Source organism: Draconibacterium orientale, assembly GCF_900111425.1.
Lineage (GTDB): Bacteria > Bacteroidota > Bacteroidia > Bacteroidales > Prolixibacteraceae > Draconibacterium > Draconibacterium orientale.
Genome location: NZ_FOHT01000012.1, coordinates 1 through 57,671, shown reverse-complemented (window position 1 = coordinate 57,671; position 57,671 = coordinate 1). Strand labels below are relative to the sequence as shown.

At 43.1% G+C, this 57,671-nt stretch carries 45 protein-coding genes and 1 tRNA gene; 20 read left to right on the top strand and 26 right to left on the bottom strand.

The window, feature by feature from the left end; genetic code table 11:
- Positions 1 to 99 precede the first annotated feature (99 nt).
- The gene (locus BMW53_RS08450) at positions 100 to 855 is read left to right on the top strand and encodes a peroxiredoxin (protein WP_074780499.1); all 756 of its coding nucleotides are present in this window, start codon (positions 100 to 102) and stop codon (positions 853 to 855) included.
- 344 nt (positions 856 to 1,199) lie between these two features.
- On the opposite strand, the gene BMW53_RS08445 is transcribed toward BMW53_RS08450, so the two are convergent.
- A complete protein-coding gene (locus tag BMW53_RS08445) occupies positions 1,200 to 1,856 on the bottom strand; it encodes a hypothetical protein (protein WP_038558285.1) in 657 nt (218 codons plus the stop codon).
- Between the two features lie 113 nt (positions 1,857 to 1,969).
- On the opposite strand from BMW53_RS08445, the gene BMW53_RS08440 reads away from it, so the two are divergent.
- Positions 1,970 to 3,091: a carboxypeptidase-like regulatory domain-containing protein gene (locus BMW53_RS08440; RefSeq protein ID WP_038558287.1), complete on the top strand. Its 1,122-nt coding sequence runs from the start codon at positions 1,970 to 1,972 to the stop codon at positions 3,089 to 3,091.
- A 275-nt stretch (positions 3,092 to 3,366) separates the two neighbouring features.
- Here the strand turns inward: BMW53_RS08440 and BMW53_RS08435 are convergent, their stop codons facing one another.
- A complete protein-coding gene (locus BMW53_RS08435) occupies positions 3,367 to 4,680 on the bottom strand; it encodes an efflux RND transporter periplasmic adaptor subunit (RefSeq protein WP_051567817.1) in 1,314 nt (437 codons plus the stop codon).
- A gap of 164 nt (positions 4,681 to 4,844) precedes the next feature.
- The gene (locus BMW53_RS08430) at positions 4,845 to 6,095 is read right to left on the bottom strand and encodes an aspartate kinase (protein WP_038558292.1); all 1,251 of its coding nucleotides are present in this window, start codon (positions 6,093 to 6,095) and stop codon (positions 4,845 to 4,847) included.
- Positions 6,096 to 6,253: 158 nt separating this feature from the next.
- On the opposite strand from BMW53_RS08430, the gene BMW53_RS08425 reads away from it, so the two are divergent.
- The 5 genes from BMW53_RS08425 (at position 6,254) to BMW53_RS08405 (ending at position 10,759) form a co-directional block, all read left to right on the top strand.
- Positions 6,254 to 6,604 carry an alpha/beta hydrolase family protein gene (locus BMW53_RS08425; protein ID WP_245749026.1) on the top strand — a complete coding sequence of 117 codons (351 nt, stop codon included), beginning with the start codon at positions 6,254 to 6,256 and terminating at the stop codon, positions 6,602 to 6,604.
- A gap of 111 nt (positions 6,605 to 6,715) precedes the next feature.
- On the top strand, positions 6,716 to 7,738 hold the full coding sequence (locus tag BMW53_RS08420; RefSeq protein ID WP_074780496.1) for a fatty acid desaturase: 1,023 nt from the start codon (positions 6,716 to 6,718) through the stop codon (positions 7,736 to 7,738).
- Between the two features lie 57 nt (positions 7,739 to 7,795).
- Positions 7,796 to 8,170, top strand: a complete 375-nt coding sequence (locus BMW53_RS08415) for a hypothetical protein (protein WP_038558296.1) — start codon at positions 7,796 to 7,798, stop codon at positions 8,168 to 8,170.
- A gap of 57 nt (positions 8,171 to 8,227) precedes the next feature.
- A complete protein-coding gene (locus BMW53_RS08410; protein ID WP_038558298.1) occupies positions 8,228 to 9,244 on the top strand; it encodes a TQO small subunit DoxD in 1,017 nt (338 codons plus the stop codon).
- Positions 9,245 to 9,559: 315 nt separating this feature from the next.
- Positions 9,560 to 10,759, top strand: coding sequence for an MFS transporter (locus tag BMW53_RS08405; protein ID WP_038558300.1), 1,200 nt, complete (start codon positions 9,560 to 9,562; stop codon positions 10,757 to 10,759).
- 982 nt (positions 10,760 to 11,741) lie between these two features.
- On the opposite strand, the gene BMW53_RS08395 is transcribed toward BMW53_RS08405, so the two are convergent.
- The 8 genes from BMW53_RS08395 to BMW53_RS08360 form a co-directional block, all read right to left on the bottom strand.
- The gene (locus tag BMW53_RS08395; protein WP_038564584.1) at positions 11,742 to 12,446 is read right to left on the bottom strand and encodes a queuosine precursor transporter; all 705 of its coding nucleotides are present in this window, start codon (positions 12,444 to 12,446) and stop codon (positions 11,742 to 11,744) included.
- A gap of 464 nt (positions 12,447 to 12,910) precedes the next feature.
- Positions 12,911 to 13,984 carry a family 10 glycosylhydrolase gene (locus tag BMW53_RS08390; RefSeq protein ID WP_038558304.1) on the bottom strand — a complete coding sequence of 358 codons (1,074 nt, stop codon included), beginning with the start codon at positions 13,982 to 13,984 and terminating at the stop codon, positions 12,911 to 12,913.
- 11 nt (positions 13,985 to 13,995) lie between these two features.
- Positions 13,996 to 15,105, bottom strand: coding sequence for a carbohydrate-binding family 9-like protein (locus tag BMW53_RS08385; RefSeq protein ID WP_038558306.1), 1,110 nt, complete (start codon positions 15,103 to 15,105; stop codon positions 13,996 to 13,998).
- Between the two features lie 91 nt (positions 15,106 to 15,196).
- Positions 15,197 to 15,670, bottom strand: coding sequence for a methylglyoxal synthase (locus BMW53_RS08380; RefSeq protein WP_038558308.1), 474 nt, complete (start codon positions 15,668 to 15,670; stop codon positions 15,197 to 15,199).
- A gap of 293 nt (positions 15,671 to 15,963) precedes the next feature.
- A complete protein-coding gene (gene glmM / locus BMW53_RS08375) occupies positions 15,964 to 17,346 on the bottom strand; it encodes a phosphoglucosamine mutase (RefSeq protein WP_038558310.1) in 1,383 nt (460 codons plus the stop codon).
- Positions 17,347 to 17,853: 507 nt separating this feature from the next.
- Complete coding sequence (locus tag BMW53_RS08370; protein ID WP_038558312.1) at positions 17,854 to 18,531, bottom strand: DUF8845 family protein; 678 nt, start codon at positions 18,529 to 18,531, stop codon at positions 17,854 to 17,856.
- A 5-nt stretch (positions 18,532 to 18,536) separates the two neighbouring features.
- Positions 18,537 to 19,025, bottom strand: a complete 489-nt coding sequence (locus tag BMW53_RS08365; RefSeq protein WP_051567818.1) for an RNA polymerase sigma factor — start codon at positions 19,023 to 19,025, stop codon at positions 18,537 to 18,539.
- 148 nt (positions 19,026 to 19,173) lie between these two features.
- Positions 19,174 to 20,106 carry a pseudouridine synthase gene (locus BMW53_RS08360; protein WP_074780493.1) on the bottom strand — a complete coding sequence of 311 codons (933 nt, stop codon included), beginning with the start codon at positions 20,104 to 20,106 and terminating at the stop codon, positions 19,174 to 19,176.
- Between the two features lie 99 nt (positions 20,107 to 20,205).
- Here BMW53_RS08360 and BMW53_RS08355 point away from each other — a divergent pair, with 99 nt between their 5' ends.
- Positions 20,206 to 20,976 carry a TIGR00266 family protein gene (locus BMW53_RS08355; RefSeq protein ID WP_038558316.1) on the top strand — a complete coding sequence of 257 codons (771 nt, stop codon included), beginning with the start codon at positions 20,206 to 20,208 and terminating at the stop codon, positions 20,974 to 20,976.
- A gap of 73 nt (positions 20,977 to 21,049) precedes the next feature.
- On the opposite strand, the gene BMW53_RS08350 is transcribed toward BMW53_RS08355, so the two are convergent.
- The 4 genes from BMW53_RS08350 to BMW53_RS08335 all read right to left on the bottom strand — a co-directional run bounded on the left by BMW53_RS08350 (position 21,050) and on the right by BMW53_RS08335 (position 25,773).
- A complete protein-coding gene (locus BMW53_RS08350; protein WP_217642911.1) occupies positions 21,050 to 22,372 on the bottom strand; it encodes a deoxyguanosinetriphosphate triphosphohydrolase in 1,323 nt (440 codons plus the stop codon).
- A gap of 582 nt (positions 22,373 to 22,954) precedes the next feature.
- Positions 22,955 to 24,421: a TrkH family potassium uptake protein gene (locus BMW53_RS08345; RefSeq protein ID WP_038558318.1), complete on the bottom strand. Its 1,467-nt coding sequence runs from the start codon at positions 24,419 to 24,421 to the stop codon at positions 22,955 to 22,957.
- A 193-nt stretch (positions 24,422 to 24,614) separates the two neighbouring features.
- Entirely contained in the window at positions 24,615 to 24,953 is a 339-nt protein-coding gene (locus BMW53_RS08340) for a hypothetical protein (RefSeq protein WP_038558321.1), read from the bottom strand.
- A gap of 121 nt (positions 24,954 to 25,074) precedes the next feature.
- Positions 25,075 to 25,773, bottom strand: a complete 699-nt coding sequence (locus BMW53_RS08335; protein ID WP_038558324.1) for a M48 family metallopeptidase — start codon at positions 25,771 to 25,773, stop codon at positions 25,075 to 25,077.
- Positions 25,774 to 25,811: 38 nt separating this feature from the next.
- Here BMW53_RS08335 and BMW53_RS08330 point away from each other — a divergent pair, with 38 nt between their 5' ends.
- Positions 25,812 to 26,516: a hypothetical protein gene (locus BMW53_RS08330; RefSeq protein WP_038558326.1), complete on the top strand. Its 705-nt coding sequence runs from the start codon at positions 25,812 to 25,814 to the stop codon at positions 26,514 to 26,516.
- A gap of 100 nt (positions 26,517 to 26,616) precedes the next feature.
- Complete coding sequence (locus BMW53_RS08325) at positions 26,617 to 27,795, top strand: efflux RND transporter periplasmic adaptor subunit (protein ID WP_139178063.1); 1,179 nt, start codon at positions 26,617 to 26,619, stop codon at positions 27,793 to 27,795.
- 91 nt (positions 27,796 to 27,886) lie between these two features.
- On the opposite strand, the gene BMW53_RS08320 is transcribed toward BMW53_RS08325, so the two are convergent.
- From BMW53_RS08320 to BMW53_RS08285, 9 genes are all read right to left on the bottom strand, one after another.
- A complete protein-coding gene (locus tag BMW53_RS08320; RefSeq protein ID WP_038558330.1) occupies positions 27,887 to 29,500 on the bottom strand; it encodes a sulfatase family protein in 1,614 nt (537 codons plus the stop codon).
- Positions 29,501 to 29,518: 18 nt separating this feature from the next.
- Positions 29,519 to 31,804 carry a beta-glucosidase BglX gene (gene bglX, locus BMW53_RS08315; protein WP_074780490.1) on the bottom strand — a complete coding sequence of 762 codons (2,286 nt, stop codon included), beginning with the start codon at positions 31,802 to 31,804 and terminating at the stop codon, positions 29,519 to 29,521.
- Positions 31,805 to 31,825: 21 nt separating this feature from the next.
- Positions 31,826 to 33,637: a family 43 glycosylhydrolase gene (locus BMW53_RS08310; protein ID WP_038558332.1), complete on the bottom strand. Its 1,812-nt coding sequence runs from the start codon at positions 33,635 to 33,637 to the stop codon at positions 31,826 to 31,828.
- Positions 33,638 to 33,655: 18 nt separating this feature from the next.
- Positions 33,656 to 35,014: a glucoamylase family protein gene (locus BMW53_RS08305; protein WP_038558334.1), complete on the bottom strand. Its 1,359-nt coding sequence runs from the start codon at positions 35,012 to 35,014 to the stop codon at positions 33,656 to 33,658.
- A gap of 3 nt (positions 35,015 to 35,017) precedes the next feature.
- The gene (locus tag BMW53_RS08300; protein WP_038558335.1) at positions 35,018 to 37,003 is read right to left on the bottom strand and encodes a glucoamylase family protein; all 1,986 of its coding nucleotides are present in this window, start codon (positions 37,001 to 37,003) and stop codon (positions 35,018 to 35,020) included.
- A gap of 99 nt (positions 37,004 to 37,102) precedes the next feature.
- Positions 37,103 to 38,845 (bottom strand): LamG domain-containing protein, encoded by a 1,743-nt coding sequence (locus tag BMW53_RS08295; RefSeq protein ID WP_038558338.1) that lies wholly within the window; start codon positions 38,843 to 38,845, stop codon positions 37,103 to 37,105.
- An 11-nt stretch (positions 38,846 to 38,856) separates the two neighbouring features.
- Positions 38,857 to 40,389: a RagB/SusD family nutrient uptake outer membrane protein gene (locus BMW53_RS08290; protein WP_038558339.1), complete on the bottom strand. Its 1,533-nt coding sequence runs from the start codon at positions 40,387 to 40,389 to the stop codon at positions 38,857 to 38,859.
- A gap of 12 nt (positions 40,390 to 40,401) precedes the next feature.
- Positions 40,402 to 41,361: a hypothetical protein gene (locus tag BMW53_RS21270; RefSeq protein ID WP_245749025.1), complete on the bottom strand. Its 960-nt coding sequence runs from the start codon at positions 41,359 to 41,361 to the stop codon at positions 40,402 to 40,404.
- Positions 41,358 to 43,433 carry a SusC/RagA family TonB-linked outer membrane protein gene (locus BMW53_RS08285; RefSeq protein ID WP_245749024.1) on the bottom strand — a complete coding sequence of 692 codons (2,076 nt, stop codon included), beginning with the start codon at positions 43,431 to 43,433 and terminating at the stop codon, positions 41,358 to 41,360. The genes BMW53_RS21270 and BMW53_RS08285 overlap by 4 nt, the downstream gene beginning before the upstream one ends.
- A 307-nt stretch (positions 43,434 to 43,740) precedes the next feature.
- Here BMW53_RS08285 and BMW53_RS08280 point away from each other — a divergent pair, with 307 nt between their 5' ends.
- Complete coding sequence (locus BMW53_RS08280) at positions 43,741 to 46,575, top strand: helix-turn-helix and ligand-binding sensor domain-containing protein (protein ID WP_038558341.1); 2,835 nt, start codon at positions 43,741 to 43,743, stop codon at positions 46,573 to 46,575.
- A 46-nt stretch (positions 46,576 to 46,621) separates the two neighbouring features.
- Here the strand turns inward: BMW53_RS08280 and BMW53_RS08275 are convergent.
- Positions 46,622 to 46,695: transfer RNA gene (locus BMW53_RS08275), tRNA-Ala, on the bottom strand.
- Between the two features lie 298 nt (positions 46,696 to 46,993).
- On the opposite strand from BMW53_RS08275, the gene BMW53_RS08270 reads away from it, so the two are divergent.
- From BMW53_RS08270 to hflX, 3 genes are all read left to right on the top strand, one after another.
- Positions 46,994 to 47,680, top strand: a complete 687-nt coding sequence (locus BMW53_RS08270) for an energy transducer TonB (RefSeq protein ID WP_038558343.1) — start codon at positions 46,994 to 46,996, stop codon at positions 47,678 to 47,680.
- 109 nt (positions 47,681 to 47,789) lie between these two features.
- Positions 47,790 to 48,479 (top strand): energy transducer TonB, encoded by a 690-nt coding sequence (locus BMW53_RS08265; RefSeq protein WP_038558345.1) that lies wholly within the window; start codon positions 47,790 to 47,792, stop codon positions 48,477 to 48,479.
- 71 nt (positions 48,480 to 48,550) lie between these two features.
- Positions 48,551 to 49,765 carry a GTPase HflX gene (hflX, locus tag BMW53_RS08260; protein ID WP_038558347.1) on the top strand — a complete coding sequence of 405 codons (1,215 nt, stop codon included), beginning with the start codon at positions 48,551 to 48,553 and terminating at the stop codon, positions 49,763 to 49,765.
- A 265-nt stretch (positions 49,766 to 50,030) separates the two neighbouring features.
- Here the strand turns inward: hflX and folK are convergent, their stop codons facing one another.
- A complete protein-coding gene (gene folK / locus BMW53_RS08255; RefSeq protein ID WP_038558349.1) occupies positions 50,031 to 50,534 on the bottom strand; it encodes a 2-amino-4-hydroxy-6-hydroxymethyldihydropteridine diphosphokinase in 504 nt (167 codons plus the stop codon).
- 77 nt (positions 50,535 to 50,611) lie between these two features.
- Between folK and sppA the strand changes: the two genes are divergently transcribed.
- From sppA to BMW53_RS08225, 6 genes are all read left to right on the top strand, one after another.
- Positions 50,612 to 52,399 (top strand): signal peptide peptidase SppA, encoded by a 1,788-nt coding sequence (gene sppA / locus BMW53_RS08250; RefSeq protein WP_038558351.1) that lies wholly within the window; start codon positions 50,612 to 50,614, stop codon positions 52,397 to 52,399.
- 88 nt (positions 52,400 to 52,487) lie between these two features.
- Positions 52,488 to 53,594: a tetraacyldisaccharide 4'-kinase gene (gene lpxK, locus BMW53_RS08245; protein ID WP_038558354.1), complete on the top strand. Its 1,107-nt coding sequence runs from the start codon at positions 52,488 to 52,490 to the stop codon at positions 53,592 to 53,594.
- Positions 53,533 to 54,345, top strand: a complete 813-nt coding sequence (locus BMW53_RS08240) for a purine-nucleoside phosphorylase (protein WP_038558356.1) — start codon at positions 53,533 to 53,535, stop codon at positions 54,343 to 54,345. The genes lpxK and BMW53_RS08240 overlap by 62 nt, the downstream gene beginning before the upstream one ends.
- A gap of 46 nt (positions 54,346 to 54,391) precedes the next feature.
- Complete coding sequence (locus BMW53_RS08235) at positions 54,392 to 55,336, top strand: SMP-30/gluconolactonase/LRE family protein (RefSeq protein ID WP_081804825.1); 945 nt, start codon at positions 54,392 to 54,394, stop codon at positions 55,334 to 55,336.
- A 6-nt stretch (positions 55,337 to 55,342) separates the two neighbouring features.
- Positions 55,343 to 56,050, top strand: a complete 708-nt coding sequence (locus tag BMW53_RS08230; protein ID WP_038558359.1) for a PrsW family glutamic-type intramembrane protease — start codon at positions 55,343 to 55,345, stop codon at positions 56,048 to 56,050.
- Positions 56,047 to 56,991, top strand: a complete 945-nt coding sequence (locus BMW53_RS08225) for a pyridoxal-phosphate dependent enzyme (RefSeq protein ID WP_038558362.1) — start codon at positions 56,047 to 56,049, stop codon at positions 56,989 to 56,991. The genes BMW53_RS08230 and BMW53_RS08225 overlap by 4 nt, the downstream gene beginning before the upstream one ends.
- The last annotated feature ends 680 nt before the right edge of the window (positions 56,992 to 57,671 follow it).

Below are 57,671 nucleotides of genomic sequence, written 5' to 3'. Positions count from 1 at the left end.
CGCAATGTTTAGAATCACAATTTAAACATGTTATCCGGCATATACTTGTGGATTTTAATGGCCGTAACTTCGTGTTGCAATCATTTAATATTCAAAGTTATGAAACAATTAATGTTTACCTTAATGGCTATGATTCTGGCCTTGGGAGTAGTAAGCGCAAGCGATTACAAAATCCCCTTAATAGGATCAAAAGCTCCAAAATTCAGTGCAAACACAACCAACGGAAAAATTACTTTCCCAAATGATTTCGGAAATAGTTGGAAAATTCTGCTAAGCCATCCAGCCGATTTTACTCCGGTATGCTCTTCTGAGTTACTTGAATTGGCACATCTGCAAAATGAATTCAAAAAATTGGGTGTTGAGTTGGCCGTAGTTTCCACAGATGATATCGTTTTGCACAAAATGTGGAAAGCTCACCTTGAGGAGTTGAACTACAAACAACGCGGAACCGTACATATCGGGTTTCCGTTAATTGAAGATCCCGATGCCAAGGTGTCGCGTTTGTACGGGATGTTACACGACGAGGAAAGCACCGACCGTGATGTAAGGGGAGTATTTATTATTGACGATAAAAATATTATCCGTTCGGTAAATTTCTACCCCGTAGAAGTAGGCCGGAATATGAATGAGTTTGTTCGGATGGTAGAAGCATTGCAGCTTACCGAGTCGAAATTTGTTTATACACCTGCTAACTGGCAGAAGGGCGACGATGTTATTGTGCCTTACTTACCGTATTCAACGGAAGAGCTTGAAGCAGATCCTAAATTGGCAGACAGGTATTATAGTGTTGGTAACCGAATGTGGTTTGAGCAGGTTGACGCATCAACTGCCAAGGTTGATAACGACGAGGAATGACAAAACGCAATTTTTTCATAGAAGCATGTTGAATTCAGACACTTAAAAAGGTATTTGCGAGATGCAGGTACCTTTTTTTTCTCCCTATATAAATGTTGAAGTAATACCAATTGTACTTTATTTTGCCACATGGCAATAAGGAATTTTTATAAAAAAGAAAGCCCGGTTTAAACCAGGCCTTCCCAATGAAAGGGTAAACTTTCATTAATTTTTGCAATCAAATAATAAACGCAGTCAATAAACGCGGTTTACTATTCTAATCTCCTTTAACAAGCAAGTGGTATTTTTGTTAAATATTAGTTCAAATTTTTATCGATATTATATCGCCATTAAGCTAAAGTGGTTTAGCTGCCCATTTCGCTTTTCAGCAATTTAACCTGGTTGGTAAGTTTGGTAATCTGCTCGTCTTTTTCTTTTAGCTGATTTTGCAACTGCTGCGTTTCCGAACGAACATTATTAAGTTGGCCCTGCAGCGTACTTAGCTTATCATCGCCGGCTTTAATTTTACCTTCCAGAACTTTAGCTTCCTGGTTTAGCCTGTTAATTTCAAAGTTCTTCTGATCGAGAGCCGAGTTCTTTCCCGAAACTTCGCTTTCCAGCATGTTAACTTCATTTTGCAACGATTTTATCGAGGCTTCTTTACTTTCCAGCGCGTTGGTTAAACGTTGTTTTTCAAAATCCAAATTAAAGCTGGTTTCCTGAAGCGATTCCTGTTTGCTGTTAAGTTCTTCGTTCAGCACAGCCATTTCTTTTTTCAGGTTGGCAATGTCTTGCTCTTTCATGGCATTGCTTTCCATCAACTCGTTTTTCATGGCTTCAAAATCGGCAATTAAAGCTTTTATGCGTTCGGCTTTGGCGTTGTTCTCGGCATCGAGTTTTCGCGAAAGTTCTTCGGCTTTTAATCTGCCGGCTTCCATTTCAAGGTATTTCTTTTTCGAAACGCACGACGTCAGTCCAATTAAAACTACACTGATAACAAGAAGGATATATTTTCTACTCATAACAATCTTTTTATGTTCAAAACAAAGATACACAATAATAATTGGGTATTACAACGTTTAAATAAGTGGGTGTGGTATTTATTTCTTACTTTTATTTTTTAAAATTGATGGTCATGAAGAAAACAATTATATTCATTTTTACAGTTTTTGTTGCCCTTACAACGCTGGGGCAGAATGGTTCGAAAGTGGCGCACACCATTAAAGGGAAAGTGGTTGATGCCAATACAAATCGTCCGGTTTCATATACAAATATTGGTTTGGAAGGTACTTTTTTTGGTACCGCCAGCGATAGCGAGGGAAATTTTGAGTTGAAGATCCCTGAAGAGATGGTAGATAAATCCATTTACTTTTCGGCAGTGGGTTTTACCAGCAAACAATTTCCGGTAAAAGATCTTTTTACGAAAGAATTTGCAGTGGTAAAACTGGAGTCGCAATCGTATGATGTTGAGAAGGTTGATGTTGCCGCACAAAATAAAGTGTTGATTCGCATTTTACGCCTGGCTTCAGACAATATAAAGTACAATTATGGTTCGGGGCCGTTTAATATGCACTTTGCTTATTCAAAAGAAAAGGCGGTTAACGGGCAGGTGAAAGCGCCACAAATTGCAACGGTATTGCTTTACGACGAAACAGGTTACACAAATCCTTCGAAAGCAGATGCTTTTAAGGCTCGGAACTATTCGGTTACAAAAGAGCAGAACGCCGATGATTACAGCTTTTCAAGCGCACAGTTACACCTCGATGATTTGTTGGGACTCGACTGGGTGCGCTCGGCATCGGGTATTTTAAGCCCTGCATTGTTAGGCAGCTATCAACTGGCACTGGAAAGCCAACCTGTAATCGGCGGGAAAGAATATTGGGTGATTTCCTTTAGCCCGAAAGTACCTTCGCTGGCAACCACCGGCGACTATTATGCCGGTACTTTTAAAGGAAAAGTTACCGTAAATAAAGAAGATTATTCGATTCTGAAAATTGAAGGCGAAGCAGTGGCGCCAAAAAATAACCGACAGGGCAGGGCACTGGCAATCGGGCAAAACAATACCGATTTTTACAACGATGTACTTTACACATTTAACGTTGATTATCAAAATCTTTTACTGAAACGGGTAGCGCTGGATAAAACTTACACCTACAAGGGGAATAAAATTTCGGAGCAAGCGGTTTTGGAAATGAACCGGGCACACACCAATAATCTTACAGTTATTGATTCGCGCGATTATTTTCCGGGAGAATAATGACAGACGATCGGAAAACAAAAACAGGGTTGCGAATCAAATCGCAACCCTGTTTTTGTTTATAAAGGCCTTAGTGTCTGACAAATCTTAAAGATTGCGTAGCGATGCTCGTGATAACGTACAATTAAAGGGGTTTGCACGAGGAAGGGTCGGTTGGTGGCTATGCCAGCAACCGACCCTTCTCCCAAAAGCTAACAATATCGTCACTGCGAACGTAGTGAAGCAGTCTGTTTATCTGTAATTATTTTTAACCGGATAACTGTGATGAAAATTTCTTAATCCTCAGCAGTAAACAAATCCTCTTCATTAACCTTTTTAACCAGCATACTGTCTTTTAACGTTCTGTTGATAATGGTGTAAGGTGCAGTAACTACTTCATCACCTTCTTTTATTCCTTTCAGAATTTCAATGCTGTTGTTATCCTGAATTCCGGTTTCCACTTCGGTTTTCATTACGCGGCCATCGGCATATAAAAACACAACTTCCTGTTTTTCGTCGCGCTGAGCAGTGTTTTCATCGTCGGAATTATTTTCAGAATCAGTAGCCACTTCCTTGGTACCGCCGTTTTCTTTTTTAATCCGTGTTGTAACTGCCGAAATTGGTACCGAAATAACATTTTCGCGGGTTTCGGTAAGGATATCAACCGTAGCCGACATTCCCGGGCGGAAAGGATAAAGGTTGCCATTCTCCGGATCGATCAAATCTTCGTACGAATCTTTTAGCAAAAGCACTTTTACATCAAAGTTGGTTACCTGATCGGAGCTGGTTCCGGTAACACTTGCCGAGTTGGCAATTTCGGTAACAATACCTTTGAATTTGCGGTTCAGGTAGGCATCAACTTCCACCAGCGCGGTGTCGCCTTTCATCACTTTTACAATATCGTTTTCGTTCACTTCAACCTGCACTTCCATTTTATTCAGGTCGGCAACGGTCATCATTTCCGTTCCCACCATCATACTGGTTCCTACCACGCGTTCGCCTTTTTCCACATTCAATGCCGAAATGGTTCCGGTAATTGGCGCATATATTTTTGTTTTTACCAGTTGCTCTTCCGCTTCATCGAGCGATGCCTGTGCACTCAATACCGAATACTGTGCAGCGCGTACTTCGGCTTGTGCAACTTTGTACGCTGCCTCGGCCGATTCGAATTCCGAAACCGGGATTGTTCCTTTATCATACAATTGTTTGGAGCGTTTATACGAAAGTTCACTTTCAATTTGTTGAGCTTCGGCTTGTGCCAATCGTGCTTTCGATGAGTTTAAAGCGGCTTCCGATCGGTTTACTGCCGAAACATACATTTCGGGTTTTATCACACACAGTAATTTTCCCTGCTCAACCGCATCGCCGTCTTCAACATGCAGTTCAACAATCTCACCGGCCACATCCGGACTTATTTTTACCTCAGTTTCCGGCTGAATTTTTCCGTTGGCGGTAATAAACTCGGTAATGGTTTTGCTTTCTACGGTTTCGGTTGACACTTTTACGCTAACATCGCTGCCCAGCCATCCTTGCTTTTTGCCCACGATAAGCACAATAATGATTACAACCGCAACTCCAATTATATAAGGCAATGTCTTTTTTTGCTTCATTTCAGTCAGCTGTTTTTGTTTATAGGTAAGAAATCGGTTTCTAAAATTACAAGAAAAATCGATTCCTGTGTATAATTTGTCAATCGGCAGCCAATCGTTTTTTTGAAGATGGACGAAATTAAAAGAAAAAGGCTACCGGAAGTGTTATTTCCGATAGCCTTTTCTTATTCTTTAATCAGCATTCGTGCCGTTAAACGGCTATGCTGTTCCAGGTAAATATCTTTCTCTTTTACCATCCAGTCGAGTACCTCTTCGGTGTAGTGCCTGATGGTTACCAGCGTAAGATCGGTGTTGTATCTGATATTGTAATCTGTTGAAAGTTCGCTGAAAATTTCTACCAGGTTTTCGTCCGAGGCATCGGCAACAATGTTCAGGTCGATGGCCGATTGCTGCATTAACGTAACCTTTATCAGTTTTTCCATTAGAAAATTTACCACCCGCTCAATATCGTTGATTGAGATTATTGAGAAATCGAGTGCCGAAAGAGTGATTAACACCTGGTTTTCTTTCAGGATAAAAATTGGGGGCAGCTCAATTTTATGATCGATCTTGTGAATAACTGTACCCGGATTTTTAGGCTCAACAAACGATTTTACCAGCAAGGGAATTCCTTGGTTGTGCAGCGGTTGCATGGTTTTTGGGTGAATAACTTTTGCTCCCGAGTGCGTCATCTCCACCGCCTCTTTGTACGACAATTCGTTGATCATTACCGTGTCGCTCATTTTTTTCGGGTCGGCACTTAATACTCCCGGTACGTCTTTCCAAATCGATACGCTTTCAACCTTCAGAGAACTACCAATAATGGCAGCTGTAAAGTCCGATCCCTCGCGGCCCAGTGTAGTGGTAAGGTTCGCGGTTGTTGAGCCGATAAATCCCTGGGTGATGTATAAGCTGGTATCGGAAAAGTTAAATTCCTCGCGAATCAACTCGCCGGTCCATTCCCAGTCAACGCGTGCATCGCGGAACGTGTCATCTGTTTTCAGGCAGGTACGAATGTCCATCCAGGTATTTTTATAGCCGGTGGCGGTAATGTAATCGCTTACAATTCGGGTAGAAATGAGCTCTCCAAAGCAGATAATCTGGTCGTATTCAAAATTAAAATCGTACGACGGACGTGAATTCAGTTTGTGTTCCAGCTCGCTAAACAATTCGTAAACGCCCTGTGGCATTCCTTTTTCGCCAAACAAATCGCCAATAATTTCAATGTGGTAGTTTTTAAAAGTATTGAAGATCGACCATTTTTCGTTGTTGCTGTTAAAGTAGGCTTTTATCAATGTTTCCAGCAAATCGGTACTTTTTCCCATGGCCGAAATAACCACGGCAAGGTTTCCGCTTTCGCTTTTAATAATTTCAAATACATTTTTTACTGCGGCCGCATCTTTTACCGATGCTCCTCCAAATTTAAATACCTTCATAAAAATTGACTTTAAGCTTTTGAGCAATGCGCTACGAGCTGTTTAACCTTGCAAATCTATATTTTTTGAATGAACAATATACATGTTCACATGGGAAATCAATTTACTAAAAATGTTAATTTAGGTGCCTTCAAAAAAAACACTTTGAAAAGGTAAGTTTGGAGGAGAAAAAGACATTATATTGCTGGATGGGTGGCCTCGATCTGTCGGACCAGGTAGATGGTGCCATTCTGAATACACCGGTGCAGGACAGCATCGCATACGCAAAAAGTTCACCCATAAATTTTGCCGATGGACTGGAAGGCAACTTGCTGATGTGCCACGGAATGGTGGACGATAATGTGCAGTTTCAGGATATTGTTCGCCTAACACAGCGCCTTATCGAGTTGGGCAAAGAAAACCGGGAACTAGCGGTTTACCCGGTGGAGGCACATGGTTTTGTGGAGCCAAGCAGCTGGGCCGACGAATACAAACGTATTTTTAAACTGTTTGAAGAGAATCTGAAGTAACACCATAGAAGCGGGAGCCTGACGTGAAAATCGGGCTCCCGCTTTTGGAATAGTGAAAATTAGCCGAACATATACTATCTGTTATTCGTTTAAATACTCGGAACATAAAAAATGGAAAGTAGATCGATGAATACCCGGCAGAAAGAAACATCCCCAACTAGTCCCTGGCAAAACTTTATAAAAAATTCGGCTTCCTATCAAAAACCGGATACCTTAAAAAGCGTGTGGCAAATTGTTAACACCTTTATCCCGTATGTTGGCGTATGGATATTGTTGGTTTATAGTTTGTCGGTTTCGTTGTGGCTCACTGCATTTCTGCTCATTATTGCCGCCGGGTTACTAGTTCGTTTGTTTATAATCTTTCACGATTGCGGCCACGGCTCTTTCTTCAAATCATACAAAGCCAATCGGTATATCGGAATGTTGTTTGGTATTTTGGCTTTCACTCCCTTCGATAAATGGCACAGTTTACACGGGAAACACCATGCAACTGTTGGTAATCTCGATAAACGTGGAGATGGTGATGTATGGACCATGACAAAGGAAGAGTATCTGGCAAGTTCGAAAAAAAGGAGGCTTTATTACCGTATATACCGTAATCCGGTTGTGATGTTTGGTATTGGTTCGCTCTATGTATTTCTTCTTCAAAACAGGCTGACGAAAGATTGGATGACTCAAAAACAGAAGAACAATGTGTATGTAACCAATATTGCCTTGGTTATCCTGTTTGCGGTAATGAGTGTTGCAATTGGTTTTTTTACCTATCTTATTCTTCAGCTGATTATATTGTACCTGGCTGGCATGGCCGGACTGTGGTTGTTTTATCTGCAACATCAGTACGAAGATGTGTCGTGGGTTAGAAGCGATGATTGGAACTACACAAAACTGGCACTCGAAGGAAGTTCATTTGTCAAATTTCCCAAATTGCTTCAATGGTTTTCCGGCAATATCGGGTATCATCATATCCACCACATTAATGCGCGCATACCCAACTACAATTTGCCAAAATGTTATGCCGAAAATAAAATTTTCAGAGAGGTGAAGCCGGTAACGTTTCGCTCTAGCCTCAAAACTTTGCGTTTACGTTTATGGGACGAAAAACTGCAGAAACTAATCGGATTTCAGGATATATAACCAAACAAGCCAGGTTGGGCACCAAACAATTTATACTTACCTTTGTTTCTGGCATTAATGGATCGCATTCAACAATACATTCGATGGGTAAAACAGGCATTGCTAATAGTAATTGCATTGTTTTCGCTGGCATCGTGCTCGGTAAAAGAGCCGTTGTTTAAGGCCATTGGAGCCGAATACCAGCGTCCGTTAAATAAAACAAAAACAACCCCGATCCTCGATCATCACTGCCTTACATCGCATGATGATTTTCGCATCAGCAGTAATTTCCAGAACTCAGATCATGAGCTTCAGGGAACAGCAGTTGACCAGGCGGAGTTACTTCGGCAGCCAACAAGCGTTACGGTAAAGTTAATGGCGCAACCGGAAATTGTTGCTGAAAACATCCGGCTGTACATTCTTTATAAACAGTTAAAATTCGACATGGTGTAATCGCCTTTCCCGGACACCACGTATTGTCAATTTTAATAACCGTTAATACATTTTTACATGAATAATTTTGCGAATAAGTCGGCAAACAAGGCCGCACTTTTCACTTTATCGCTCCGGCTGGTAGTTGGCTGGACTTACTTTTCTGCCTTTTGGCGCCGTGTTGTATTGGTCGATAAACTCGATCCGGAAGGCATTGGTTATATCGGCGAAAAATTCAATCATTTCCTGCCCAACGCATTGGGAATAAAACCAATTATCGAGCACCTGGTTACGCACCCCGAGCAGTTGTGGATGGCCATGGTCGTTTTTACCATTGTTGAAGCTATTGTAGGGTTGTTTATTATGCTGGGGCTTTTTACCCGTTTAATGAGTGTTGGTGTATTTGGCCTTGCCGCCGGAATTTTGCTGGGCTCGGGGTGGATTGGAACAACCTGCCTCGATGAATGGCAAATTGGTGTGCTCGGGATAGCTGCCGGATTTACCTTGTTCTTTAGCGGGAGTGGTGCATATTCCCTCGATCAGTTACTGCTGAATAAAAAACTCAAATTCACCCAAAGCCGGTGGTTTGTATGGCTGGGCTCAGGCGAACTTCCTGTAAAAAATATAAAACCGGCCGTGCTTGTCGGTTCGCTGGGAATATTGTTTTTAACGTTGTTTACCAACCAGGTTTTTCATGGCGGAGTTTATGGCAAACTGCATAACAAATCGGTAAAACCAAAAATCGAAATCAGCGGTGCCGCTATTCAGGATAACATACTGCAGTTTGAAATTTACCGAACCGAAGGCGTTGATGTGTATGGATCGTTCCTGATTGGGATTCAGCTGCTCGATTCGGAAGGAAATATTTTGCTCGAAAAAACGGGCGAGGAATTAGCTCAGTTTCCGGCAGATCAAATAGCCAACCACTATGTAACGCACGTAAAACCGGGGAAACACAGCTTAATTGTTCCTTTGGGTGCAAAAGCCGATTTGGCAATTGATTTACGCGCAATTGATTTGCGAAATGCAAATGATTACATGCTGAAACTGATTGATATTAGTGGTTTGGAATGGGAAAGCAAAGTTAAAATATAACCTGTTTTGGTGTAGTGATAGTATGACTCTAAGTCATGCTATCACTGTTCCTGAAACTCACAATCCGGTTTCTGGCGTAACATAAAAGCTGTCCCGATCTTATCGGGATGTCGATAGACAAAAGGGGAGTGTTGTAATCTTAGATATTGTAAGTTACAATACCGCTCATTTATTTTGTTTTAACCTTTTTAATCTTCCCGAATATTCCTTGTTTCTGCTGCCATAAGCCCCTTTAGGGGGTTGGGGTAATAATAGCACTATTCACTGTTTAGCACTATATTTTTATTACTTTTAACACCAACCAATCAAATTAGTATGGCTGAAAAATCTGTTTTCAAAAATAAAAATCTCTATTTCATTTTTGGGGTAACGCTTATTGCCATGATGGGCGTGGCCAGCATTACACCCGCTTTCCCCGATATTATCCGCTATTTCGGTATCAGTCCGCAGCAGGTGGGCTGGCTGATTGTGGCATTTACGCTGCCCGGTATTTTTCTTACGCCTTTTACCGGAATTCTGGCCGATCGTTATGGCCGGAAAGTGGTGTTAATTCCCTCCTTGTTTCTGTTCGGAATAGCGGGTTTTGCCTGTATGTTTGCGCCCGGATTTCACTGGTTGCTGGCCCTTCGGTTTGTCCAGGGAGTTGGAGCCAGTTCCTTATCGAGTATGAATATTACGCTGGTGGGCGACCTTTTCGAAGGCAAACAGCGCACCGCAGCAATGGGCTACAATGCCAGTGTGCTGAGTATTGCAACAGCATCGTACCCTGCCCTTGGTGGCGTAATTGCCATTTTTGGCTGGCAGTATATTTTTGCACTCCCAATCTTGGCTATTCCGTTGGGCATTTGGGTAATGAAAGGGCTGAATAATCCCGAGCCAAAGAATAAGGCCCATCTGCGATCGTATTTTGGGCGCGTGTGGAAAACAATTAACCAACGCACTGTTTGGGGACTTTTCGCTGTAAATTTTATCCTCTTTCTCATACTTTACGGTTCGTATCTAACCTATTTCCCGCTGATGATGGAAAACCGCCTCGGTGCCGATTCTTCACGAATTGGTTTAATGATGTCGCTCATGTCGCTAACTACAGCCGTTATGAGCTCGCAACTGGCGCGGCTTAACCGCTTGCTGGGGCAAAAACGGCAACTGATTATCGGAAGTGCATTTTATATGCTCGCGTCGCTGCTTATGCTGGGTGCCAACAGCTATTTAATGCTGGGCGTGGCAGTAATCGTATTTGGTTTTGGCCACGGAATCACCATTCCGTCCATTCAAAATATGCTGGTAGGTTATGCGGCAATAAACGAGCGGGCAGCCTTCATGTCGTTAAACTCCATGGTGCTGCGCGGCGGACAAACCTTTGGCCCCCTGCTGGTAGGCGTGTTTTATGCATTGGGCGGCCTCGAAGCCAGTTTCCTGTCGGGTGCCGTTATGGCGCTGCTCATGATGGTTATAATCTTTGCTACGGTACATGTGAAAAGGAAAACACCTGAATCCTCAAAATCTTCTGTATAAGGATCTGATCCGTATCAGTTAACGAAAATTGGCTCCTTTTCCCAGTGACCAATGACCAGTGACCAAAATTATTTTACCGGCAGCCGGGCTTTCCGCTAAAGTTGCCACAGCTTTTGCCTGTTCCACCACAGGCATTTGGGTAGCTCCCCTTGGTCGCTCCCAACTGCCCGGTGTCACAACGCAAAAGCTGCGGCAAGTTACCGCTGCAATCCCTGCCGGAGGGCCGGTGGCGCTGCTCAGCGGGCATTTGTTTTGTTACTGCACCGCGGCTTCGCTGCCACGCCCCCGAAGATTCGGGGCATCGCGTGGTTTAAGCGCAGCAACGCTAATTATGTTCCGTGGCATTTTTACCGGTGTTTCATTTTAATTGCATGGGAGCCATGTTGGAATTTAACACCCGGCGATAGTACGAAAACCAAGCAACAAATATTTGAGGCTTGCCGCAGCTGTGCTACACCGGTCTCCGGAAAATTTTACCCCTCTTGCAGGGGTGCATAGGGGGTCTCAGCAAAATTTCTTGCCTGTTGCAGTGCTGCGAGATTGGTGCCAGAGAAATTATTTGTAGTTACACAGCTGCGGCAGGGGTCTGAAAAAAATCGGAGGTATGTTGCAGGGTTGCGACAGGGGTCTCAGAAAAATTTTTTGCCATTTGCAGCGCTGCAACACGCGAGTAAACAAGTTTGCTGACCAATTACACGGCTGCAGGAAGCCTATAATCAGTAAGTTACAAGGGTGTTAAAGTGTAGCATTATCGGAAATCCGCCTGAACCAAACCATAAGGGCTAAAGCCCGGTGCTGAGTGGCTATGCTTAACCCCGGCATTAATGCCGGGGTTAGTGAGACCAGTGCCAAAGCCGGGCTTTAGCCCTTAGTTGTTAGCAGATAAAAAGAAGGATCCGATCTGCATAAATTAACGAATATACAGATCGGATCCTTTTCCTAATGACCAATGGCTAATGTTCAGTGACCAATGACCAACTTCCTACTCCATCCAAAAGCGGTTGCGCTTGTAAATCTTCTTTCCCCAGTAAACGAAGGGCGTGTCTGCGGCGGCCACAATCCATTTCAGGAAATAGGTGGTAAGCAGAATTTCAATCAAAACCGGTAATTCGTAAACACCCCAAAAGGCAATGGCCACAAAAACCACACTGTCGATTAGTTGTGAGACCATGGTGCTGAGGTTGTTACGCAGCCAGATCTGGTGGTCTTTCGGGAAATGGTTTTTCCAGAAATGATAAGCCCACACATCGTGGCGCTGCGAAAGCAGGTAGGCCGCTAAACTTGCAACAGCAATACGCGGCATCAGGCTAAAAATAGTGCTGGTAGCTTCGTGGGTTATTCCTGCAAACTCGTCGCCTTCCAGTGGTAGAAATTCCAATGCAAGGTTCATCAGAAAAGTCATGGAAATGAGGCTGAAAAATCCAATCCACACGGCTTTTTTGGCTTCCTCTTTTCCGTAGTTCTCCGACAAAATATCGGTTACCAAAAACGAGGTGGCATACACAATGTTTCCAAGCGTGGCCACCAGGCCAAACAACTCAACGGTTTGTATTACCTGAATGTTGGCTACAATTACCGATATGGGAATCCACATTACAAGACCCCATTTTCCAAACAATCGATAGGCTAAAATAATTAGCAGAAAATTTGCCAGCAACATGGCCAGCCATAAGATTTCGTTTTGCATTTTTTTATTTTTAGGCGCAGGGTGATGCCACCTGCTCAATTTGTAATAATAATTTTGGCCTGCAAATGTAATGGAAAAAGCGGAAAGTCAAAAAAGCAAGCGATGGTCTTGACAGCTAACGGTCTCGTCACCCTGTCCGTCAGCTAACGGATTCAGTAATAGCTATCATTGGCGGAGTCACCCTGGCAGAACATTAAACCACCTCCCACAGCTTCGCTGTGTACTCCTCCTGAAAGGAGGAGAAAGTATTCGTATTCCAATTCAACTTTTGAAATAAAAAAACGTGGTCAGTAGCACGAAAAATTCCCCTCAAAAAATCACACATTCCGCTTTGTTTCCCCCATTTAGGGGGAAATGTCAGCGTAAGGCGTTGGCGATGGGCGACAAAGGGGGTCCAGGAGGGGAGGACCGCGTTTACAGCGGTGGGGTGGTCCAATGTATTAATCAGCGTTTAAAAAAGCTCCTTATTCCGAAGCACTCTTCAATATCCTCAAAGTCTTTTCATCCACCTTTCCAAACAACGAAACGCCTGATGCTCCGTTGGCAATAGCAACACGAATTCCCTCTTGAAGCTCTTCAGCCGATTTGAAATCGGGCAGAAACAGGCCTGCATAAACCGGGAATTTTCCGCAAAGGAAATGGATGCCTTCCTCAACTGCATCGCCAATCCAGCTTACCGTTTCGCGGTAAAACCCGTGGTAGATCATTGGGCAAACGGCGTCGAGGTTCCAGTTGGTCCAGTCCTGGCGCACAATGCGGCGCGCAATTTCCGGTGTTGGGAAAACTGCCGCTGTAATGGGTTTATTGTACGAATGCGTTATTTCTGCCAGGTGATTAACAATGCTATTTACCTGCTCGTAACGGTATTTGCGCCACGCCGGACTTTGATCGGGGTGTTCCATCTCCAGCGGATCTTTGCCGGTTTTCTTTTTGAAATTCTCGCGGCAGGTATCGCAATAGCAGAAATCGTACTCGGGCAACTCTTTGCTTTGGTCGATGCCGTAGTTGTCCCACAGGTTTACCGGCAGAATTACGTCGCAGTAACGCACATAATCCAGGTGCAGACCATCCACATAATCCTTTTCCAGAATTTCTTTCGAGCGCTGAGCCAGGTATTCCTTTACTTCCGGTTTCGACGGGCACAACCAACGATAGTAGCCCACATACGGCGGATTGGTGGCACACGATTTCCCGTCGCGACTAACGGCATACCACTCCGGGTGACTGGCGAGCAGTTCTTTTTCGCCACGGTTCAAGGTCCACATCCAGCGATGCGTTTCCAGTCCGGCCTTTTTTGCGATACGAAAGTGGCGTTCGCTGTCGTGCTCGAAAAACATTCCGCGTACTCCGGCTTCGTAATAACTGCTGTATCTCTTTTGCAAGTCTTCGTCTGTTTCCTCGTGGTTCGGATTTTCCCAAACCCAGTGTTTCAATCCTTGGGCGGCAGCTGCCGGCTTTGCTTCGCTGGCACAGGCGCTTGCTACGGTAAGGCCCATTCCGGCCAGCATTGTGGTTTTAATAAAATCTCGTTTGTTCATCGTTCTATTGTTTATTTGTCAGTTTGTAAGTGTAATAAGCCATCCTGATCGATCGAGATCATCAGGTTGTTGTTGGTTGTTAAAGTTGCGGTATAGGTTTTTCCCGAGGCCTTCATTTTCAGCAAAAAACCGGTGCTGTTTTCTTGTCCGGTTGCTTGAATACCAAGAGTGGCAAGGTCGTTACAGTATGTTTTGTGTTCATGCTGATAGTCGCGTTGAGCATAAAACACATGCCACAGGTGGCGGGCCAGCAATTCCGCTTCGGGTAGTTCAAATGAAGCGTGTGTAGATTCCGGAGGTTCAGATGAAAACTGAATAAGTCCCCAGCGTTCGGGGAAGTGCATGTTTATCACCCCCTGCGGACTCCAAACCCAGTTGTCTTCCGGGATTAATTCGCCGTCGTTGTTTGTTTTTCGCGTGTATTTCCCGTCGATTATTTCGGTTTGCCATTCAACGCGTGAAAAGTTAATCTTCCAAATATCGCCTGCCTCAGGTTGAATAAAATTACCGTCAGTGCTAAGCGATGAGAAAGGAATGGCCATTTCAATGCACCATTTTTTGTCGGTGTCGGTCGGGTTATTAAGCGTTCCATCCACATAAACGGCACTTTCAAATCCTTTGGCGTTCCATTCAATATTGGGTTTACCACCGTTGCGATATGGTTTATCCAGAAACAGATCGAATAAGATATTTTGGGCATTCACTTCAAATTCGTAGTAATTGTGCGTGTCGCCATCGGGGTCGATAAACACTTCAAAATCATTTTCGTGGTAAACAATCATATCCTGCTTATCGTAATAAGCCCAAATGTGTTCCTCTTCCAGTTCGGCAAAAATGTACAGGTTATTGGCATCCCACAGCATTTTTATCCGTGTAGGGTAGGTGGGGTGAGGCATATGCTCGCCTTGAATATCCCGAAACTCCGATGTCCAGGCAGCATCCTGCCACGCCGGCTCGTTGGCTTGCCCGTCAATGTTTATGGTAGTGCTGGTTGGGCCGGCAACGTAGGTGTTGGGTAGTGTAAATAAGCGGGCATATTTGGCGGGAAACCCCTGCGCCGCTGAGCCCAAGTGGTTGATTGTAATAAGTGTGATGAGGAAGGTATTCCTGATAATTCGCATAAATCAATCACTATTAATGTCGGATAATAACAACAAAAATATTGAAAAGATTATCAAGAATGCCTGGGCTTTCTAAAAAATTAAGAAAGGTTTATGCCATATTCACGTCGCGGGTTATATATTCGCCATAATCTTTAATGATGGGTTTGTATTGCTCGTGAAATAATTCGGATGTCACCATAAAATCGGCGGTAGAACGGTTCGATGCGGTAGGGATATTGTATAAAACCGTAATGCGCAGCAAGGCTTTTACGTCAACATCATGCGGTTGCGGCTGCATCGGATCCCAAAAGAAGATGAGCATATCAATATTTCCTTCGCAAATCATTGCTCCCAGTTGCTGGTCGCCACCCAGCGGCCCCGATTTCAGGCGGGTAACGGTTGGCGGCACAGTGCCATGTTTGTGGCAACTTTCAGCAAGTGCCTCTTCAACCATTTTTCCGGTTGTTCCGGTGCAGATCAGGTCGTGCTGGGCCAGTTCTTTCCAGTTGAACGACACCCATTCCATAATATCTTTTTTGCGGTTATCGTGTGCTACGATCGCTATATTTTTTTTCTTCTTCATTGTTTCATGTTTTGTTTCAATAGCTTTTCTATTGAATAATTTTACTATTCAAAAGTAGATTGTTTTTTAAATAGAAAAACTAAAAACACATTTTATAACACAAACTTAGCTCGAATTTAATTTCTGATGCTATTTCCACAGGGTGGCTTAGCGTTTGAGTAATACCGATGTGTAATCAGGATGAGCCTTATCTCATACAATTTCCGTTTTCAATCGGCATTAACTAACGTAATTCCCGTGTTTCGCTTAAGCTCACACTGAAAAGCAATTGGTTTAACCTTCTGAAATGCCAATTACAAAAGGCTTTTCATTTCGTCAATCATTTGCCGAGCCAGCTTATCCGCTTCTTCGCTTGATTTGGCTTCGGCATAAATCCGGATGATCGGCTCAGTATTCGATTTACGCAAATGTACCCACGACTCCGCAAAATCGATTTTTACCCCGTCGGTTGCTGTTACCTCTTCGTGGGCATATTTTTCCTGCATTTTAACAAGAATATTATCTACGTCGATTTCCGGAGTCAGCTCAATTTTATTTTTCGAGATAAAATAATCGGGGTAGGTTTTACGCAGCTCCGAACATTTTTTACCCGATTTTGCCAAATGAGAAAGGAAAAGTGCTGCTCCAACCAAAGCATCGCGACCGCTGTGACTGGCCGGATAAATAATTCCTCCGTTTCCTTCGCCACCAATTACAGCATTCGTTTCGCGCATTTTGGCCACAACATTCACCTCGCCAACTATTCCGGCAGCGTAACTCTGACCGTGTTTTTCGGTAACATCGCGCAGTGCACGGCTCGACGAAAGATTGGAAACCGTATTTCCCGGGGTCTGGCTCAAAACATAATCGGCAACAGCAACCAGCGTATATTCTTCGTTGAACATGCTGCCATCTTCGTTAATAATTACCAGGCGGTCAACATCCGGATCGACCACAAAACCCACATCAACTTTATTCTTGCTGATAATTTCTGCGGTTTCTACCAGGTTTTCAGGAATTGGCTCCGGAGTGTGAGCAAAATGACCGGTTGGTTCGCAGTTTATTTCTACTATGTTTTCGATGTCGAGTGCTTTAAAAAGCGCGGGCATGGCAACGCCACCAACCGAATTTACGGCATCGACAGCCACCGAGAACCTGGCTTTTTTTATGGCTTCCACGTCTACCAAATCGAGGTTAAGTACGTGTTGCACATGAATATCGGTGTAGTCTTTTTCTGCCACAGTTCCCAGGTCATCCACTTCCGCAAAGCTGAAATCTTCTGCATCGGCCAATGCCAGTACTTTTGCGCCTTCTGCTGCATCAAGAAATTCGCCTGCGGAATTCAGGAGCTTTAAGGCATTCCATTGTTTTGGATTATGACTGGCTGTGAGGATAATTCCACCATCAGCTTTTTCTTCGGTAACGGCAATTTCTGTGGTTGGAGTGGTTGCCAGCCCGATATTCACCACGTTACATCCCATTCCGGTGAGTGTTGAAACAACGATTGATGCAACCATTTCGCCCGAAATGCGTGCGTCGCGTCCAACTACTACGGTAATTTTTTCTTTGTTTGCTTTTTCTTTAGCCCAGGTGGCGTAAGCTGCTGTAAATTTAACTACGTCAAGCGGGCTTAAGCCTTCGCCCGGTTTTCCTCCGATGGTACCTCGTATTCCCGAGATTGATTTTATTAAAGTCATAATTAATGTTCAGTTTGAGCTGTAAAGATAAAAAGTCAATCCTGAATATCGATGCTAATACGATAAAACCAGCCAATATTTTGGAAGAATGTGCTTGGATTGATGTGATGTTGGATGCTGGATGTTGGATGCTGGATGCTGGATACTGGATGCTGGATACTTGATACTTGATGCTGACCTTTCCTAAAATAGCTTTGCAAGCATTCAGCCTTACCCTTTTGTCTGCCGACATTTTCCCTTACAAAGGGAAAACCATTCTGATTTAGTGCCTCAATTTTAACTGAAAAGCTGCTGGTAACCGGCTCCCTTTTTCGAGGGGAGCTCCCGAAGGGTGAGGGGTAGAGATTAAAAATGCAGGGTTCTCGCCGAAGTCGATGGGTGGTTCTGTAATTTGCTGGATACTGGATACTGGATACTGGATACTGGATGCTTGAAACTCGTTACCTGGTGATAAAGACCGTAAACTCCATGCGCTCTGCGCTTTGCTCCATGCAAAGACTATGGTAATTATTCCAATTCTTCCAGTTCGCGCAGTGTGGCCTTTAATTTTTTAATGTAGTTGCCATACAATTTGCGAAATCCCCAGCGAAGGAAAAGAAATATGGCACCACCAAACAAAACAACAATCAGAACCGAAATTAAAACTGCTAAAATAAGTTTACTTGTTTCGATATCTGTGAATTGAAGGCCTTGAAGTTCTGCACTGTGATTTAACCCTTCATACATACCGGTTGTAAATGCTGATGCCATTGCCAATAACAAACTAGCCAAAGCGAGGTAAAACAGGCGTTGATAAAGGGTTAGTGTTTCAATAATTTTCTTTAATGTGCCTTTTATATCGCAAGAAACATCACATTGTTTTTTCACCCGGTAATATTTAAAAACAAAATACAGGAAAGTAGTAACGATAAGCACATTGCCAAAAACGGCTAAATATAGTACCCAGTTTGGAATAGGCATTTCGCTGTAGTATTTTTCAATTGTTTCGGGCGAAAAAATTAAATCATCGAAAGTAAATAACAGAATCAATCCCAACAATACCACAAATCCTATTTTTATGTTCCGGTCGATCCGGTCCATCAGGCTTTTGGTACGTTTACTGAGCATAGTATGCAACTGGTTTTCATCCAGTTCTTTGGAGGGGGTAATTTTGCTCCATGTTTTTTTCAGCTCCTTTAATTCCATAACTACTACTCTTCGGTTACCATCAGCTTCTTTAGCTTCCTTTTAATCCGGTTCATTTTTACCCGCACATAGTTTTGGGTAATTCCGGTAATTTCAGCAATTTCCTCGTACTTTTTGTTTTCGAGGTACAGCAGCACAATCGATTTTTCGATTCCGGTAAGCTGCTGAATGGCTTTGTGCAATACTTTTATATTCTCTTCGGTTTCGGTATCGTACCTCTCATCTTCAATCTGAAAATTTTCGTACGTCAGGCTGCTTTGGTCAGGTCTTCTTTTACTTTTTTTGAACGAAGTAATAGCGGTATTCAGTGCCACACGATACATCCATGTAGAAACCTTTGATTCTCTTCTGAAATTGGGGTACGACTTCCAAAGCTGTACTACAATTTCCTGAAAGAGATCATTCCGGTCATCTTCCGTGTCGCAATAAATATTGCATACTTTGTGGATGATGCCCTGGTTCTTCCGGATGATGTGTAAGAATTCCTTTTCCAAAATCGGTTTATTAGTAACTGGTTGAGAGAATAATTACAATTGATGGTTAACAAACAGCTATAGTTTTTATTCGAGAAAAGGAAGTTTGAAGTCCGGAGTTGAATAAGCATTTCTTCCGACTTCGGGCTTCAGCCTTCCAACTGCTTTGTTACATCATTTTTAAAAATTTCACCTCTTTTTCGGTAAGAACCCGCCATTTTCCACGTGGTAAATTCTTTTTGGTGAGACCGGCAAAAAGTACCCGGTCGAGTTTTTTTACGCGGTAACCAAAGTGCTCGAAAATACGACGAACAATGCGGTTTTTCCCTGAATGAATTTCGATTCCTACCTCTGTTTTATCATCGGTAATGTAGCTAATGGCGTCGGCAGCAATAGGGCCGTCTTCCAGCTCAATTCCTGCGGCAATCATATCCATGTGCCCGCGCTCAACCGGTTTATCGAGCGTAACCTGATATACCTTCTTTTTGTTGTGTTTTGGGTGCGTCAGTTTTTTCGAAAGATCGCCGTCGTTGGTAAACAGCAACAAGCCGGTTGTGTTTCTGTCCAGTCGGCCAACCGGGTAAACGCGCTCTTCGCAAGCGTCTTTTATCAGGTCCATCACAATTTTATCGGCATGCGGATCGTCGGTGGTGGTCACATAATCTTTTGGTTTATTCAGCAGGATATACACTTTGCGCTCGGCTTCAATTTTTCGTCCGTCAAAACGAACTTCGTCGCCTGGCAGCACCCGTGTTCCCAGCTCAGTAATAATTTTTCCGTTAATGGTTACCGCTCCGGCACCGATGAAAGTATCGGCTTCGCGGCGCGAGCAAACACCGGCATTGGCGATGAAACGGTTCAGGCGCATTCCTTCGGCCGAAAGCGTTTTTAATTTTGGCCTTGGTCCGGCAGCTTCTTTTTTCTTTTCAGCTGCTTTGCCATAATTTTTCCGGGGCTTGAATTCTTTTTTAGGTTCCGATTTTTCAACCACCCGCGATTTTCCAATTCGTTTTCCTGAAGGTGCCTTCACCGAACGTTTTGACGAATTGCCGGATGATTTACCTTGTGAACTGCCCCGGTTGCTGTTGTTATTCTTGCGCATTGCTAAATTATTTTGTGCAAAGATCGCTAAATTTTCTGATTTGGAATTTTATTTGCGACAATTCACGTAAATTCGGAGATCAAACATAAAATTTAAGCTATGAATTCGCATGAAATTGATTATAAGATCATCGGGCACGATGTTCAGTTGGTTGAAATTGAGTTAGATCCGGCCGAAACGGTAATTGCCGAAGCCGGAGCCATGTTGTACATGGAAGATGGTATTGATTTTCAGGCCCGAATGGGAGATGGATCAAATCCGCGAGCCGGTTTTTTTGATAAGGTATTATCTGCCGGATCGCGTTTGATTAGTGGCGAGTCGCTGTTTCTTACGCATTTTACCAATCAGGGCTGGGGGAAAAAGCACGTGGCATTTTCGGCGCCTTATCCGGGAACCATTATTCCCTTGAATCTTCCTGATTTTGGTGGAAGAGTTATCGTACAAAAAGATGCTTTTTTGTGTGCAGCATTGGGCACAAAAATCTCGATAACGTTTAACCGTAAACTGGGTGCCGGATTTTTTGGTGGCGAAGGATTTATCCTTCAGCAGCTGGATGGCGATGGAAAAGCTTTTATCCACGCCGGAGGAATCGTAATTGAAAAACAGCTGAACAACGAAACTTTGCGTGTTGATACCGGTTGTATTGTTGGTTTCGAAACTTCGATAGATTACAGTATTGAACAGGCAGGTGGTTTACGCTCGATGGTTTTTGGTGGCGAAGGATTATTTCTGGCCACTTTACGCGGAACCGGAAAAGTGTGGTTGCAAAGTATGCCAATTCGTAAATTAATTGCTGAATTATCGCCCGCAGGAGGAAATGCCCGAAAAGAAGCGCGCGGTGGTCTGCTCGACAACTTGCTGGAAGGATAGTTTCAGTGTTCAGTCTCAGTTTTCAGTTAGAAATTAAACCAACTGTTGACTGGGACTGAAAACTGTGAACTTTCTAAACCACTCCGGGGATACTAATTCCTTTAAGTTTTCGGTACAGGTCGAGGGCAAAAATGTCGGTCATTCCCGATACGAAATCAACTACCGATTGAATTTTCAGATACACCGAATCATCGTCGGTTGTGTACTGGCCGGGTAGCAGCGACAATATTTTCTGACTGTATTTGTCTTTTTTGTCGGTATTCATAATGGCATCAACAAACTCTTCCAACAACGTGCCGATAATTTTATAACCTGCTATTTCAATTTCAACAACCGAGCGGTGTGCATAAATCTCGCTGAACGAAATGCGCTGCACTTCTTTCATGGCGGCGGCTTGCTTTTCCGGAAGCTGATCGATAAGGCTGCCGGTGAAAGTCCCGGCCATAATGGCATCGTAATTAGCTTTAAAAATATCAATGCAACGGTAAATCAACTCACCTATCACGTTGGCACGTAGGTAACTTATTTGTTCGTTTATGTCGCTTACCTGGGTAAAGGTTTTCTCAAAACGTTCAATGCGCTCTTCAGCAAAGAAATTCTGGAAAAGACTCCGAATGCGGTCGTAGTTTAAAATGCCCAGTTTAAAAGCATCTTCCAGGTCCATAATCTGGTAGCAAATATCGTCGGCAGCCTCCACCAGGTACACCAGCGGATGACGGGCAAAACTTCCATTTTCGCGTTGTGCAATTCCCAGTTCAGTGGCAATGCGGTAGTAATTTTCTTTGTCCGACTGGAAAAAACCAAATTTGGGTTTGGTAGCTTTTACCGACTCGTACGGGTATTTTACAATGCTGGCCAGCGTTGAGTAAGTTAAGGCAAAACCACCCTCGCGTTTGCCGTTAAACTGGTGGGTGAGTGTGCGAAAAGCGTTGGCATTTCCATCAAAACAGGTAAAATCTTTCCATTCGCCTTCCGAAAGTTGGTCTTTGAATTTCTGGCCGCTTGCTTTGTTAAAATAGTTTGAAATGGCGGCTTCGCCCGAGTGTCCGAACGGCGGATTTCCCAAATCGTGGGCCAGACAAGCTGTTGAAACGATCGTTCCAATTTCGTGGATCAGCGGGTTATCCTGATGGATTTCCAACAGGTATTCCGACAATAAATTACCGAGAGAGCGGCCAACACTGGCTACCTCCAGACTGTGCGTAAGGCGGTTGTGCACAAAAATATGTTCGGGCAGCGGGAAAACCTGCGTTTTATTTTGCATCCGGCGAAATGGCGACGAGAAAATAATCCGGTCGTAATCGCGCTGAAACTGCGTGCGGTCTTCGTTTGTTACGGGGCCTAAGGTGCCTTTGCTGCCCAGTCGTTTGGGCGAAAGTAGGGTGTTCCAATTCATAATCTCAAAAAATTCTTGCACGAATGTATAAGAAATTATGGTTCGCATGAAATTTTTGAAGGAGCAAGCATATAAAATGTTATCCAATTAAAAGAAACAAATTTTTGTCTTATCAGACGGATTTTACTATTTGTCTTGACACAAATAGTAAACACAAAAGTCAAGGCTGCGTCCGCTTCTCTCGGAAAAGCTACGCGATGACTGCTAAAATTCCTGAAACTCGTCGTACCTCCTCAAACAACAGTAATTTTTTAACGCCATCACCGCTTGTTTTCCGGCTCACCGGACGAGGCCAGGCTTCGATGTTACTGCAGTGGACGGCCTCTTTTGGTCGTTGCCTGGAGTTGAAGTGAAACCTTAATGAGAGCGGGAAGCTCCGAGGAATCGAGGAGATCACCCGTCCGAATTTAGGTTTTACAAAACGTAAGGGAAGGACTAAAAGCAGCCTTGAATTTTCTGCTTCGTCTTTGCTTCAAGGCAAAGATGAAGGCCGCCGGCAGGCAGAAAGTTCAATCGATTTGGAGGCGTTTCAAAATTATAATCCACCTGATTTTCCTATGGGGTAAAATTCTTGAACTCTCCTTAATCCAGCCAGAACGACGGAGTGAAAAGTACCAGCACCGAATAAATTTCCAAACGGCCAATCACCATTAGCGCGGTTAAGAAATATTTGGCACCATCGGGTAAATGCAGGAAGTTGCTCACCGGGCCAACAGTTCCAAATCCCGGGCCAATGCCGGCCATACTTGTTGCCACGGCACCGAACGAGGTTTTCAGGTCGTTAGTCCACAGCATCATTATCATGGTGCTTATAATGAGGATCAGGTAGTAAAAAAGAACAAAAGTGAAAACCCGGTTAATGAGCTCGGGGCGTACAATATTTTTGTTGTAATGAACCACACGTACCACTGCGCTTGAAGAAAAATATTCTTTATAAAGTGTGCGTATGTGTTTAAAAACTACCAGGTGGCGGATAACTTTTACACCGCCGCCGGTTGATCCTGACGAGGCCCCGATTAACATAAGTATCGCAATTATTCCGATAGATTGTAGGGGCCACTGTAAATAATCGGCAGTGGCAAAACCGGTTGCCGTAATGATGGAGATTACCTGGAAAAAGGCATGACGGAAAGCCGGTTCGAATCCCATATCCTGGTGATGAAAGAAAAGTGACAGGGTGATGATCGTTCCGGCAACCAAAATAATTTTTAAATACAGCCGGAGTTCTTCGTTCTTAAAAGCCGTTTTAAAATCGCCGCGTAACCAGAAAACGTGCACCACAAAGTTGATTCCTGAAAGCAGCATAAAAAAAGTTACCGTGTATTGTATAAATGGCGAGAAACCGGCCAGGCTGTCGTTTTTTGTGGAGAAACCACCGGTGGCAATGGTGGCAAACGAATGGCAAACGGCATCGAAAAGCGACATGCCCCCAAACCATAAAATGATGGTTTCGGCAACGGTTAGCCCCATGTAAATCAACCATAAGCGGCGCGCCACTTGGCGTATTCGTGTTGATACTTTTTCGGAGGCCACGCTCGACACTTCGGAGTAAAACAGGTAAATACCGTTAATTTTCAGAAACGGCATAATGGCCACCACTAAAACAATAATTCCCATTCCACCAATCCAGTGGGTTTCGGCACGCCAAAACAGAATGCTTTTGGGCAGCGCTTCAATGTCGGCCAAAATCGACGATCCTGTTGTGGTAAACCCGGAAATCGATTCGAAAAAGGCGTTGGTAAAATTCGGGATACTGCCGGTTAGCAAATAGGGGAGTGTACCATCCAAAGCCATTACCACCCAGGCCAGCGTAACAATTATAAAACTCTCGCGCAACGAAGGTTCTACCTGCCGTTGTTTTTTGGTAAGCAGGTTTAAAACAACACCTAAAACAAATGTAATTAGAAAAGTGTGCGACAGATCGGCAAAAACGCTCTCTTTGTAAATAAATGAGACGATAAGCGCAAAGAGCATAAACAGACTTTCAAACGTAATTACGATCGAAATAATGTGTAAAATTAAAGCGATATTTATTTTAAAGTGCTTCATTGATTACAAAAGGATTTTAACGTGGCAATGATGTATAAAGTTGCTGCTTTGCATTAGTTAAGTTCATGCTTAAAATGCGTATTGCATTCGAAATAAATGTGTTGCGATGGCTGTATGAATTTACAAAATGATAGAGTGATTAGCCAATCCAAATCATCCCTTAATCGGCGGGATAATGCAACAATCTGAAATTTTATGCGATATACGCGGGCGGCGGGAGGTTGGTATAAAGTATAAGAATGGGCTTAAAAACAGCAGTTATTGCTCTTTTGTCTGAACTGTTTAAACTTTCGGGGAAGGTTTTGGAAGTTGCTCTTTGTACCGGAAATGCAAAGATTTTGTTGTGGTTATCTTCCTGGTATTCCAGTAAGGATTCGCACAAATCAATATCTGACGATACACTACATTCAACTTCTATCGTGTCCGTTTCTGCGGAAAAAGCAATGTCATTTATCGGAAATGAATTGTCTCCGGTTATCTGTAGTATCCCTGTCAGAAAATAAATTAAAAGCAGTATGAATAATGCTCTCAAACCTTGGCTTTTAAAATTACACGACAAATTTAGATTCTCTTTTTCAGTTGTGGAGCGCTACCGCGGTAATAGTGCCGAAAATTGAGGTTTATTTAACTCCGCTTTTGTGCTGATGTGTTGTTTACAGCGTGTAAGTGGAGTATTTTTTCACTTCGCGTGCCAGTTCGCGCGCCTTGCCATCGGTTATCTGGTTTAGCCGTTCCCAGAATTTTGGGCCATGATTTTTAACTTCGGTATGCACCAACTCGTGCAGCAAAATATAATCGATCAGTTTTACGGGCAGTTTCATCATTTGCAAATTCAGGCTGATGTTGTTCTTTGATGAGCAGCTTCCCCAGTTTCGACGGTTATTTCGGATGGTTACTTTGCTGTAGCTAAAACCGTGTTTTTTTGCCAGATCGGAAATTCTGACCGGAAGCAAACGTTTGGCTTCATGGCGGTAAACAGCGGTTACAATTTGATCGATAAAAGCAATCGATTCTTCATTTTCAAAATCCGAAACCGAAATTATTATGCTATCGCCTTTTCGTTTAGCATCGTTTTTTTCGCCCTGAACAATGCGTATTTTATGCAGTTTTGTTTCAATTACGGTGCCCGGTTTTACGTTTGTTGAGCGGGCTTTCATCTTTTCCTGCTGCTTTAAAACCCATTGCTGGTTTTTCTCCACAAAAGCCATTGCCTCTTTTGGTGTAATAAAAAAAGGAAAAGAAACCAGCACCGATTTGTCGGGTTTTACGCTAAGTTTAATATTTTTAGATCGCTGGTTTTGAGAAAATGTTACCTTGCCTATATGTGCGAATTGAACTACTTGGCTTGCCATACGTTATTGTTAAAAATAAAAAATCAAAGATATCAATCATGGGAAATAAAAAGATGGAGGTATTCGTAAACCTCACAAAAAAAGATATGGTTGTTTCGGTTGAGGAAAAAATTCTTCCTGAAAGCCTGGTGTTCGAATCGTTAAATCCGTTTCCCGGATACTACCATAACCTGCCGACCGATCCGGGGTCGTTGTACATTTACCTGGTGCTGGATAAACAATATCCGCTGGAGGAAGTTTTGAGAGCCACACAAGCGATTGAGAAAAAGTACAACTGGAATTTTGATGCCGGGAAAGCCTACATGTCTATCGGCTCAACTTTTCTTAATGCGATTCGGATAAAACACCTACCATCGCTTGATTTGTTGGTAAAGATTCAGGAAGCTTATGTGGATCAGGGGATTCATTTTCTGATGAAAAAGAAACTAAAAGGAACGCTGGAAGCCAATGTTAAGATCGTTAAATTTCTTGAGCTGGAAAAACTGGCCGATGGAATTTTTCTGAATGCTCAGGATACTACTTTTGCTTATATTGAAGTGCCTAAATATCTCGACTCGGAGGAGTTTATAAAAGTTTCGATGGATGTGAAGTACAACTGGGAAGGGCATGAGTTTGATGCTGCCAATGCTTCGTTTTATATCGATGGTAAGCTTGTTGAAGCCGTTCGTATTTTCTCCGATAAGATGGATGTTGACTATTTAAGCGCCATTAAAAAATTATATGTTGAAAAGATTGACAAGTAATAAATTTTAAATAAAAGAAAAGGCAGCCGAATTAGTGCTGTCTTTTTTTGTGTCTGCATTTTTGTACATTTGGTTAACTTTTTATAAAACTGGAATCATTATGCATAACAGGTCCCGATTATTTGTTTTTGGCCTTCTGGCAATTTTGGCGAGCGTATTGTTTGCCTGTAAAGGGAATTCGGATAAATCAATTATTAAAACCGAAGTTGTTGACCGTGGCCCGGTGGTGGTTTCGTTTAAATGCCAGGGAAGTGTTCGTGCGGCCAATGTTGTATCGGTAATAAATCCCTTGCGAAACTCGGTGGTTACCGTGCATAAAATGCCCGGCGAGCGGGTTGAAAAAGGGGAACTTATTCTACAGCTCAACAAAAACCAGATACAGGACGAAATTGCCGATCTGAATAACCAGATACAGCAAAAAGAAAATGCCCTTGAGAAAAACCGCTTAAATGTAAAAAGCATTCAGCTCGATCTTAATCAAGGTGAAGAGGCAAAAAAAGCACGCGTTCAGAATATGCGCCATTCGCTTGAACAGCAGGAAAAACTGTTGGAAGCAGGCGGCACATCGCAGGCGCGGGTTGATCAGATAAAACAAAACCTATTGTTGGCCGAGCAGGATTTAAACAACCAGGCAGAAAAGAATTCGATGCGATTGCAGCAGTTGGAAATGGATGAGCGGAACCTGGCCTTACAAATTCAGTCGTTTAAAAAGAGTGTGGCAACACAACGCGCTATTTTGCAAAAAACGGATGTAAAAGCACCGGTTTCGGGTATTTTGCTGGAAGTTGCCGGGAATGTGGGCGATTATGTTGCACTCGACCAGGCGCTGGTAAAAATTGCCGATGAAAGCACCTCTAAAATTATTGGAAGCGCCGGTAAAAATAAACTCGCACTAATTCAGCCCGGGGGAGAAGTGGAAGTTACCGTGAACAACGCAACTTTTATGGGAACCATTGGCCAGGTGTACGACGATGAAAATTCGGAGTCGGTATCGTTTGATGTTTTTGTTGATGAAAACAATCAGCAAAAACTGGCAGGGGGCGAAAATGTTGAGTTGCTGGTAAAAGCCAACGACAAAGAGAATGTGTTGCGCATACGAAAGTTGCCGGGAATGAAATTATCCCAACATTTTGATGTTTTGGTTCAGAAAAATGATGAGCTAATTCGCACCGAAATTGTTCTGGGGACCATTGGTAAAGACTACTGCGAAATTATTTCTGGAGTTAACGAAGGCGATATAATTCGGGTTGAGGATCCTTCTACCGCTCAGGTGCAATAGAACCTTGTCCTTTACTAATGGGAATAAAAAAATCGGCAAGCTAAATGATTAGCAACTTGCCGATATTCTTTTTTAAGACCTTGGTAAATCTTTATTTTATCAGGCCTCTGTCTTTGTATTTTTGAATAAAAGCCTCATCAAGTTCCTCCGAGTCTTTGTATTGCACACGCAAATTCTGCAATTGTTTGGTCAATGTAGTAACCACATCGGCATAAGCCGGGTCGTCGTACACATTATTCAGTTCCAACGGATCTTTTTTGCGGTCGTACAATTCCCACTCGTCAATATCGTAATAGAAATGTGCGAGTTTAAAATCGGTGGTTACAATTCCGTAGTGCCGTTTTACCATATGGAATCCCGGATATTCATAATAATGATAATAAACAGCATCGCGTGTCCAGGCGGCCGTGTCGCCAACCAAAAGCGGCATCAAACTTTCGCCCTGCATATCCGATGGAGCATTAACACCCGCAGCCTCCAGAAAAGTTTGTGCAAAATCGAGGTTCTGCACCATTTCATCCGAAACCGATCCCGGAGCAATTTTTCCCGGCCACTTTACCAAAAGCGGTGTTTTAAACGATTCGTTGTAAATAAAACGTTTATCGAACCAGCCGTGTTCGCCCAGATAAAATCCCTGATCAGAGGTATAAACGACGATGGTATTCTCATCCAATCCCTGTTTTTTCAAGTGATCGAGCAAACGGCCAACATTTTCATCAACCGATGCAATACAGCCCAGGTAATCCTGCATGTAACGCTGGTATTTCCAACGCATAAAAGCCGAGTCGTTCATTGTAGGGTACAGATTTGCAAACTCTTCGTTTATTGGGCCGTAAACCGCATCCCAACTGGCTTTTTGCTCATCGGTAAAACGGGCGTATTTACTTTTAAAAACGTTAAATCCCCATTCCGACATTTCCTCAACGCCCAGCTCTTTGGCCAACTCGGGGTGAATTTTATTATCAGCCGAAACGGTCATGTGTTTTAACAGGTTCATTTCGGCCTCTTTCGCTGCTGTTCCCCGTCCTTTGTAATCGTCAAATAAAGTCTCTGGTTCGGGGAAAGTCTTTTGGGTAAACTCCTTATAATGGCGTTCAGCAGGGTACCACTCGCGATGAGGCGCTTTGTGCAGGTACATCATTAAAAAAGGTTTGTCTTCCTTTCTTCGGTTATCCATCCAGTCGATGGCAAGGTCGGTAATTACGTCGGTTACATAACCCTGAATGGTGGTGTCGCCGGTGTTGGTAATAAAATCGGGGTTGTAGTAATCGCCCTGTCCGGGAAGGATTTTAAACTCATCAAAACCTTTCGGATTGTTTCCGAAATGCAGCTTTCCAAACATAGCCGTTTGATAGCCGGAATTGTGCAGCAACTGCGGAAAAGTAACATTGGTTGTGTCGAAAGGAAAGTTATTGTCGATCTTTCCGTGAATGTGCGTGTGTTTTCCGGTTAGAATAGTTGCCCGCGACGGCGCACAAATCGAGTTGGAAACACAGGCATTGGTAAACAACATCCCTTCGTCGGCAATCCGGTCGATATTTGGCGTCTGGATCAGTTTATCGTCGTAGGCGCTAATGGCCTGGTACGCATGATCGTCGCTCATAATAAAAATAATGTTTGGGCGTTGCAGATCACTTTCTTTTTGCGAACAAGCTTCCAAAAGCAGAACTGATGCAAAAAGTGTTAGTACTAATAAACTTCTCATTTTAGTTGGTTTAGATTCTTATTCTAAAGTAAATTTTGTTGCCAGTGAGGCGTTCGAATCACCTCCCACATAAATTTCAAATTCACCGGGTTCGGCATAAAACGACAAATCCGAATGATAAAATGCCAGATCGTCGTTGGTGATAGTGAATTCCACTGTTTTAGTTTCACCTTTTGGAACGAAAACTTTTTCGAATCCCTTGAGCAAACGCAACGGTGGCGTAATGCTGGCCACCATATCACGAATATACAACTGCACTACTTCTTCGCCATCAAAATCGCCGGTGTTGGTCACTTCAACAGACACTTTTACGTCTTCGTTATTGGCGATTGTGGCTTTGTCGATACTTAAGTTTTTAAACTCGAATGAAGTGTAGCTCAATCCATAACCAAAGGGGAAAAGCGGCGAGTTGGGCGCATCCAGGTAATTCGATTTGAATTTTTGAAAGGTATCGCCATCTTGCGGGCGACCGGTATTTCGAACGCTGTAATAAATCGGCACTTGCCCAACATTTACAGGGAAAGTTGCTGTAAGTTTACCGGATGGATTGTAATCGCCAAACAAAACGTCGGGCAGCGCATTTCCACCTTCAACACCGGCATGCCACATTTGCACGAAAGCATCAGCCAGCTCTACTTCTTCGCTAATTTCCATTGGGCGACCACTCATATTTACCACAACCAGTGGTTTTCCTGTTTTGGCCAGTTCCCGCAACAATTTCTTTTGACTCGGAGGCATGGTAATATCCGTGCGGCTTGATGATTCTCCCGTCATTTCAGTGGCCTCACCAACAACTGCAACAATCACATCTGCTTTTCGCGACACAGATACAGCTTCGCGCAACATAGTTTCAGGCGAACGTTCGTCAATAAAAATCTTCGGGCCAAATACATTTATTTTTTCTGCAAATGCAGGATCGTCGCTAATATTAGCACCTTTTGCATGAAGAATATTCACATCGTTGCCAACCACATTCTGGAATCCTTCCAAAACGGTAACTGAAAGATTGAAGTCTCCTGTTGGTGCCCATGTTCCAAGCATGTTGCTACGACTGTCAACCAGCGGTCCGACCAAAGCCACTGTTCCTGTCTTTTTCAGCGGTAGCAACTGGTTTTCATTTTTCAATAGTACCATCGAACGGGCAGCTGCTTGTCGTGCCACCTGACGATGTTCATCAGTTAGAATATCATTTTCGGGACGCGAGTTATCAAAATAAAGATATGGATCGTCAAAAAGTCCCAGTTTGTATTTTGCTTCCAGAATTCTACGGCACGCTTTATTAATATCTTCCTCGGTAACTTTGCCTTCTTCCAGCGATTTTTCCAGCGTGGTCAGAAATCCTTCTCCCACCATGTCCATATCCAAACCGGCTTTTAATGCCAGCGCCGAAACCTCTTGCAAATCGCCCAAACCGTGAGCGATCATTTCGTTTACCGAAGTGTAATCGGAAACCACAAATCCATCAAATCCCCACATATCGCGCAAAACGGTGGTAAGCAACCACTTGTTTCCACTGGCGGGCACGCCGTCAACATCGTTAAAAGACGACATTACGCAACCAACTCCGGCATCGATTGCAGCCTTGTATGGCGGGAAATATTCGTTGAACATTCTCAGGTGACTCATATCAACCGAGTTGTAATCGCGGCCGGCTTCTGCAGCCCCATACAAGGCAAAATGTTTTACGGTTGCCATCATCGTTGTAGTTGAGGTCAGGTCGTTTTGTTGGTATCCGTTTACCATTGCCTTGGCAATTTCGGAACCCAGGTACGGATCTTCACCGGCACCTTCAGAAATACGCCCCCAACGTGGATCGCGCGATACATCAACCATTGGCGAGAAGTTCCAGAAGATACCATCGGCGGTTGCTTCTTTCGCCGCAATCTGAGCAGTTTTTTCTATCAATTCCATATCCCAGGTGCTGGCTAGTCCAAGCGGTAGCGGGAAAGTGGTTTTGTATCCATGTATAACATCGGAACCAAAGATCATCGGAATTCCCAGGCGGCTTTCTTCAACAGCCAGTTGCTGTGCCTGGCGTGTTTTTTCCGGTCCGTAAACACCAAAAATACCGCCTACTTTCCCGGTTTTTATTTTCTCCTCAACTCCGGTGCTTACAACCGATCCTGTTGGAATTCCACCTCCCGGCGTAATCAGGTTCAACTGACCAATTTTTTCCTGGACAGTCATTTGGGCCATCAGATCGGAAACAAAAACATCCATTTCGGAATCATCTGAGTTGCTCGTCGGTGTTCCACATCCGGCGAATAAAAATAGTACTGCAACAAATAGTAAAAAGCGTGACATATCTATAGTATTTAAAAGTTTCTAATTAATTCTAATGGGTTCCGTTTGTTCCGAAATTCCGTTTTCGTTAAATGCTTCAATCGAAAAATAGTAGGGCGTATTGCGGTCGAGGCAGCGCATAAAATGCTCAGTTGTATCGTATAGCTGCCACGACTGGTAGAGTTTGTCGGGTGCAATTCCCCAACGGATATTGTATCCCTGCGCACCTTTTACCGGTTTCCACGAGAAGGAAATATCCCGGCGGTCATCTTCACGATTTATCTGAAAATCTTTTACTTCGGCAGGTTTCTTCCCGAGTCCTAAACCAAATACCCGAATCTCGCTCATGGCAAAGTTTTTTCCCGGAACTTTGATGTTTTTATAGCGAACAAATTTTGCTTCCACCGGCTGATTCAGCACGATGTATGCATTCGGTGAATCTTTGTAACTGTTGCTACGGTCAACCGCCGTTTGCCAGTTTTTTCCGTCTGCTGAAACTTCGATTACAAAACGATGTCGTAAGCCTTCGGTGCGTGTATAAATACCCGTTTCATAATCGTGAAAATTCAGTTGAAAAGCATAAATATTTCCTGGATTTTGCATTTCAATAGTTATCCATTGTTTGTTGTCGTTGGCTTCGGCCACCCAAAATGTTTTCGGGTTTTCATCGGTCAGCACATTGGCGGTAATTTCACCTTTGTCATTCTTTTCAATCGGTAATTCGTGTACCTCCACCTCATCATTATTTGAGGTGAATTTCATGATCTGTTGTAACGACGATGAAACGGTAACTTTTCCTTTGTACGACAACAACATCCAGCCGCAATGCTCGCCGGCTTTTGTGGGATGATCGGGGCCAAAACGCGGATAATCGCCATAAGCCGTATTCGAATGCATCAAGCCTTCGTCATCGAAATAGGTGGGGAACATGCACAACCGACGTTCCCATTGAGCATTTGAAGCCAGTGCCATAGTAGCAAAATGCCAGTATTGACCGTTGGTTTGTTTCACCGTAATTCCATGCCCTGCGCCGTTGGTAAAACCACCCGGTTTAAAGCTCATCGGGTTGTTTTTCATATAGGTGAACGGGCCCAGTGGCGATTCACCGATGTAAACGCCATCGGCATAAACATTAAATTGTGTTCCCGGTGCAGCGTACTGCAGGTAATATTTGCCGTTGTGTTTGGTCATTGAGGCACCTTCCATGTAACCTTCTTTTAAAGTTGGATGAAAGTTATTCTCTCCAAAACGCTCCCAGCCGTGCTCTTCCTCCACCAGGTTTATCAGGTCTTTTTTCATTCCGGTTTCCAAAAAACGATCATCTTTGTTTAATTCTTTTACGCGAATCGGATACACATTCGATGATCCCCAATACAAATAGGTTTTGCCGTCATCATCAATAAAAAGCTCTGAATCCTGAATATTATTTGAAATAGATGGCGTTGGTGTCCATTTGCCGCTTTTGGGGTCGTCGGTGTAAAGAATACTCCCGTAACCCGCCGGATCGCCGGCAAAATACACCAACGAATCTTTGTAATTAAAAGCTGTTGGTGCGTTACAACCTTCGAAAAACCATTGCTGAGGTTTAATAAAATTCCAATGCACCAAATCGGTTGAGTGCCAGTAGCCAAACGAGCGGGTAACAAACATGTAGTATTCGCCGCGAAACTCGATAACTGCCGGATCGGCACCCGATCGATAAGAAATATTCCGGGCCGAATTGTAAACCATGTAGGTGTAATCTATATCCAGCGGATTACAATAGGTTTTTGGAATGATAATTTGGGCCTGGCCGCTGCTAATGATTGACAGGGCTATTAAGAAAGTTCCAACAAGTTTTTTTAAGGTTTGCATTGCTTCTTAGTATATCAGTTACGGTGTTTCAAATCCCAATTTTGCCAATCCTTTCTTCACATCCTCGTTTTTCATGAATAGGTTCCACAAAAGTCCGCTGCGGTAATTTTCAATCATCACCGGAATTGGTCCCTGATCGATGGCCAGGTAACGTGGCAAATACCAGTTTTCTGTTTGGCTGTATGCATCATACGGACCGTATTCTCCCACGAGTGAATCGGCTTCCAGGTATAAGTATTTCAAAACGTTCATCGATTCTTTTGGCGTATAAGGAAACGATGAAAGTGCAGCGGTAGGAGAAATCACTCCAAGATCCGATTCCCCCGGATGATGCCCGGCATAACCGTTCATGGAATAACTTGACGTAAATCCCCACTGATTCTCGCCATATCCTTTATGATTTTTAGGATTATCAAGCGCGTAACGATAGTGAATCGTAGCATGATTTACATTTAGTTTCCAGTAGTCGGCATACTTGTCTTTTAACCCTTTCGGATTCAGACCAAGGTACGAATAATGTGCCCAAAAAAGTGGCCCGATCGGATCGTCGTTGTGTTCGTAAAAGTTAAGAACGGTACTCAGGCCGTAATAAATGGTGTCTTTTGCAATGTCTCCGTTAAGCGCCCAGCCTTTATCGTAAATGGCCGGAGAGATTGGATGCGTTGGCGATGAAGCTGCCAGAACGTACATGATCAGACATTCGTTGTAACCACCAACCGGGAAATTCATCTCCCAGCCGTAATTGGGCGACCAGTGCCAGTACAAAACATCTTTTCCTTGGGTGTACCAGTCCCATTCAACGGTTTCCCACAATTGCTGAATATCGGCAACCAGCTGCTGCTCCGCTTCATTTCCGTCTTTGTAGTATTCGGCAACCGCCAGTAATCCCTGGATCATAAAAGCAGTTTCCACCAAATCGCCGCCATCATCTTTTTTACTGAATGGTTTTACTTTCCCAGTTGGCCCGTCAAGCCAGTGTGGCCACGCACCATGGAAACGATCGGCTTTTCCGAGATAATCTACGATTTTTTGAAAACGTTCCAGCGCCTGCTCACGCGTAATAAATCCGCGTTCGATACCAACGAGAATGGCCATTACGCCAAATCCCGAGCCGCCAAGTGTAACCACATTCTGATCGTTTTGCGGATACACATTGTCCATATGAATGCGCTCGCGTGCCATTCCTGAAACCGGTTCTGCACCATCCCAGAAATACTGAAAGGTTTGGTATTGCACCAGATTCAGCAAAGAATCTTCAAGTGAAATTTCTGCTTTCTGCACCGTTTCAACCGGTTTTTTGTTTTTGGAATTGCATCCCGAAAAACCCATGCTGCTGATCAGTGCGATTAATACTATTGGAAATATAATCTTCTTCATCTGTTAATACGTAAAATCAAGTTTTGTTAATCCGGCTTGTACTTCAGGGCACGACATAAACAGATCCCAAAGCAGGTTGGTCCGGTAATTTTCAATCATCACTACAATCGGCCCCTGATCGATGGCAAGGTAGGAGTCGGCCACCCAGCCGTTGGTAAAATCAAAAGCGTCGTAAAATCCATATTCTCCCCACAATTTATCTCCAAGTGTGTAGTAGAAATAGCGTAAAGCTTCCATCGATTCCTCAGGCGTGTAAGGCATCGACGACAGCGCCGCAGTAGGAGTAAGAACGCCCCGGTCGTTGTTTGGCGAGTGTGCCGAATAACCGGAATAGCCATCGCTGGCCGTAAGTCCCCAGCACTCATCAGAATATGCCACATAGTTTTGCGGATTATCGGCACAGTAGGCCTGATTTATTTTTGAGTGCGTTACATTTTGCTCCCAGTAATTGGCATACTGATCAGAAAGGTTTCGTGGATCGAGTCCCAAAAACGAATAGTGCGAAAAGAACAAGGGGCCGCCCATGTCGCTGCGCAATGGCAGGGTGTAGCCGTAATACGAATTATTATCTGTGTTAATCATGTCGCCATCACGCGCCCAGCCTTTGGTGTATACATCTCTGTCGATGGTGTGCGTTGGCGACGAAGCAGCGAGAATATAAACAATAAGAGCCTCATTCCAGCCCCTTATTTTCATGTTCATTGCCCAGTCGTTATTTTCCGACCAGTGCCAGTACAATACGTCTTGTCCGCCTTGTGTGTACCAGTCCCATTCAATGGTTTCCCAAAGTGTGTTGATTTTATCCTTTAAGGAAGATTCCTGTGAATTGCCGGAATTCAGGTACTGTCTCACAGTTAGTAATCCCTGCATCATGAATGCGGTTTCAACCAGGTCGCCACCATCGTCGTTTGAGCTAAACGGAATGGTCTGTCCGGTTTCGCCGTTTAACCAGTGTGGCCATACGCCATAAAAACGGTCGGCATCAGTTAAAAAATCGACAATGGTTTCCAGTCTGTCAACTCCTTGCTTACGCGTAATAAATCCGCGTTCGATTCCTACCAATATCGCCATTATACCAAAACCGGAACCACCTGTGGTAACCGTATTTCCTGATGTATTTCTTTCGCGTGCCAATCCTGAAACCGGATGTGCAAAATCCCAGAAATACTTGAAAGTTTGCCGTTGAACCAGCGTTAATAATTCTTCGTCTGAAATTTGCGGGAATTTAGGAGTGGTGTCGGCTTGCGTATAAAAGTTCAGTTCCAGCCCGTCGAAAGGCTTGCCAATCCGATTTTCAATGTCTGATGAAATGGAAAAAACGGTTTTACTAAAACCTTCCAGTTCCTGCGAAATTTCAACAGAAATTGTTTGTTCGTTTACCTGGTTAACAGTTGAAGCTACTGATGCTCCATTGCTTGAATACGACGAATAAAGGGAAATGTCGTCTTTTGACACGGCTGAATTAAATTGTAGCTGGATCACCGGTTTTCGGTTAATATCCAGAATTCGCGACAGCGGATTGTAGGTTACTTCATCTATTTGCACACTTTCTAAAACCAGTGGTGTTGTGAGTGTAGAGAAGGTATACGATTGCCCATTAAAAGGCTCCTCGTTTGCTCCTTTCAAGCCGGATGAAATCGTCAATGTATAAGTTGCATTTTCATCCAGATCCTGATGATCGATTTTTACCAATTGATTGGAGTTGAAATAGGAAAATGTTAATGCCAGAGGATTATTATCTGCGTCGAATAAATTAATATTTGCCTCGGCAGAAACTGTATTTATCGCAGTATTAAAACGGATTTCAATCGTTTCGTCGATGGCAACATTTGAATTGGCGCCACTTGCAGAAAGTGCTGTTTCGCCAATATAAGCGTACGTGATTGCCAGGTTTTCCGTCGGTTGTTCTTCCGCCGGATCATCCTTACTGCAGGAAACAATCATTCCTGTTACAAAAAAAAGCAATAGTAATTTATGGAATATGCGCATCAGAATCAGCAATAAGAGTTTTTGAAAATTAAAGAAAAAGTTTGAATTGACCCACCGCAGATTACGGTGGGCCAATTCTTAAAACTACCTTATAGTGCTCTATAAACCGTCTTGCATCATTAAAGCAACTTCGTCAGCCGAAAGTGCTTTTTTGAACAAGTATAATTCGTCCATCAGACTTTCGTCCGAGTTGTGGTTCCAGCCATTAAAACGTGGAGCGCCTGACATAATTGAAAGCAGGTCGCAGCCGGTCCAGTCGATTCCAGAAAAATCACCTTGTTTAACCTCAACTCCATCTATATAAACGCGCGCCTCGGTACCCGAAATGGCAAATGCCATGTGCACCCAGTTGCCAGTTGTTGGGTCAACATCGGCGGCAGTACCACCATCAAACCACGAGTCTGCAGTTCCGTTACCGGCATTAAGTTTAAAGCGTTGCATTCCACCTGCATTTTCGCGGAAGAAACGGAAACCACTTGTTCTGTCGTTTTGCGCGTCAGGATTGGCAGTGTCTTCTGGTCCCATAACCAAAATACCAGCTCTGTCTGGTGTTGCATTAACATTCAACCAGAAACTTGCACTGAATTCTTCTCCCTGAACATCAACATCAGCAGTTGAGAAAGTGAGGTACGAATCAGCCGCTCCCTGGTAGGCATCGCCTTCAACACCGGCGCCATAATCAATTGATGGATTGCCAACAACTGTAGCATCTGCGGTACTGATGGCTTCTTTAAAATCGCCGTTAAAATCCATGTAGAAAGAAGCTTGTTCTTTCAGCATAATGGTGTGAATTTCTTCCTGTGTAAGCGCAGTATTGAAAATACGTAACTCATCCATTAAACTACCGTCAGAAAGGTGGCTCCAGCCGGTCCAGTTCGGAGCACCCGACATAATTGAAATCACATCACAATCGGTCCAGTCGATTCCTGAGAAATCACCGTCACTAACCAATTCTCCGTTAATGTAAACAGCGGCGCTGGTTTCTGAAATACTAAATGCAAAGTGTGTCCACTCACCTGTATTTGGTTCAACATCGGCAGCAGCTCCACCATCAAACCACGAGTCTGATTCTCCATTACCAACATTCAATTTAAAACGCTGCATACCGCTTGCATTTTCGCGGAAGAAACGGAAACCTTTTGTACGGTCGTTATCGTTGTCAGCCGGAGGTGATACCACTAAAATTCCCGCTCTGTCCATGCTGGCATCAACTTTCAGCCAGAAACTTGCACTAACTTCGGTTGCTCCCTGCAGAATTGTAGCTGGGAATGTTAGGTACGAATCAGCAGCTCCGCTGTATGCAGTACCTCCCTGGATACCATCGGTAAAACCAGGACTTCCTACTGCAGTTGCCAGGTTAAGGCTGTTCATTTCGCGGAACTCGTTATTAAACGGCATGTAGAAAATTTCGCCTTCGTATTGCGGTACGTATGGCGGCGATTTGGCAAAGTTTACGGTTGCTGTTGTTGTTTTGCCATCAAGATCGGTGGCAGTAACACTTAACACATGCGAACCAGTTGTTACATTGTCGTAAGTGTAGGTTCTCATTGCCACGCGGTAGTCCATAAAGTCAGAGTAGCTCACAATTTCGGTGCCGTCGATATTCACCGAAATGGACCCGATTTCAATATCGTCACGCACTTCAAAGTCGATATTTACCGAAGCAACAGCATCGTTTGTTTGAATTTCATAACCTTCGGGTGGAAAGTTAATCGTAACCTGTGGAGCTGTTTCATCCGCTCCCGGGGCTACAGCCGATATTCCATCGATGTAGTTCTGATCGCATGCATTGAAAGCAAACAGTATCAATGCAAGTATAAATAATTTATTATAAGTCTTCATGTTTTATCGTTTTAGTCAATTCCTTCTTCCAAATGTGGTAATTCAGCAACCTGATCGGCCGGAAATGGCAAATAGGCTTTGTCCATTGTAAATGTTCGGCCTCCATACGAAAGGGCGCTTGTGTTTTCGGTACGTACCATGTCGTAAAAACGTGTTCCCCATTCCATCGCCAGTTCGGCAAATTTCTCGTCCAGTACATCTTGGGTTGTAACCCCCGATAAGTTGGTTAATCCGGCACGGGCACGAACCATGTTCACGGCATCGTCGGCACTCATTGAAATATTACTTGATGCTCCACGTGTAAGCGCTTCTGCATAGGTAAGGAGCATTTCGGAGTAACGGATAACAATAAAGTTCTTGTTACTTCCGTATGATGTTCTCCCGGGAATCAACTCAGTAGAAGGTTGACTGTGTTTGCCACTCACAAAATTCAAACGTGCGTTATTGTTAAAAATGTCGCCTTCGCGGTTGGTGTTATCAATCCACTCGGGTAGTTCACCGTAATCGTTTTGCAACTCGGTAATTCCATCGGGAGTGAAAATAACACTGGTTTCCAGTCGTTCCACTTCGCCTCTGTCGAGCATAAATTCAATGTATTTCAATGTAGGCTCATAGAATCCCCAACCGGCACCGGCGCCTGTTACAACGGGTGTCCATCCGCCAATTCCAAATGGTGCCCACAAGAAATTGGAATTATCGCCTTCTCCCTGGTAAAAATCAGAATATTGGAATTCCATAATGTTTTCATCATTCAGTTTACCTGCCTTTTTAAACAGGTGGTAAAAGTCGTCGGATAATCTAAACTCTCCCGAATTAATAATTTGCGAAGTTGCATTTACCACTCCCTGGTAATCTTCCATTTCCTGGTAAGCCAATGCCTGAATTGCGTAAGCTGTGTAAGTAGTCATTCCTCCAGGAATATCAGAACGTTTGTTTGGATGCATATCAGGAAGGTTTGGAATTGCATCGGTCATTTCGTCAACAATATATTGCATTACCTGAGCTTTATTGCTCACTGGTGTATTCTGAATATTGTCAAGTTCGTCGATAACAATACAACCACCAAAAGTACGGGCAATGTTCAGGTAAAGGTAACCACGCATAACACGGCATTCGGCAATGTACTGATCGGCCATTGCATCGTTACCTGATGCTTCGCGGTACTTATTAATTTCTTCGATAGCCGTAAAAACATTCACGATATCGTTGTAGTGCAGCTGCCATACTGAGTTTGGATTCCAGTGGCTGGCCTGGTACATATAATTATCCTGTTCCTGCATAGGAACCTGGTCGCCTGCAGCATTTACATCATCGCCACGAATTCCCAGCGTTAACGGCTCTTCCCACGAGCGTGTGTATAATCCCTGATAGGCTCCCATTAACGGTAATACCATATTTTCGCTAATGGTATAATCCACGTCGCTGGTAAACGATTCGTTCTCAAAAGGTTGGTCGAGTTTGTCGGTACATCCGATTACTGACACCAATAGCAGCCCGACTAACATTACGGGTGCAAAATATTTTATTAAAAGTTTCTTCTTCATGTTTTAAAGTGTTTAGAATTTTAGATTTACCCCAATTGTGTAAACGGCCGGTACCGGATAAAACTGTCGGTCGATACCGTTGTTAACTTCCGGATTAAATCCGTTGTACTTAAATACTGTAAGCGGCTTTTCTGCAGTTACAAATACTCTGGCATCGGGCATTCCCGCGCCAAACAGCTTTTCGCCATCAATGTTGTAGGCCAGCTGAATGTTCTGGATGCGGAAGAAGTTTCCGTCTTCAACCAGGTAATCGCTAAAGTTCTGGTTCCATCCGCGGCGAAGTGCCGAAGCCGATGGATATTTATTTGAGGTGCCTTCGCCGGTCCATAATCCCTTGGCCAAATCGGCGTCGATGTTGGTATCGTTTGTCCAGATGATCTCACCACGTTTGCGGTTAAGGATTTTATTACCTGTTTGGCCCATAATGTTCATCGAGAATTCGAAGTCTTTATAGTTCAGACCGATAAACCCACCGTATGTAAATGTTGGAATGTATGAACCCAGGAATACTTTGTCGTCGTCGTTGATCACATCGTCGTTGTTCTGATCCACATATCTGAAATCGCCCGGAACCAAAGAATTGTCAACGGCTACCGGATCAGCGCTGATTTCAGCTTCGTTTTGGTAAATGCCTGCCACTTCGTAACCATAAAACGAAAGCAGTGGTTCACCAATCTGTGAACGTTGTCTGAACTCGGCCGAACCGCCGTTAATGTAGGTTTGTCCGTAAAGGTCGCGCACTTCGTTTTTAAGTGTTGAAATGTTCACGCCAAGGTTGTAGCTAAAATCTCTGTTAATTTCGTTTCGCCAGCCTACTGCAAGTTCCAATCCCGAGTTACGGATAGTACCAACGTTACGCAAAACACTTCCCGATTGCAATTTCAAACTTACCGGGATAGCCGCATCTTCCGTGTCGCGGATAAAGTAGTCGGCATCAATGGTTAAACGATTACCAAGCAATTCGGCGTTCAAACAACATTGGTCCCGGTTACGGTTTCCCAACCCAAATAACCAAATGTGCTTGTTGTGGTTGTTCCGTCAACCTGCATATCGTCGATAGCCAAATAAACCGGATTGGTAGTATTTGCTCCATCCTGGCGGGCAATTTTATCGTTACCCAGTTTTCCCCAGCCACCTCTCAGTTTCAGGTAGCCGAGAAAACCAACATTTTCCATAAAGCTCTCTTCGGTAACTACCCATCCTAAACCAAAGGCAGGGAAAGTACCCCATTTCTCCTGGTACTTCTGTGTTCCTTCCTGGCGAATGGTGAAATAAGCAATGTATTTATTATTGTAGTTGTACGATACTCGTCCGAAATAAGAGATGCCGTATAAACGCTCGCCATCGTCATAAACTTGTTTTGACGACTCGGACTGCGACTGGTCAATGTACCATCCATTTTCATTCAATGGAATATCTTCAGCATTTCCACGCAGGTAATCATACCATTCGTCCCGGTATGACATACCGGCCATTGCGGTGATGTTATGGTCGCCAAAACTGTCGGTGTATGTTAATGTGTTATCAAAGAAATGGTTTACATCAGTTGTCCTAATTGATTCAATTGAGGACAAGGTACGTTTTGTTGAATTGGTAATGTAATACGGTATTCCAACACTACGCTCTTTCAAAAACATCATTGAAGAATTGTAGGTACTCTTAAACTTTAGCAGGTTTGGAAGTAAGTCAGCCTCGGCATAAACGCCGGCCAGTACTTTCCGAATATTTTGTCGTTTTTCATTGTAAGCGAGACTTAAAAACGGGTTTTGCGAACCGCGGTAATCTAATAATTGTGCACTCGAATAATTACTTGGGTAATCAATTCCTTGTGCTACCAAATCGTCGTAATTTTGTTGGTCGAAAACCGGAAGGATTGGAACAGCATGATAAGCACTAAACCAGGCTGCATCGTCAGCAATATCGCGGGTGCCGTTACTTACATTAAAGTTTACCCCGGTTTTTAACCAGCTGTTTGCCTGGTGATCGATTGATGCCCGAATATTCATTCTTTTGTATCGATCGTCAGCTTCCAGTAAACCTTCCTGGTCGTAGTAACTCACTCCCATCGAGTATGAAGTTTTATCGTTACCACCCAAAACCGAAACCGAGTGGTTTTGCTGGCGGGCATGCGATTTCATAATCTCGGCATACCAGTCGGTATTAACGTTGGGTACGTTCGGGTTTACGCGGCTGCGGCCGTAGCGCTGCATGGCATTTTCTACAAAGCTAATGTCGGCTGCCGATCCGGTTTGGTAAACGTAATCAACGAATTGTTCGGCGTTGGCCATTTGCATCACGTTCTGCGGAACCTGGATACCATAGTATCCTTCGTAGGTAATACTGGTTTGTGTGTTTAACGAACCTTTTTTTGTGGTAATAAGTACCACGCCGTTTGCTGCCCTAACACCGTAAATCGCCGATGCCGATGCATCTTTCAAAACCGATAAGGTTTCGATATCCGATGGGTTAAGGAAATCGATGTCGTTGAAATACATTCCGTCAACAACATACAAAGGTGATGAATCACTGCTTCCCGGAAACGATCCGATACCACGAATACGAACTGTTGGTGAACTACCCGGCGACCCGGAATTTACAATTTGTACACCGGCAACTTTTCCCTGTAACGACTGCATTGCCTGTCCGGCAGGTGTTTTTACCAGTTCGTCTGCTTTAACTGTGGAAATTGAAGAGGTAAGATCGGCCTTTTTCATCGATCCGTAACCAACTACAACCACTTCCTCAAGGCCAACTACATCTTCCTGTAACTGAATGTTGATTGTGCCTGATTGTTGTGGATTTATTTCCTGAGATAAAAAACCAATGTAACTAAAAACTACAGTGGCTCCCTGTTTTACCGACAATGTATAATTGCCGTCAATGTCTGTAACAACTCCGTTAGTTGTTCCTTTTTCCAAAACGGATACTCCCGGCAGAGTTATTCCGTCTGCATCAACCACCGAGCCGGAGATAGAAATTCTATCCTGCGCAAACAGGGTTGAAATCGAAAAAAGGAGAAATACAATAAAGAATGTTTTTCGCATAACTTCAAAATTTGAATTAGTTTGAGTTCAAAGTTACGGCGACAGCATGGCGCAAAGCAATCAAATAAATACACTATTGATACTTTGGGGCAAAGTGAATCGCTTTAACAACCTCATTATTACCTCATCCTGTATAATAAACAATAATCATAAGTAGTTGTAAAACAGAGTTTAAAATGGTGTTCGGTATATAAAAACTTTTTATTTTTTTATACATTTAATTTTATTTATTTCGCAAAAAATGGGGTTTGGAGTAGAAAATGCAGGAACTCGATCCTTTTATTAGCTGTTAAATCAAAAACATTTGATGTTTAGAACCGGAACAAAATCGATGATTGTAACCATCTTTTTGGTGGTTTGGGCGATCACTTCTATGGCTTTGGAAGAGGAAACGGGAGTGGTGAAATTTGACCAGACAATCTATAAAGGAGCCCGGCAAAACTGGGGCGTTGGTATTGCCGGCGATGGTATGGTTTATTTTGCCAATCACTCGGGGCTTCTTTCGTTCGACGGAACTAACTGGATGATGAACCGGCTGCCCAACAATACCATTGTGCGCTCGGTAAAAGCTGTTGCCGACTCGGTTGTTTATACCGGTGGTTATATGGAGCTGGGTTTTTGGAAAACGAATCCAACCGGAGAACTGGTTTACACTTCGCTCAACCCAAAAGCGGAAGAGTTTTTTGAAGAAAATCCCAATCTGGAGTTTTGGAACATTGCTGTTAAAAACGATTATGTCTATTTTCAATCGTTTGGCAATATACTCACCTATCATAGCGACAGTATATATTCCTTGCTTCTTGGTGGTGGCATTTCGGTCATGAACCAGGTAAACGATCGGGTATTGGTGGCGATCAGAGACAATGGAATATGGGAAATTGAAAACGATGAGGTAATTCGAATTATTTTCGACGATGCCCTGATAGGTACAACCGTTAAATTTATTATACCCGGAGCTAATGAGACCCTGCTGATTGGTACCGCCGACAGAGGAATTTTTCTTTGGGATGGAATAAAACTAAAGCAATGGAATGATGAATGGACATCATATTTTATTGAGAACGAATTAAACCGGGCTTGTCGTAACAAAAGCGGACAATATATTATTGGTTCGCTGGTTGACGGAATTGTTGTTTTTGATCGGTTTGGGAAACTGATAACAAAAGTAAATTCGAGAAATGGTTTGCCTAACAATACGGTATTGGGCATTGCTACCGATGAACGCGGGAATACCTGGCTGGCACTTGATATTGGAATTGGTTTTGTAGCCGACAACCCCAACAAAAGTTTTGTGGTTAAAAACTTACCGGGTGCGGGTGCGATTTACTCAACAGCCATTTTCGAGGATAAACTATACCTCGGTACCAACCAGGGTTTGTTTGAAGCATCGCTTGATTTGGATAACGATGAAATTCAACTTGTTCAGGGCACGCAAGACCAGATATGGGATTTGAAAGTAATTGACAATGAACTATTAATTGGTCACAACCAGGGAAGTTTCGCTTTAAAAAAAGGGAAGAAAAGAGTAATCTCGAACGAAGGCGGAGCTTTCAATTTTGTACAGGATCCGCTTCATCCCGAATTGCTTTTGCAGTCAACTTACAACCGAATTATTGTTTACAATAAAACCAATGAGGGTATAGAGTTCCGAAATTATATCGAAGATTTTACGAACCTTATTCGATATATTGAATTTGATCATTTAGGAAATATATGGGCCAGCCACATGCACCGCGGAATTTTTAAAATTCAGGTGGATGAAGAACGCACAAAAGCGGTGGGAGCACCCGAATATTTTGGAGAAGAGACTTTCGGGAAAGACCACTCCATACATGTATTTAAAATTGAAAAGCGCATTGTATTTACTACCGGCGAAAAGTTATATACCTTCGACGATCTTACCAATTCCATTCTTCCGTACGATACATTAAACGCCAGTTTGGGAAAGTATGCAGCCGCCAGCCGAATAATAAAAGCGCCCAATAATTATTATTGGTTTATCGAGCCGACATCAATTGGTCTGTTCTCCATTGTACAAACCGATGTTAAACTGGTTAAAGAGTTTCCAACAACGTTGTTTAACGATCCGTTGTTGGTTGAAGGTTTCGAAAATTTACTTCCGGTAAATCAATACACCAGTATTTTGTGCCTGCAAAATGGTTTAGCTTTTCTTGATGCTTCGGTAAGCGACTCTGCCACAAGTACGGTTGGACGGTATGCGCCAGAGGTAAGAAGTATTGAGCTGCAAAGCAATGGTGGGAGATCGGTATTTTTACCTCTTAACACCAATGACCCCGAAATTAAAAACACGCTGAACAACGTGAAATTCCGCTTTTCTTTTCCTATGCTCAACGAATTTCCGGTATCATACAAGTATTTTTTGCAGGGCTTACATCAGGACTGGTCGGACAGTGTGACCGAGCCTGAATTTCAGTTTGAACGATTGCCACGCGGTGAGTACCAGCTACAGGTAAAAGCAGTTGACATCTGGGGTAACGAAAGCCAGATTTATACTTTCGATTTTAAAATATTGCCACCGCTGTTGGCTACCAAACTGGCCATATTTCTGTATATGTTTATTTTAATCGGAGCGCTTTTGCTGTTCCGGCGGTGGGGGGTAAAACAAACCCAAAAGAAAGAACAACTGCAACACGAAAAACGTGAACAGGAACTTATTCGCCTGCGAAACGATAAACTACGAAGCGAAGTGCGATTTAAAAGTAAAGAACTGGCAAACTCTACCATGGCCATTATTCGTAAAAACGAGTTTCTGATCGACCTGAAAAATATTGTACGGAAACAAAAAGAAGAGCTGGGATCGCGTTACCCCGACAAATATTTTAATTACCTGAACAACAAAATTGATGAGAATATATCGAGCCGCGACGACCGCCAGATTTTTGAAAACAATTTCGAGCGCGCACACGAACAGTTTTTCCAAAAGATGAAAAACAAATATCCCGACCTTACCTCTAGCGACCTGCAATTGTGTGCGTACCTGCGAATGAATTTATCGTCGAAAGAAATTGCTCCGTTATTGGGAATCTCCATCCGTGGCGTTGAAAACCACCGTTACAAATTAAGGAAAAAGCTGAACCTCCAGCCCGAGGATTCGCTTACTGATGTTATGCTTTCGGTGTAACATTTGCATAAAAAAAGGAGCAATCCTTTCGAACTGCTCCTTTAAGTGGAGAATACCGGAGTCGAACCGGTGACCTCTTGACTGCCAGTCAAGCGCTCTAGCCAACTGAGCTAATCCCCCAAAATATTTTTGAACTTTTTATCTTCGCAGATAAGTCTTTTAAGTTCTAGCCAATCCCGAAAAACTTAAATCTTTGATTTTTTAGTTTTTCGAGGATCCTCGGGTTTTATGAAAATTATAATTTTCTAAAACTCGGGACTGAGCTAATCCCCCAAAACGTGGCTGCAAATATAAAAATATTTTTTAGAAACAATCAAATATTTTTTTTGGTAAAGTTTTTGCTATTATTAATGTAACTGCAGAAAACAAGAAGCCGGCGTTCTTTGATTTATTAAACAATCCAATAAAATTTAAACCCATGAAATCTAAAAAAACAAAGAAAGCTGATCTTGAAAGTAAAAAAACTACCTTGTTCCTGATTGGTTTGGTAGTAGCGCTTGGTTTTATATTGTTTGCATTCGAGTGGAAACAACCCGCACGAAAAGCACTGATTGTTCAGGGAAGTCGGGATTATATGCCTCCCGAATACCTGGTTATTCCAAGTACGCCACCTGAAAAAAATGAGCCCGAAAAACCAATCATCAAAGTACCTGTTTTTAAAGTTATTGATGATGGTGAAAAGCCAGTTGATGAATTAATATGGGAAGGAGAAGAACCGGAAGAACCTGTAGTTATTGATTTGGGAGAAATAATGGATTACGGCAAAGATGAGGGCGAGGAGGAGTTGAGTGCAATTTTAGACTTTGCGGAAACGATGCCCGAATTTCCGGGAGGACAGGCTGCTTTGTTAAGCTTTTTATCGAAAAACGTTAAGTACCCGTTAATTGCGCAGGAAAATGGAATTAAAGGCAAGGTATTTGTAGCCTTTGTAGTTGATGAAAATGGGGACATTTATGACGTTACTCTGGCTCGGGGAGTCGATGCATCGCTTGACCGCGAAGCACTTCGCGTAGTGAAATCGATGCCACAGTGGAAGCCCGGGAAACAGGGCAACAAGGCAGTGAAAGTGCGCTATACTGTACCCATTAATTTTATATTGCAATAGAAAATTGAAATGAAATTAAAATTCACTTGCATGTGAAGATTATTTTTTATCTTTAAGCCCCGATTTTGAAGGGCAAAAAAATCAAATAAAACAAATAAAATAATTAAGTATGGAACTTAAAAAAACACCAAAAGCTGATCTGGAAGCCAAAAAAAATATGTTTTGGCTGATTGGATTAGTTGTCGCGTTGGGGCTTTCGCTGCTGGCTTTTGAGTGGACTACGAAACCATCAAAAGCTGCTGACCTTGGTCAGATCCAAACCGCGGAAGTTGAAGAAGAGATTATCCCTATTACTCGTGAGCAAGAGGTTAAACCACCTCCACCACCTCCACCACCAAAAGTTATCGAGGTGTTGAACATTGTTGACGATGATGTAGAGATTGAAGACGAGCTGGAAATTGAAGATACAGAAGCCGACGAAGAAACTGTAATCGACGTTGCTCCTGTTATCGAAACAGTTGAGGAAGAAGAAGAGGAAGAAGCTCAGGTATTCTTTATTGTAGAAGATATGCCGGAATTCCCGGGTGGAGACCTTGCATTGCGTAAATATATTGCCAATGCTATCAAGTATCCTGTAATTGCACAGGAAAACGGTATTCAAGGTAAAGTATATGTAACTTTCGTAGTAAGTAAAACAGGAAAAGTTACCGATGCTAAAATCGCAAGGGGAGTTGACCCTTCGTTGGATAAAGAAGCCCTTCGTGTGGTAAATGCGCTTCCTGCATGGAAGCCAGGTAAACAGCGAGGAAAACCGGTTAACGTATCGTACACGGTACCAATTAACTTCGTGTTGCAGTAACAAATAAAAAACAATATTTTTGCACTCCTGTTTCGTTAGAAGCAGGAGTTTTTTTTTGAAAAAAATAAAGTATGATAGAAACAGCACCTATTACAGAAAAAGCGGTTATTGTGGGACTGATCAACCAGGATCAGGATGAACGTCAGGCAAAAGAGTACCTCGACGAGTTGGAGTTTTTGGCCGATACTGCGGGTGCGCAAGTATTAAAAAAATTCACCCAAAAACTGGATATTCCCAATAAAGCAACTTTTGTTGGCCCGGGAAAACTCGATGAAATAAATCAGTACATAAAGGTTGTTGAGGCCGATACGGTAATTTTCGACGACGAGCTTACTCCAACGCAATTGCGAAATATTGAACGCGAATTGGAGTGTAAAATCCTCGATCGTACCAACCTGATTCTCGATATCTTTGCAAAACGGGCAAAAACGGCTCACGCAAAAACACAGGTAGAGTTGGCGCAGTACCAGTATTTGCTGCCGCGATTAACCCGAATGTGGACTCACCTCGAGCGTCAGCGCGGAGGTATTGGGATGCGTGGCCCGGGTGAAACGCAGATTGAAACCGACCGCCGTATTATTCTTGATAAAATAAGCCGATTAAAAACTCAGTTGGTAAAAATCGACAAACAAAAAGCCACCCAGCGCAAAAACCGAGGTAAAATGGTGCGCGTGGCTTTAGTGGGTTATACCAACGTGGGTAAATCAACCATTATGAATATGATGGCCAAATCGGAAGTGTTTGCCGAGAACAAACTTTTTGCCACACTCGATACTACTGTTCGAAAAGTGGTAATCGGGAATCTGCCTTTCTTTTTGGCCGACACCGTTGGTTTTATTCGCAAATTGCCACACGGATTGGTTGAGTCGTTTAAATCAACACTCGACGAGGTGCGCGAGGCAGATATTTTGCTGCACATTGTTGATATTTCGCACCCGGGTTTTGAAGAGCAGATTGAAACCGTTGACAGCACGCTTGAAGAGATTGGTGCAGGAGACAAACCTGCTTTCTACATCTTTAATAAAATTGATGCTTTTACTTACGAGGAAAAAGAAGAGGATGATCTCTCGCCACGAACAAAAGATAATTTTACTCTTGAAGAATGGAAAGGCTCGTGGATGGCAAAAAGTAATACGCCGGCCTTGTTTATTTCAGCTAAAGAAAAAACGAACATCGAGGAGTTCAAAATCGAATTGTACGAAAAGGTGAAGGGAATTCATTCGCAACGTTTTCCGTATAACGATTACTTATACGATTCAGACTGGACGCAGGGAATTCAGGAGTGATCGTGATTATTTTATACTACGTACAAAATTGTATATGTAATTTCTGTTGTTTCTCGTGTAATGTAAAGTTTTAAATTACAGGAACGTCATTCGAACTTGTTTCGGAATCGCTATTTCTTTGCGGATACTGAAATAAATTCGGAATGACGTAACCACGTTAGATGGTTGACTTAATACTGGTAATTAAGGCAAAATGAGGTAGATGCGCCGATGACAGTGGAGTGATTTTCCCAATCCGCAATCAAAAATCGTTAATCGAAATTCATCATTCAGTTTTTTCGTCCATTTCAACTTTTTTAATCACCGATTTGTCGAGGCAGTTTTCCAGCATTTCAATGCTGGTTAAACGCCGAAGCGGGTGTTTCATTTTCGGGGCAATTTCAACCAGCGGAACCAGTACAAACCGTCGTTCGTGAATGCGCGGATGAGGAACGATCAGGTCTGGCGACTCCATAAACTCGTCGTTAAAATACAGGATGTCAATATCCATTTCGCGCGACGAGTAGCGTTCGTTGCCACGTTTTCGGCCAAAATCGGCTTCAATTTCATGGATGCGCCATAAAAGTTCTTCCGCTTCAAGTTTGGTTTCAATAACTAAAACCTGGTTCCAAAACACATCTTCGCTATGAAAACCCCACGGTGGTGTTTCATAAATCGATGACTTTTCAATTATTTTTCCTAGTTTTATCTCAACTAGTTCAAGGATGCGTTTAAAATTTTTATGCTTGTCGCCAATATTTCCGCCTATTCCAAGAAACACCTTGTTCATTGTATCTTATATTTGTAATTCCTTGCTTAAAATGGTACTCATTCTCTAAACTGGAATATTAATAAAATTACAAAAATATGAAAGAATTCTTCAAATACGTATTAGCAACCATTGTTGGTTTCCTGGCCATATCGTTAATTGGTATTTTTCTGATGTTTATCGTTTTTGGGGCAATTATTGCCTCGGCCGATAAAGAAATTACAGTAGCCGACCAATCGATGCTGGTTATCGATCTGAGCAGAAGTATTGTCGATCGTGCTCCAAATGATCCTTTTGAAGATTTGGAACTACCCGGAATTTTTAGCTCGATAAAAACAATTGGGCTGGATAACATTAGCGAGTCGTTAAAGAAAGCGGCCAACGATGATCGAATTAAAGGTGTTTACCTGAAACTGTCGGTTACAAATGGCGGTTTTGCCTCGGTTGAAGAGATAAGAAATTATTTAATCGCTTTTAAAGACAGTTGCGATAAGCCGATTTACGCCGTTGCCGACCAGATGATGTTGGACCAAAAAGGGTATTATGTGGCCACAGTTGCCGATCAAATTGTTTTGCACCCTGAAGTTTTTCTCGATTTTCGTGGCTTGAGCAGCGAACTGATGTTCTACAAAAATGCCCTTGAAAAACTGGGGGTTGAAATGCAGATTATTCGTGGGCCGAACAATAAATTTAAATCAGCTGTTGAGCCCTTTATGCTGGATAAAATGAGCGAGGCCAACCGCGAGCAGCGACTGGTTTACATGAATAGCCTGTGGAATCATATGTTGAAAGGAATTTCGGAAACCCGCAATATTTCGGTTGAAAAACTAAATGCGCTGGCCGATGAAGCACAGACCTACAAAAAAGCCAATGATATGGTGGCAAACGGGTTGATTGATGCGGCAAAATACCGCGACGAAGTGCTTGACGATATGCGCGAAATTACCGGCATTGAGGGAACAGAAGCAATTCCGGTGGTGAGCGTGAAAGACTATGTTAAAGTTCCGGTAAAAGGACAAAGCAAAAAGTACAGCCGAAATAAAGTTGCGGTTATTTATGCCAGTGGCGAGATAGGAACTTCTGTAAGTGCCGACGAAGGAATTAGCGGCGATAAACTGGGTAAAGAAATTCGTAAAGTACGCCAGGATAGTTCGTATAAAGCGATTGTGTTGCGTGTTAATTCTCCCGGCGGTGCCGTGTTCGATTCAGAAACCATTTGGCGCGAAGTGAAACTGGCTGCCGAAGAAAAAACATTGGTAGTTTCGTTTGGCGATGTGGCAGCATCGGGTGGTTATTATATTTCGTGCCCGGCCGATAAAATTGTTGCCAGCCCGAATACAATCACCGGCTCGATCGGTATTTTTGGTCAGGTTCCAAACTTTGGCGAACTGATGAACGACAAACTTGGAATTACTACCGATGCTGTTGGCACCAACGAACATTCGAACTTTGTTTCGTTAATGCGCCCAATGACTCCGTACGAAAAGCAACGAATGACAAATTATATTTCAATTGGTTACGATACTTTCCTTTCGCATGTTGCCGATGGCCGGGGCATGACCAAAGAGGATGTGGATAACATTGGACAGGGCCGTGTTTGGAGTGGCGAAAATGCTAAGGAAATTGGTTTGATCGATGAGTTCGGTGGTTTGGAAGACGCCATAAAACTGGCTGTTGAAATGGAAGGATTGGAAGATTATCGTACCGTTTCACTACCTGCATTATCCAATCCGTTTGAAGAAATGTTTAAGCTGGGCGGAAACGTAAAAGTACGCATTCTAAAAAGCGAATTGGGTGAGAAATACCGCTATTATGAGCACCTGAAAAAAGCTTCGGAAATGAATGGTATTTACGCTCGTATGCCTTACGATATTTATCTGAATTAAGATTTTATAGCAATAAAATTGAAGGATGTGTCATTATTTATGGTGCATCCTTTTTTATTATCTTAGCCACCTATTTTGAATAACATTTATGATAAAAATTTTGTTATATCCGTTGTCCTGGTTGTACGGAATTGTTGTTTTTCTGCGTAACCGCGCCTACGATCTTAAAATATTCAACTCAAGGGAGTTTGATGTGCCCGTAATTTCAATCGGGAATATTACTGTTGGAGGAACCGGAAAAACGCCACATGTTGAGTACCTGGTAAGTTTATTAAAAGAAAAGTACGAGGTGGCTACCTTAAGCCGGGGCTACAAACGTAAAACAAAAGGTTTTCGTTTGGTTGAAACTGATTCAACAGCGCAGGAAGTGGGCGACGAGCCGCTGCAAATAAAGAATAAATTTCCGGAGGCTACTGTTTCGGTATGCGAAAACCGTGTTTCGGGTGTGGAAAAACTGCTCGAAGCCAATAACGAGAAAACACCGGATGTGGTGTTGCTCGACGATGCTTTTCAGCACCGAAGGATTACCCCGGGGATAAACATTTTGCTTATCGATTACAATCGTCAGATAAAAAACGATTCGTTGCTGCCGCTTGGTCGGTTGCGCGAAGGTGCTTCGCAAATGCGCCGGGCCAATATTATCCTGTTTACCAAATGCCCCGAAGAGGTAACGCCAATAATGCGCCGGATCTTGGGGAATGATGTAAACCTGTTGCCTTATCAGAGTTTGTATTTTACGCGCCTGGTTTATGGTACTTTGCAGCCCGTGTTTGATGCGCCAGAAATTGATGAAGCAAGTTATAAAGACGTAGCCTGCCACATGTTGGTGGTTACCGGAATTGCCTGGCCAAAACAAATGCATTCCTTTATTCGTAAGATGGGAACAAATATGGAAACATTAACTTTTCCCGATCATCATTCCTACAGTATAGCCGATATTCGCGAGATTGAGAAGAAATTTAGTGAAATAAAATCAGAAAGAAAGTTAATTGTTACAACCGAAAAGGATGCTATGCGTTTTAAAGACATCGGCGAGCTAAGTGATGAGTTGAAAAAAGCCATGTATTATCTGCCGGTAAAAATTGATTTCCTTGAAGAAGAAAAAAAATCGTTTAACAAGAAGATATTAAATTATGTTGGAGAAAATAAAAGCAACCGCGAGCTTCATAAAAGAAAGAATTCAGGCAAGTCCTGAGGTAGGAATTATTTTGGGAACCGGTCTTGGCGGGTTGGTAAACGAAATCGAGATTATCGATTCAATTCCGTACACCGAAATTCCAAACTTCCCGGTATCAACCGTCGATGGCCATGCCGGACGATTGATATACGGGAAACTGGGCGATAAGGAAATTCTGGCCATGCAGGGCCGCTTTCATTATTACGAAGGTTACGACATGAAAGAAGTAACTTTTCCGGTGCGTGTGATGAAGTTTATGGGCGTAACTAACCTATTTGTATCGAACGCCAGTGGTGGTTTAAATCCCGATTGGCATGTTGGCGAAATTGTGCTGATTACCGATCATATTAACTTTTTCCCCGAGCATCCTCTGCGCGGAAAAAACAATAACGAACTCGGCCCGCGTTTCCCCGATATGAGCAAGCCGTATAGCCAACGCCTGCGCAACAAAGCCAAACTGATTGCGCTGCAAAATAATATCGATGTAAAAGAAGGTGTTTACGTTGGCGTATCAGGACCGACTTTCGAAACGCCTGCCGAATACAAGATGTTCCGCATTTTAGGTGGCGATATTGTGGGCATGTCAACCGTGCCCGAAGTAATTGTGGCCCGCCACATGGGTATGCGCGTTTTCGGAATTTCGATTGTTACCGACAGCGGCGTTCCCGGCGAGATTGTAGAAATTTCGCATGAAGAAGTTCAGGAGGTTGCCATGAAAGCCGAACCTAAAATGACGCTTATTATGCGCGACCTGATTAAAAGTATTTAGTAAATTTGGGTGATGTAGAACGCCGATAACCGGAAAACCAATAATTATGAAGCATTCCGTTTTATTTCTTTCAATCGTATTGTTGCTGTTTAGCTGTTCAGAACCAAAAACAAAACAAGCTGAATTAGTGCTGGATACACAATCAACTCTTGGCGAAGGTTCGATCTGGAATTATAAAAGCGGCGAATTGATGTGGGTTGATATTAAAAAGGAAATCCTGAACGTTTACAATCCGGCCACGGGTTACAACAAGGAAATGTTTACGGGGCAAATGATTGGTACGGTAGTGCCCACAGAAAGTGGCAATGCGCTGGTTGCCCTGCAAAACGGAATTTATCATTTTAATATGGAAACCGGGGCGAAAAAATTGTTGGTTGATCCCGAAGCTGATTTGCCCGATAACCGTTTTAACGACGGGAAATGCGATCCTTCAGGGCGTTTTTGGGCAGGCACTATAAGCCTGAGTGGCGACAAGGAAGTGGCTGCTTTGTACCGTTTCGATCCGGATACAACCATTCATAAAATGGTGGATAAGGTGAGCATTTCGAATGGTATTGTTTGGTCGGCCGATAAAACAAAAATGTACTACATCGATACGCCTACACAAAAAGTTATGGCTTACGATTACGACGATGCCACGGGCGAAATTTCAAACCCGGAGGTGGCCGTAAATGTGCCCTCGGAATTGGGTTCGCCCGATGGAATGACCATCGACGAAAACGATAACCTGTGGGTGGCTTTGTGGGGCGGTTCGGCAGTTGGCTGCTGGAATCCTGCTTCCGGCGAGCTGATCGATAAAATTGAAGTACCTGCCAAAAACATTACCTCGTGTGCTTTTGGCGACGAAGATATGGGAACGCTCTATATCACTTCGGCAAGGGAAGCTACCAGTAAAGAGGAACTGGAGAAATGGCCACATGCCGGAGGCGTTTTTAAATACCGTCCGGGAGTAAAAGGTGTGCAGGCTTTCTTTTTCAACGATGTAAACTAGCAAGCTATGAATCTCCTGGTACTTTCGCTGGCTCCTGTGGTTGTTATTGCGGCTTATATTTATTTTCGCGACAAATATGAAAAAGAACCCTTGCGTTTGTTGCTGTTTGCGCTGCTTGTAGGAGGATTAACCGTAATTCCCATATTATTTCTCGAACGTTTTTTAGACCGCTTTACGGTGTTGTTTCCGTGGTTGTTTGCCGCGGCATGGAAAGCATTTGCCGTTGCCGCTTTTTCGGAAGAGCTGTTTAAATACCTGGCGTTGTATCTCCTGATCTGGAAGAGCCCGGAGTTCAATGAAAAGTTCGACGGAATTGTTTATGCCGTTTATGTTTCGCTGGGATTTGCCGCCGTTGAGAATATACTTTACGTAATGGATGGCGGATTGAGTACCGGAATTATGCGGGCAATAACTGCTGTACCGGCTCATGCTATTTTTGGAATTACAATGGGCTTTTATTTTGGGCTGGCAAAGTTTTACGAAAAACAACGCCAAAGCCTGAAACAAAAGGCGCTGCTGTTTCCCATCCTGCTGCATGGTATTTACGATTTTATCCTTTTTACTGAAATTGGCTGGTTAACCATTGTTTTTGTGGGCTTTGTGGTTTACCTCTACATTTCGGGATTAAAGCGTTTGCGCGAATTGTCGAGGCAGTCTATATACAACACCGACTACGATTTGTTAAATGAAAAACTGAGCAATACCAAACCATGAATATTCCGAATTATTCCGACGTTGAGCGAGCACACAAAATCGTACAAAAATACGCACACCGAACACCGGTTTTATCATCGGTGAGTATCAATCAAATTGTTGGTGTCGAACTGTTTTTTAAGTGTGAGAACCTGCAAAAGGTTGGAGCTTTTAAATTTCGTGGGGCGTGTAATGCCGTATTTTCGTTAAGTGAGGAAGAGGCACAAAAAGGAGTGGCAACACACTCTTCGGGAAATCATGCGGCAGCACTGGCGCTGGCAGCGCGAATGCGTGGAATAGCAGCACATATTGTAATGCCCGAAAACTCACCCGAGATAAAAAAGAAAGCCGTTGCCGGTTATGGCGCGAAAATTACCTTTTGCCAGCCTACCTTGCAGGCGCGCGAAAGTACGCTGGCGCAAGTGATTGAAGAAACCGGCGCTACCGAAATTCATCCCTACAATAATTTTTATGTAATTGCCGGGCAGGGAACAGCGGCTAAAGAATTAATTGAAGACCAGGGCGAATTTGATGTGATGATGGCGCCCGTTGGTGGGGGAGGTTTGTTAAGCGGAACAGCTATTTCATCCAAACATTTGCTGCCTGGCTGTAAAGTAATGGCAGCCGAACCTGCCGGAGCAGATGATGCTTATCGTTCGTTTCATTCTAAAAAGTGGGTACCTTCAGAAAATCCGAAAACGATTGCCGATGGTCTTTTGACTTCTTTAGGAGAAAGAAACTTTGCAATCATACTGGAAAAAGTAGATGATATCGTAACCGTTTCGGAAGAAAGTATAGTGGGAGCTATGCGTATGATCTGGGAGCGTATGAAAATTATTATCGAACCATCATCTGCAGTGCCGCTGGCTGCTATCCTTGAAAAGAAAGTGGATGTGCAGGGCAAAAAAGTGGGTATTATTCTTTCGGGTGGTAACCTGGATTTAGGGAAGCTGCCGTTTTAGTCGTTGATGGTCTCACCCTGCGATAAGGCAAAAGTTGAAAGGCAAAAGGTAAAAGTTCTGAGCAATGAGTTTGGACTATCAAGTATATCCCGCAACGAATATCCAATAAGCAATTTCGAATAACCAATATCCAACGATCCAGTATCTGGAATCTGATGATCGGAATGTTCAGTATTCCGCGTCCCGCATAGAATAACCAATGACAAACAAATCTGTTACTAAACATAAGCCTAAAAACTTGTTTAAACGCAACCCTTTTTTACCTTTAAGCATCTTAAATCCATAAACATCAAAATAAAACCAATCATGAATACCTCGTAAAACTCAAAAAAACAAACCGTTTGTACAGTAAACCACCCACACTGCCGCAAACTCCAGGTTGTCAAAGCAACAGAACCCGAACTTTTTAATGCGCTCTTTTTCGGTTCTTAATCCTAAAGAACCTATTTAAGTACTCTGTACTTTATTCAAGTTATACAATCATTGTTGTCCGGGAAACCGGATCTAGTTTAAATTCATATCTCTAACTTCTTGATATTCAAGTCAGGTATTTTTATTTTTCAAAAGTAAGCCCCCTGTACTTCTGGGAATAGCGAATGTTGGTATTTGTATTTGTCTTGCTTTATCAATATGAGCCAGCTTTTCTCAGGATTTTCCAGGAAAGCATATATGTTAATGTA

Bases quoted from the DNA above. Each gene is read 5' to 3' on its own strand.
- BMW53_RS08385 (WP_038558306.1), bottom strand. From the start codon at position 15,105: ATGCGAATTATCAGGAATACCTTCCTCATCACACTTATTACAATCAAC.
- BMW53_RS08270 (WP_038558343.1), top strand. From the start codon at position 46,994: ATGAAATCTAAAAAAACAAAGAAAGCTGATCTTGAAAGTAAAAAAACT.
- BMW53_RS08240 (WP_038558356.1), top strand. From the start codon at position 53,533: ATGTTGGAGAAAATAAAAGCAACCGCGAGCTTCATAAAAGAAAGAATT.
- BMW53_RS08225 (WP_038558362.1), top strand. From the start codon at position 56,047: ATGAATATTCCGAATTATTCCGACGTTGAGCGAGCACACAAAATCGTA.
- BMW53_RS08235 (WP_081804825.1), top strand. From the start codon at position 54,392: ATGAAGCATTCCGTTTTATTTCTTTCAATCGTATTGTTGCTGTTTAGC.
- BMW53_RS08310 (WP_038558332.1), bottom strand. From the start codon at position 33,637: ATGCAAACCTTAAAAAAACTTGTTGGAACTTTCTTAATAGCCCTGTCA.
- BMW53_RS08380 (WP_038558308.1), bottom strand. From the start codon at position 15,670: ATGAAGAAGAAAAAAAATATAGCGATCGTAGCACACGATAACCGCAAA.
- BMW53_RS08285 (WP_245749024.1), bottom strand. From the start codon at position 43,433: ATGCGAAAAACATTCTTTATTGTATTTCTCCTTTTTTCGATTTCAACC.
- BMW53_RS08335 (WP_038558324.1), bottom strand. From the start codon at position 25,773: ATGGCAAGCCAAGTAGTTCAATTCGCACATATAGGCAAGGTAACATTT.
- BMW53_RS08265 (WP_038558345.1), top strand. From the start codon at position 47,790: ATGGAACTTAAAAAAACACCAAAAGCTGATCTGGAAGCCAAAAAAAAT.
- BMW53_RS08345 (WP_038558318.1), bottom strand. From the start codon at position 24,421: ATGAAGCACTTTAAAATAAATATCGCTTTAATTTTACACATTATTTCG.
- BMW53_RS08415 (WP_038558296.1), top strand. From the start codon at position 7,796: ATGGATCGCATTCAACAATACATTCGATGGGTAAAACAGGCATTGCTA.
- BMW53_RS08430 (WP_038558292.1), bottom strand. From the start codon at position 6,095: ATGAAGGTATTTAAATTTGGAGGAGCATCGGTAAAAGATGCGGCCGCA.
- BMW53_RS08435 (WP_051567817.1), bottom strand. From the start codon at position 4,680: ATGAAGCAAAAAAAGACATTGCCTTATATAATTGGAGTTGCGGTTGTA.
- BMW53_RS08395 (WP_038564584.1), bottom strand. From the start codon at position 12,446: ATGCAAAACGAAATCTTATGGCTGGCCATGTTGCTGGCAAATTTTCTG.
- BMW53_RS08355 (WP_038558316.1), top strand. From the start codon at position 20,206: ATGAATTCGCATGAAATTGATTATAAGATCATCGGGCACGATGTTCAG.
- BMW53_RS08405 (WP_038558300.1), top strand. From the start codon at position 9,560: ATGGCTGAAAAATCTGTTTTCAAAAATAAAAATCTCTATTTCATTTTT.
- BMW53_RS08410 (WP_038558298.1), top strand. From the start codon at position 8,228: ATGAATAATTTTGCGAATAAGTCGGCAAACAAGGCCGCACTTTTCACT.
- folK (WP_038558349.1), bottom strand. From the start codon at position 50,534: ATGAACAAGGTGTTTCTTGGAATAGGCGGAAATATTGGCGACAAGCAT.
- lpxK (WP_038558354.1), top strand. From the start codon at position 52,488: ATGATAAAAATTTTGTTATATCCGTTGTCCTGGTTGTACGGAATTGTT.
- BMW53_RS08350 (WP_217642911.1), bottom strand. From the start codon at position 22,372: ATGAATTGGAACACCCTACTTTCGCCCAAACGACTGGGCAGCAAAGGC.
- sppA (WP_038558351.1), top strand. From the start codon at position 50,612: ATGAAAGAATTCTTCAAATACGTATTAGCAACCATTGTTGGTTTCCTG.
- BMW53_RS08290 (WP_038558339.1), bottom strand. From the start codon at position 40,389: ATGAAGAAGAAACTTTTAATAAAATATTTTGCACCCGTAATGTTAGTC.
- BMW53_RS08320 (WP_038558330.1), bottom strand. From the start codon at position 29,500: ATGAGAAGTTTATTAGTACTAACACTTTTTGCATCAGTTCTGCTTTTG.
- BMW53_RS08305 (WP_038558334.1), bottom strand. From the start codon at position 35,014: ATGAAGAAGATTATATTTCCAATAGTATTAATCGCACTGATCAGCAGC.
- BMW53_RS08295 (WP_038558338.1), bottom strand. From the start codon at position 38,845: ATGAAGACTTATAATAAATTATTTATACTTGCATTGATACTGTTTGCT.
- BMW53_RS08230 (WP_038558359.1), top strand. From the start codon at position 55,343: ATGAATCTCCTGGTACTTTCGCTGGCTCCTGTGGTTGTTATTGCGGCT.
- glmM (WP_038558310.1), bottom strand. From the start codon at position 17,346: ATGACTTTAATAAAATCAATCTCGGGAATACGAGGTACCATCGGAGGA.
- BMW53_RS08325 (WP_139178063.1), top strand. From the start codon at position 26,617: ATGCATAACAGGTCCCGATTATTTGTTTTTGGCCTTCTGGCAATTTTG.
- BMW53_RS08445 (WP_038558285.1), bottom strand. From the start codon at position 1,856: ATGAGTAGAAAATATATCCTTCTTGTTATCAGTGTAGTTTTAATTGGA.
- bglX (WP_074780490.1), bottom strand. From the start codon at position 31,804: ATGTCACGCTTTTTACTATTTGTTGCAGTACTATTTTTATTCGCCGGA.
- BMW53_RS08330 (WP_038558326.1), top strand. From the start codon at position 25,812: ATGGGAAATAAAAAGATGGAGGTATTCGTAAACCTCACAAAAAAAGAT.
- BMW53_RS08440 (WP_038558287.1), top strand. From the start codon at position 1,970: ATGAAGAAAACAATTATATTCATTTTTACAGTTTTTGTTGCCCTTACA.
- BMW53_RS08300 (WP_038558335.1), bottom strand. From the start codon at position 37,003: ATGCGCATATTCCATAAATTACTATTGCTTTTTTTTGTAACAGGAATG.
- BMW53_RS08390 (WP_038558304.1), bottom strand. From the start codon at position 13,984: ATGAACAAACGAGATTTTATTAAAACCACAATGCTGGCCGGAATGGGC.
- hflX (WP_038558347.1), top strand. From the start codon at position 48,551: ATGATAGAAACAGCACCTATTACAGAAAAAGCGGTTATTGTGGGACTG.
- BMW53_RS08360 (WP_074780493.1), bottom strand. From the start codon at position 20,106: ATGCGCAAGAATAACAACAGCAACCGGGGCAGTTCACAAGGTAAATCA.
- BMW53_RS08280 (WP_038558341.1), top strand. From the start codon at position 43,741: ATGTTTAGAACCGGAACAAAATCGATGATTGTAACCATCTTTTTGGTG.
- BMW53_RS08420 (WP_074780496.1), top strand. From the start codon at position 6,716: ATGGAAAGTAGATCGATGAATACCCGGCAGAAAGAAACATCCCCAACT.
- BMW53_RS08370 (WP_038558312.1), bottom strand. From the start codon at position 18,531: ATGGAATTAAAGGAGCTGAAAAAAACATGGAGCAAAATTACCCCCTCC.
- BMW53_RS08450 (WP_074780499.1), top strand. From the start codon at position 100: ATGAAACAATTAATGTTTACCTTAATGGCTATGATTCTGGCCTTGGGA.